This window comes from Rhodococcus sp. NPDC055024 (assembly GCF_053608585.1).
The window spans coordinates 1-56,996 of record NZ_JBSGVT010000024.1 but is presented as its reverse complement, the minus strand read 5'-3'; the positions used below and the strand labels follow the sequence as shown (position 1 = coordinate 56,996).

Below are 56,996 nucleotides of genomic sequence, written 5' to 3'. Positions count from 1 at the left end.
TCCAAGAGGGCTACTTCGAAGACGCCGGTCTGGATGTCTCGATCCTGCCCTACAACAACACCTCTCCCGACACCCTGGTCGACGCCGGCAACGCCGAGTTCGGTATCAGTACGCAGAGTCAGGCCACGTTCGCCCGCGCGGCCGGCGCCGCCACGACGTCTGTCATCGCGCCACTTCAGCACCGCGCCACCGGCATCGGTGTGAAGGCGGATCGTGCGGACATCACGCGCCCACGTGATCTCGACGGGAAGACGTACGCCGGGTTCGGCGATCCCGGCGAAGTCGAAACGCTGCAGCAGATCATCCGCAACGACGGCGGGACCGGGAACTTCACGACGGTCACGCTCGGAACTTCCGCGTACGAAGCCGTGTACTCGGGCCAGGCAGACTTCACCGTCTCCTACTTTGCTTGGGAAGGCCTCGAAGCGGAGCGAAACGGAACTCCGATGCGGTACTTCCAGTACACCGATTACGGCTTCCCCGATGCGTATTCGATCGTGATCAACGGCAACCAGCAGTGGTTGAAGGACCATCCCGACGAGGCACGCAAGTTCGTCAAAGCCGTTCAACGCGGATATCAGACTGCTGCCGACAACCCGGACCAGGCCGCGCAGGATCTCATCGACGCGAACCCCGGAGCTTTCACCGACGAAGACCTCGTGCGTGAGAGTCAGCGGATGCTCGCCGCCGACTACATGAAAGATGCCAACGGCGTCGTGGGCGCCCAGAATCTCGAAACCTGGTCGGGTTATTCGGGATTCCTCTTCGACAACGGATTGCTCGCCGGACCCGACGGGAAGCCGTTGACCCAGAAGCCGGACTTCTCGGAGTACTTCACCAATGAGTATCTCGACGCGTCCTGACGTGAGCGGACGGTTGGTCTCGACCATGCGGCGGGCGCTTCCCGCGCTCGCCGTGGTGGTGCTCCTCGTGGCGGCGTGGCAGATCTACGTCGAGATCAGTGGGATTCGGCCGCAAGTACTTCCGTCTCCGGGGCGCGTTCTGTCCCAGGGGTGGGACAACCGCGAGATCATCTCCGGCCACGCCTGGTCGACATTGCAGGTCACGTTGGTCGGCTTCACTGTTTCATTGGTGTTGGCCTGGATTCTTGCTGTGGTCGTGGACTTTTCGCCGTGGTTGTCACGCGCGCTGGTACCACTTTTCGTCGTCTCGCAGACGCTGCCGATCATCGCCATCGCGCCGCTGATGATCATCTGGTTCGGCTTCGGGTTGTTGCCGAAGGTGTTGGTGATCGCCCTTGCGACGTTCTTCCCCATGACCATCGGACTCATCGAGGGATTTGCCGCGGCCGATCGGGAAGCGGGCGCTCTCCTGCGCAGCATGGGCAGCACTCGCTGGCAGGAGTTCCGCTACGTCCGCCTACCTTCGGCGATTCCGCGATTCTTCACTGCCCTACGTATCGGCATCACCTACGCGGTGGTGGGTGCAGTGTTCTCCGAATACGTCGGCGCTACTTCCGGTTTGGGCATTTACATGAGCACCCAGAAGAACTCCTTCCGCACCGACCTGGTCTTGGCGGCGGTACTGGTGACTGCATTGATCAGCGTCACGCTGTACTTGCTGACGTTCGCCATCGAGCGCATCGTTGCACCATGGGCGATGAACGAAAGGTCACGGACATGACTGACCCCATGGTCGAAATCCAGGACCTGACCAAGAGGTTCGACACTGCCGGAGAATCGCGTCTCGTGCTCGATTCGGTGTCATTCTCCGCCGAATCCGGCGAATTCGTGTCAGTGATCGGGCCGAGCGGTTGCGGCAAGAGCACGATCTTCAACGTCCTTGCCGGGCTGGAATCTCCTACCTCCGGTTCGGTCCGTGTGGGCACGCGCGCAACAGAATCCGAAGCAGACGCCGAGGTACACACCGCGTACATGCCGCAGAAGGATCTGCTGTTTCCCTGGCGCTCGGTCTTGGACAACACGGCCCTCGGTTTGGAAGTCCAGGGAGTCGGCAAGAAGGAAGCACGCGAGCGCGCTCGTGAGTTGTTCCCGGCGTTCGGCCTGTCCGGATTCGAGGACGCTCGGCCGTCGCAGCTCTCGGGCGGCATGCGCCAGCGAGCGGCAATGCTGCGCACCGTTGTTCAGGGCAAGCCTGTCCTGCTGCTCGACGAGCCGTTCGGCGCTCTGGACTCGTTGACTCGCACCGAGATGCAGGCCTGGCTGCAAGACGTATGGCAGCAGTACCGGTGGACCGTGTTGATGATCACCCACGACATTCGCGAGGCAATTTATCTGTCCGACCGCGTGGTCGTTCTGTCTGCGCGTCCGGCGACAGTCAGGTGCGTCGTCGACGTTCCCTTGCCGAGGCCACGCGAATTGGACATGATCACCTCACCCGAGTTCGCCGAGGTCGAGCGTGAGCTGCTTGCCGTACTCCACGACGAGACTCGCAAGTCGCTACACCCCTAGCGATTACTGAAAATGCGCTGAGAGCGCGCCGATTTCACCTGCCGTTCAAGAGAAAGTGCATCGCGACGGTGCAACTTCGCGTAGGATGTCGCGGCACTTTCGCCCAAAACGCCTTAATATCAGCAAGATCCGAACGCTCGACACGCAGTCCGTCAACGCTGCACAATTCTCTGTACTCTTCGGTAACGTACACTCGGTCGCCTACGAGACCAACGGCCAGAAGGTAACTGGACGGTAAAGCGGAATCGTGGAGGCACAGTCATCGCAACAGATTTGGAAAGGGACAGCGTGAGCACACTGCAGTCAGGTCAGAGCCTCGGAGTCGGCCAGGAACTCAAGTCCGACAACGGCGCGTACACCCTCAGCTTGCAGGACGACGGCAACCTGGTCCTGTCCGAGGGTGGACAGGCTGTTTGGGCCGCAGGCACCAACGGATCCGGCGCCAACCGCGCCGAGGTGCAGGCTGACGGAAACTTCGTCATCTACAAGGACTCCGACGCCGTGTGGGCATCGCAGACCGCAGGCAACGACGGTGCCTCCCTCTCGGTTCAGGACGATCGCAACGTCGTTCTGTCCGCCGGTGGAAACGCTTTGTGGTCTTCGGACACCGCAATCGAGGCGCCGGCCGCCGAGGCTGCCCCCGAGCCCGCTCCGGCACCGGAACCGGAACCTGCGCCCGCCGCTCCGGCAGCGCAGAGCTACACCGTCGAAAGCGGCGACACCCTGTGGGCGATCGCAGAGCGCTTCTACGGTGACGGCAACCAGTACCAGCGCATCGCGGATGCAAACGGCATCCCGAACCCGGATCTCATCAACGCCGGTCAGGTACTGACGATCCCCGCCTGATTCACTGCTTGACCTGGCCCTGGGTGCCGACGTTCGCGTCGACCCTCAGGGCCTTTTGTGTTCTACGCCACACAGATTCGTGTCTCGCCCAGCAGGCCCTGATACTCCATTGCGGCATCTTTTCGCCTACAGTACTTCCGTACTGCTCCCGAAGGACAGGTGTGCATGAAAGACAGAACAGTCATGATCGGCGCTGTCGCAGTGGCCGCCCTCTCTCTGACATCAGGCCTCGTTTTCGGCGGAGCAGCGGGCGCATTCGGTGCCGGCGGCCCTGTGGTGAAGCCTCCCGCTCTGGTCTCGTCGGTTTCCGTGGAGTCCGTCGCAGGGATCGAACCGGCCGCGTTCTACAGCTCGGTGGCAGTTCCTACCGTTGTCATTCCGCCGACGCCGACCTGGCGAATCGCCGACGAGACGACTGCTCCTCGCAATCAGCCGCTGGTGGTGACCGCGACAAGCACGAGTTCCGCCACCTCGACCACTACTGCAACGAGCACGACAACACCGGTCTCGTCCACGACCTCCGCATCGGCCACCGCGACCTCGTCACCGACCGCGACAGCCACGACCACCAAGACCAGCACCACCCCAGTGGTCACGACCGGGTCCACGCCGCCCGTCGTCGAAGTCTCGCCCGTTCTCGCCGGATAGTTCTCGCTCATTCGCTCGCGTATTACCTGGCGTGACGGCGGTTACAGGAGCACTTCAGTCGCCGATCCCGAATACGCGGTCTACCTGCGGCGACCTTCCTCGTCCGCACGGCCTGTGACCCGCTGCAATCCGGTCGACCGGAAAAGGACAGCAGCATTGTCGGAGCCTCGCGTTACCGTATAGGTCTGAGCTTTTGCGGAAGGAGGTGGCTGATGAGCGCAATGGGCTTCGATCTCGATGTCAGTGTCGACCGGGCATGGGCAGAATTTCAACGTCGCCTCGGCGATCACATTTCCATCATGGTCGACGGCGACGTGCTTGCCGTGGAATCGTCCACCGGCGACTTCGATCCAGCTGACGGCGCAGCGCCATGCGTTCAGTTCCTCGTGTGGGACAAGAACACAGTCCGCTGCGAGGTTCCTTCCAACGACTTCCTTCATCCGCGCTATCGACTCGAAGACGCCGATGAACAAAAGTTGATCGCACTGGGATGGAACCCACCGTCCGAGAATCTCGAGGATCCGAACAACTCCCCCGCCTTCTGCGTCGACAAGGCACAGAACTGGGCCGATCAGCTCGCAGCGATGACAGTCGCCGCCTTCCGTGACGTATTCGGTGTGCAGCACCCGGCCTTCCTCGCCAGCGATCTCACCGGCAACGAGCAGACTCCGGATTTCGATCCGTCGGTTGTCGAGTCGACAGAACTTCCGACACTCGACCCCACCGCGGCGTACATGCCCACCGATATCGACCATCTCAAGGAGTTGGTCACTCTCGCATTGATTCCTATGCTCGGCACTCTTCCCGAGCGGGACAGCGACGGGGACATACCAATTCGTGTCGGCTCGACCGTCATGTTCGTGGGTCCGCTGTCCGAGTCCATGGACGTGCAGTTGTTCTCGCCGCTCGTTCAGGACATCAGCAACCGCACCCGCGCAGCCGAGGTCATCGCCGATCTCAACCGCAAATGGTCACGCATCAAGTTCGTCTTGATCGACGACCGTTTGTCGGTGTTCCTCGAGGTAGTGGGTTCACCATTCGTTCCGAAGCAACTGACGGATACGTGCGCGGCCTTGACGTCCTTCCTGCGCACCGTGGACGACGAATTCGCCGCACGTGTCGGCGGAGACCTCTTCTTCGCGAACAAGAACGGTGATTCTTCCTCGCTACAGCCCGATCTGACGGCCGAGGACCTGCCTCCCGAACTCGAGACCCTACTGCACCTCGATCTGGATGTGGCCGAGGATCTCGATGCGGTGGCCGACGTCTGCGGTCGCGATCGCGATCTGATTCTTCAGCTCCTCCACATCAGTAACGAATGGCAGATTCAGCTGCGTAGTCAGGCCGTCGACGCCCACAGTCGCGGGGACGCCGAAGAGGCTGCGGGCTACGAGGATCAGGTCGGTGGGTGGGAACTCATGGTCGACCGCCTGCGCGGGGCTTTGCGACTGGTGGTCCTGCCCAATTCTCGAACCGAGACGCCGGCAAAGCCGCAACCTGAGCAGATGGGCCTGTTCGCCGATCCCTTGCAGCAGAGCCTCTTCGACGATCCGTCCTGACACGACGGATCGCCGTTCTCACTATTCGAAGTGGGATTTGAAGATCTGCCCGTGGACGCCCACGGTTCGATCGACTACCTGCGAGACCGTGAAATCCGCTGCGGCAGAAAGATAGGCGTAGGCCGTCGCTCGATCCATTCCGCGATCATGCTCGAGGAAGTCGAGCGCGTTGACCACCGCGCGCCGCATGGCACCGTTGAGGTCACTGTTCTGCCCGTCGACCGAACCGTTGGGGTCGGACAAGCCGATCGGAATCCAAGCCTCCTCGGTCTCTGCGAACGGGTATCCGAATGCCACCGACGGGGCGTCGCCGGAATCCTTCTTGCACACGCTCAGTCGGAACGTGCCGCGCAGCGAACCTTCCATCGCCGTCAGCGCTGCCTCACCGTCGCCCATGGCCATATGTGGGTCACCGACGTAGAACAGGGCGCCTTCGGCAAAGACCGGAAGGTAAAAGGTTGATCCGACGCCGAGATGCCTGATGTCGATGTTTCCGCCGCCCAGCGTCGGAGGAATGGAGTTCGACGACGGGGATGTCGGATCGGCGTCCGCGGAGTAGGCAACTCCCATCATTCCCATGAACGGACGCAAGGGAAACCGCACCTTCGACTGTCCGAAGGGCATCACACCTTTGCCGTCTTCGATCGCTGTGAAAGTGGAAACACCGCCGTACTTCAACGGATCCTTTGTTGCGCGCCCGTCCGTGGCGACCGGCGGCATGACTTCGTCCAGAGTGATTCCCGCCGGAGCGGTTCCGTCGGCCGTGACGGCAAGAGCGCCCTTGCCGTGTCTGCTCGACACAACACCGTACGGCACGCGGGGAATGGCCTCGAGGGTCTCGATCTTGAGTACGTCCCCGGGCTGTGCGCCCTCGACGAAGACGGGTCCGGTGACGACGTGCGGGCCGTCCTTGTCGAAGTTTCGTTCGGTTCGGTTGTATTCGGCCGCAACGGCAATCGCGTCCTCGAGCACGTCCTTCTCGGAAACGCCTTTACTGCCGAAGTATTCGAGGGGATTGCGGCCTTGATCCTCGAGAATTCCCTCGTGCGAGAGGGCGTCGATCGTGACGGTCTGGCCCGACTTCATCCGCATCACTTCGCGGGTATGGATGTTGGGCACGTAACCCCACATGACGTCCGACGGATCCGAACTCAGATAGTGATCGCCACTGACGTTTCCGCTGCCCGGTTGCAGAATCGGAATGCCATCGGCGAACGGCACTGCAGAGGAGGACGATCCAGCCGGTAACGCGTTCGAGTGCGCGCATCCCGAAGCCACACCGGCAACTCCTACGCCCGCACCGAGGGCAGCGACTGCCCTCATGAATCCGCGTCGGCCAAGTCCTTTCGTCAGGTCTTCGGCTGCGTTGCGGGCAAGAGTGTATTCCATCGAGATTCCTCCGGAGTGCGTGACGATGTGCGACTGCGAAGAAAGCTAGACCCGATTTGTTACTCGTTCATTACCATTTCATGGCAAGGAAATACCGTTGACTGAGAATGAATTCAGCGACGGCGAAGCCGCCACAGCGACGTCGTTTCACGTGCCCGGGCGGCGTGAAGCGCATCGGTTCGGTCACTGACCTTTGCGTGCGTCGGTTTGACGTCCATGCGGTCGACAACAGTGAGCCCACCGGCCGCAATCAGATCGTGTAGTTCGGATCGCGTTCGGAGACCGAGGTGTTCGGCAATGTCCGAGAGGATCAGCCACGCTTCTCCCCCGTCGTCCAGATGCGCTGCGACACCAGTCAGGAAGCCCTTCAGCATCGCTCCAGAAGGGTCGTAGACGGCGTATTCGATGGGCGAGGTGGCCTTGGCCGGAATCCAGGGAGGATTGCACACCACCAACGGAGCGGTGCCTTCGGGAAAGAGATCGGCTTCCACCACGGTCACCTGATCGCCGTAGCCAAGCCGCGAGAGGTTGCTACGAGCGCATTGCAGTGCCCGGGGGTCCTGGTCGGTTGCCGTCACTGCCTTGACACCGCGCTGCGCCAGTACGGCAGCAAGAACGCCGGTGCCGGTGCCGATGTCGAAAGCCGATTCCGTCGACGGCAGTGGCGCAGACGCGACAAGATCGACATACTCCCCGCGGACGGGTGAGAACACTCCGAAGGCGGGATGCACTCGTGTGTCGAGAGCCTCGATGAAAACACCTTTGCGGTGCCACTCGTGAGCGCCGATCGCGCCGAGGATGTCACGCAACGAGCGAACCGAAGGCTCACCGGTAATCCCGAAAGCTTCGGTCAACGCGACTTGCGCGTCCGGGGCTCGCCGGAGTGGAATCGACAGATCTGCATCCAAGGGAATGAGCAGCATGCCGAGGATCTGCGCGCGGCGTCCTTGGGTCTGCCGGTGGAGATGGAAGGCTTTGGCTGGGTCGTCGGAGGCTCGGCGCGGCTTGCGGTCGATGCGCGACGCGACGGCCTTCGACAGTTGGCGAGCGTTCTGAAAATCTCCGCGCCACAACAACGCCGTGCCTTCGCACGCCAAGCGATAGGCGTCGTCGGCCTTCATCGTGTCGTCGGCGACGACGATGCGCTTGGGCACCGGGGCGTTGCTCGTCGAACCCCAACGGGCCGATTGCTCGGCGTCGTTCTCGGTCCACACAGCGAATTGTTCAGTCATGTAAGCCCTTCCGGCGTCCGACGCATGGCGGCCGGTCTACCGGCTGATGTGGTCCAGATCTGCAAAATCTGCTTGTCTGGTGTCCACACTAGTCGGGACCGGCCGCGCTACATGACTGCGAGAGGGATGTCAGCCCTTGGCTACGCGAGCTGCCTCGGCGATCCGAGCCTCGGCGACCGCGTCAGCAGCCTCGCCGGCAAGGATTCCGTCCTTCTTCGACTTCGCGAAGATCTCGGTGACCGTGTCGAAGATCTTCTCGACCTTGAGCTTGACCTCTTCGGCAGAGTTGCCCTTCAGCTCGCCGGCAACCTGGATGAGGCCGCCGCCGTTGGCGACGTAGTCGGGGGTCCAGGTGATGCCGCGGTCGCGGAGGATGTTCTCGACCTCGGGGACGGTGAGCTGGTTGTTGGCAGCGCCGCAGACAACCTCGGCCTTGATCGAGAGTGCGGTCGCGTCGGTGAGGGTTGCGCCCATCGCGCACGGTGCGTAGACGTCGAGATCGGCGTCGATGATGCTGTCGACGATGCTCACCTGCGGGAAGTCCGCCTTGACTCGGTCGAGCGCTGCGGCATTGACGTCGGTCGCGAGAACGGTCGCGCCGTCTGCGAGGAGAAGCTTGATGAGTTCGTAGCCGACCTTGCCCGTGCCCTCGACACCAACAGTCTTGCCTGCGAGCGACGGAGTGCCCCAATGCGACTGTGCTGCCGCGCGCATCGACTGGAATACACCGAGGGCCGTCATCGGAGCGCTGTCGCCGGAGCCGCCGACGGTGGCGTTGCGGCCGACGACGAAGTCGGTGTTGCGACCGATGATGTCGAGATCGTTGGAGTTGGTTCCGACGTCACCAGCGGTGATGTAGCGGCCACCGAGGGTCTGGACGAATTTTGCGTAGGCGCCGAGCAATTCGTCCGTCTTGGCCGTCGCGGGGTCGCCGATGATGACAGCCTTACCGCCGCCGAGGTCGACGCCGGCAACCGCAGCCTTGTAGGTCATGCCGCGCGAGAGGCGCAAAACGTCTGTGACTGCGGCAGATTCGTCGGAGTACGGGTAGAAGCGCGTTCCGCCGAGCGCGGGGCCGAGCGTCGTGGAGTGGATGGCGACGATGGCCTTGAGGCCACTCGCGGGATCCTGGAAGAAGCTCACCTGCTCGTGGGGGTAATCGCGCAGATAGTCGGCGCGATCGAACACGCCCGCAGTGTCGTCATGGGAAACAACGGAGTTCACGGGCTCGGCGGTGAGAGTCATTGTGGGATAGACCTTTCCGAAGAATTACGGGGTGCAGTCGAAATATTGGGGCGAAGTGTTCATTGGGTACTATTGGGACAAATAACCCAAAGAGAATCCCGCTGAGCAATTCGTGGAACCAATGCTCTGCCTGAGTTACGATTTGGTCAATGCAAATCTCTTGAACTAGTCAATTCGATCATCCAGTGACTCAAATCACTGAGGAGAGGTTCACAAAGTGCTCAGCATCGACAAGCTCGACGTCCAGTTGCTCGGACTGCTCAGCAAGGACTCGCGGATGAGTGTGGCCGAGTTGGCCAACTCGTTGGGCGTCGCCCGCAACACCGTCCAGTCGCGAATGAAGCGCATGGAATCCAACGGACTTCTCACCGGGTTTCGGCCGAATCTCAATCTCCCCGAGGTCGGTATCCCGATTCAGGCATTTGTCGGTCTGGAACTCGAGCAGGGCAAGATCAGCGCAGTGGCCCGCAGTCTGACCGAGCTGCCCGAGGTGATCGAAATTCACGCCACAACCGGTCGCGAGGATCTGCTCGTTCGGGTTGCCACCTCGACGCACGCGGCATTGCAGAAGTTGGCCGAGCAGATCGTGTCGCTTCCAGGCGTCACGCATTCCACCACGACGATCGCTCTGACCAATCCCCTTCCGTATCGAATTCAGCCTCTCCTCGAGCACCTCACCAATGACGCCGGCTGGGGTCGTTCGACTGCCTTCCCCCGCCAGCAGGACTAGGACGGGTGGTCGCGGCGATGCTTCCCGGTGCGCTAGTTTCATGGTTATGAGTGAGATCCAGGGACAGCGCATCGCGTTCATTCAGGCGACGTGGCATCGCAACATCGTCGACCGTGCACGCGACGGATTCACCGACGCGATCGTCGAGCTCGGCTACCCCAAGGACACGGTTAATTTCTTCGAGGTACCGGGGGCCTTCGAGATCCCGCTGCACGCTCGGCGGTTGGCCAAGACCGGCCGCTACCAGGCGATCGTTGCCGCAGGCCTGGTCGTCGACGGCGGTATCTACCGGCATGACTTCGTGGCGACGGCTGTCATCGACGGTCTGATGCGCGTGCAGCTCGACACCGACGTTCCGGTCTTCTCGGTGGTTCTGACGCCGCATCACTTCCACGAGCACGCCGAGCACGTCGACTACTTCAGCACGCATTTCGTGAAGAAGGGCGCCGAGGCTGCGCGCGCGGTCGACGCCACCGTCAAGTCGTTGAAGGCCCTGCCCACCAGCTAGTCGTTACCCAAGTCTCGCTGAGTCGAATGCCATCGGCTCAGCGAGATTTTTTGTGTCTATCGAGGGGTCTCAGCACCAGCCAGCGCGGAGGCGTTCGAGTCGTCGACTTCGCCGTAGCGGTCGACGCATTGCTGGAAGAAGTCCCGTATCTCGGTGACCACCTGGATGTGGCTGGTCAACGACTTCTCCAACGAGTCTTCACCGCCGAGGGCCTTCTTGGAGAATTTCGCGGCGAGGTCCTGCCCTGACTTGAGGGTTCCCATCCCCTTCACGTCTCCGATTCGCTCACACATGAGTACCATCGCTCGCAGTTCGTCGAGAAACGAATTGCAAGCGCATACAATGGGTTTCGCAACATTTGGCTCAACACTCATGAGCCCCTTTGCCGTGCTCACCGCGGGAGGTATCCGTTGAGGTGTTCGGCGACGTCTACAACCAATTCACACGCCGACTCTTGATGCGTGACCCCAGCCTTTGCTTCGACATTGACCCACACCGAACCCTGCGAGGCCGCAAGGGCCACGTAGCAGCCGTCGACTGCTGCATCGCTTTCTCGCTGGAATCGAATACCCACGCGATCACCAATCGGCATTTCTACAAACTCCGCATAGTCCGGGTTTCGGGTCACGTCGTTCTGCGTGTATCTGTTTGAGAGAACTGACACGAAGAACCACGTTCCTGTCCATGAACAAATCCTCCATCCCGGCTGCTCGACACCCGCGATATCAACTTCCTCGGTAGCCGGATCAAGCCCGACTTCCTCCAACATCGTGCCTGGAATGTCCTTACATGGATCGAACAAACCCTCTTGCCCCGACGCAGGTTGCGGCGCCCCTTGTACCGACGCACTGCACCCCGTCGCCAGTGCGCCCACGAACAGAACGGCCGCCACCCTGTTGGCCTTCATCCGAGAACTCACGAGCCCGGAAGATCCTGGCCCGCGAGCGTGACCGCGTTGGAAGTATCGACACCGCTGTAACTGTCCAGACACTTCAGAAAAAAGTCCCGCATCTCGGTGACAACCTGGACGTGGCTCTTCAGCGCCTTCTCCAACGAATCTTCACCGCCGACGGCCTTCTTGGAGAATTTCGCGGCCAAGTCCTGCCCTGACTTCAGAGTTCCCATCCCTTTGACCTCTCCGAGATCCGAAACAGATCGCAGCGCAGCATCCAACTCTTCCCTCAGAGCAGTGAAAGCCGCCGCGACTCTCTTCGCCGAGTCGAAATCTATCGCCAGCTGATCGGGCCCCAATCCCGCCATCAAATCCATCCGATCCACTTCGGCGCTAACAACGCACTCTTCGACCTAACGGCGTATTCACGCGCTCTCCATCACCGCTACCTAGGCACGTAACCTTCGAGTGCCGTCGCGTAACTAGTTGCAAGATCGCACGTCGCGCCTTGCATTTCGGCGCTCCCCTTTTTCTCGACCACGATCCAAATCGAACCTTGCTTCGCTTCTAATGCGACGTAGCACTTGCCGATTTCATCGTCGGATACCCCGTGGTATCGAACGCCCGGGCGTGCATCCAACGCTATCTCCTGGAAACCGGTGTAGTCGGGATTCTCCTTAACCTCATCGATCGTGAACCGATTCGAGAAAAGGACTACGTAGTACCAAGATTCGGTCCACGAACAGATCTTCCAGCCGGGTTGTTCAACACCCTCGATGTCAACTTCCTCAGTCGACGGATCAAGCCCAACTTCTTCCAGAACCGAGTCCGGAATGTCCTTGCACGGATCGAACAAACCCTCTTGGCCGGATGCAGGCTCAGCCGCCCCCTCCACGACTGAGCTGCATCCTGCCGCAGCCCACACCAACATCCCAGCCATGAGCAGTCGCCCAACCCCCACCGACCCCCGCATGACACCCCCTGTTGATGTGGACCCACTGTATTGGATGCACCGGAGGCTCGATCGGTTCCCGCAATCTCGAAATTCCCAGGTCACGTTCGGCGGTTCACTCAGAGCGCATCTCCAGCGATTGACGCTCAGCTCAGCAGTCGCATACTGGAGAGGTTGACTACGACTTCGGGAAGGCACCGAGTGAGCGCACCGAAAGCCCCGGCCAAACCAGCGATCCTCAGCGTCGACGACGATCCTGGTGTTTCGCGTGCCGTCGTTCGAGACCTCCGCAAACGGTACGGCGAGAAGTACCGAATCATTCGCGCGGAGTCCGGCGACCAGGCTCTCGAAACCTTGCGTGAAATGAAACTTCGCGGCGATGCAGTCGCTGTCATCGTCGCGGACTACCGTATGCCTGGTTTGAGTGGAATCGAGTTCCTCGAACAGGCAATGGACCTGTACCCCGTAGCTCGGCGCGTTCTACTCACCGCATACGCCGACACCGACGCTGCGATCGACGCCATCAACGTCGTCGACCTCGACCACTACCTCCTCAAGCCGTGGGATCCGCCGGAAGAGAAGCTGTACCCCGTCATCGACGCGCTGCTCGATGCCTGGGCTAGCTCGAGCCATCACCCCTCCGAGGAAACCAAGGTGATCGGTCATCGTTGGTCCGAGCGATCATCCGATGTTCGAGAGTTCCTGGCACGCAACCAACTTGCCTATCGCTGGTACATGTCGGACGAGCCTGAAGGTCAACGACTCCTCTCGGCCGCCGGCACCGACGAACTGCGCCTTCCCGTCGTCATCGCATCCAACGGAGATGTCCTCGTCGAGCCCACCGACGCCGAACTCGCCGACAAACTCGGGCTGAGCACCACTCTCTCCGAAGACTTTTACGATCTCGTTGTCATCGGCGGCGGCCCCGCCGGTCTGGGAGCCGCCCTGTACGGCGCTTCAGAGGGGTTGCGCACGGTTCTCATCGAACGGCGAGCGACTGGCGGCCAGGCCGGTCAGAGTTCGCGGATCGAGAACTACCTCGGCTTCCCCGACGGAGTCTCCGGCGCACAGTTGGCCGATCGCGCCAGGCGCCAGGCAACCAAGTTCGGCGCCGAGGTCATCACGGCTCGCGACGTCACCGGTCTGGAAATCAACGGCTCGGCCCGCACAGTGCGTTTCGACGACGGTTCGTCGGTCGACGCCCATTCGGTCATCTTGGCGACCGGTGTTTCCTATCGCCAACTGTCGGCGCCGGGGCTCGATACCTACACCGGCCGAGGGGTTTACTACGGATCGGCCGTCACCGAAGCCGCTCGGTGCAGCGAGCAGGATGTGTACATAGTCGGCGGCGCCAACTCGGCAGGCCAAGCTGCGGTCTACCTCTCCCGCGGAGCTAGGTCCGTCACCATTCTCATTCGCGGCAACTCGCTCGAAGCATCGATGTCCTACTACCTGATTCAGCAGATCGAAAAGAATCCGAAGATCACCGTGCGCACGTGCACGGAGGTAGTCGGCGCTGAGGGTGACGATCACCTCGAACGAATCACACTGCGTAACAGAGCCACCGGAGAAGAAGACACTGTCGATGCTCAGTGGTTGTTCATCTTCATCGGTGCCGCTCCCCTGACCGACTGGCTCGGAGACGTGGTGGTCCGCGACGGAAATGGCTTCGTTCTTGCCGGCCCGGACCTTCCGTCCGAAGGCGTCACACCGGACGGGTGGCCGCTCGACCGCGCACCACATCATCTCGAAACCAGTGTCCCCGGAGTATTTGTCGCCGGAGACGTACACGCCGAATCGGCCAAACGCGTCGCGTCGGCCGTCGGAGAGGGCGCGATGGCCGTGATGTTCGTCCACCGCTATCTCGCTCAACAATAGGGAGATTCGATGTCCATTCCTGAATGCAGCCCCGATCTGCTTCGCACCCTGTTCCTGTTCGAGAAGCTCACCGACGATCAGCTCGAATCACTCTGCCAGGCAGGCCATATCACCGAGATCGATCGAGGTCAGGTCTACCTCGAAGGTGAGCCTGCCACCTGCTTCTACGTCCTCATCGAGGGCGAGGTGGTGCTGTCCAAGCTGTCGGGCGGCGAAGACATCGAGATCAACAGGACCACCCAGCGCGGCGTCTACTCGGGAGGCTGGACGGCGTATCTCGGCGATCGTGTACCGCAGGTCTACGCGGGGTCGATGCGAGTGACGACTCCTTCGACGTTTTTCGTCCTGGACGCCGACAAGTTCGGCAACGCGATGCGCGAGTGGTTTCCGATGGCGGTTCATCTGCTCGAAGGTGTTTTCTTCGGCAAGAAGAACACTCAGCAGATCATCGATCAGCGAGAGCGACTCCTTGCACTCGGATCACTGTCGGCCGGGTTGACTCACGAGCTCAATAACCCTGCAGCCGCAGCGGTTCGAGCGACAGCCTCTTTGCGCGAGCGTGTCGCAGGCATGCGTCACAAACTGGGGATGGTTGCATCGGGCACCTACGACCGCGATGCCCTCGTCACTCTCATGCGACTTCAAGAGGAAGTTGCAGAGGTTGTCGCCAAGGCGCCGACGCTCACTCCCCTCGAAGCCTCGGATCGAGAGGATTCGTTGGGTGAATGGTTCGAGGATCATTCGATTCGAGAGGGTTGGGATCTGGCTCCGACCTTCGTGCAGGCTGGTCTCGACACCGCTTGGCTCGAGAATGTTGCTGCAGCCGTAGACGAGTCGGTGTTAGAAGGCGCAATTCGCTGGCTGAATTACACCATCGAATCCGAACTCCTGATGAACGAGATCGCCGACTCCACAACGAGGATTTCGACTCTCGTCGGTGCGGCGAAACAGTATTCTCAGATGGACCGCGCGCCCTTCCAGACCATCGATGTCCACGAATTGCTTGACAGCACGTTGATCATGTTGGGGCAAAAGATCGGAAGCGGAATCGAAGTCGTCAGGGAATACGACCTCGCGCTGCCACCGATCGACGCCTATGCCGCCGAACTCAATCAGGTGTGGACCAACCTCATCGACAATGCGGTGTCTGCCATGGACGGATCGGGAACACTCACCGTTCGGACAAGCCGAGACGGTGACCGCGTGTGCATCGAGATCTGCGACACCGGCGCCGGGATCCCCGATGACGTCATCGACAGGATCTTCGAACCGTTCTTCACTACCAAGCCTGTCGGCGAGGGAACCGGTCTCGGCCTTGATATTTCGTGGCGAATTGTGGTCGGCAAGCATCGTGGTGAGCTGCGGGTCACGTCGGAGCCCGGTAACACCCGGTTCAGAGTTTTGTTGCCAATCGCGGGCCCACCGCGGGATACGCGCGACGACTAACCACCTTGCACGGCCGGTAGGCAAAGCGCACGATGAAATGACCGACTTCAGTCAGCGAGAGGGTGGACCATGACCGACGGACTTCCAGCGGGGATCGAGCCGAGCGTGCCGCCCAGTGGCGCGGGATGCGTTGAATGCGAAGCGAGCGGCGGTTGGTGGGTGCACCTGCGTCGATGCGCGCAATGCGGTCACGTGGGGTGTTGCGACTCCTCACCGTCACAGCACGCGAGCAAGCATGCGGCCTCGACGAAGCATCCGTTCATGCAGAGCTACGAACCCGGTGAGGATTGGTTCTGGAGCTTCGAAACCAATGAGGCGTACGACGGACCTGAATTGGCGGCGCCCACTTCACATCCCGTAGCTCAGCCGACGCCGGGACCTAAGGGTCGTGTCCCAGCCGATTGGCAGCAACACATCCACTGACTCAGTTCGGTTGGTCGATCGACCACAAAGTCGAGACGTTCGACGCCTCCTGATTCAATGCGTTGTCGATGCAGGCTTGAAACTGAGCCTGCATTGCCTCCACGACCGCGATATGACTCGCCAACACATCGACGAGCGCATCGTGGCCACCGACGGCCTTCTCCTCGAACTTCGTCTGAAGCGCTCGACCTGATGCGAGCGTCCCTAAACCACCAACCCAACTCAGTTTCGCAGCAGCAACAGACAAATGCTCCAACGTCATTTGGTATTCGCCGCATGCCGTAACTAGCAATCGCGCCGTGTCCGGATCCAGCGAGAACGAAACCTCGGCCCCGGAGTCCTCATTTGAACTCATGCGTAGCACCACCTTCATCAAGCGAGCGATTCATCTGGGGAGCTCCGGGAAGAGTTTGTCGGTAATCGTCGAGGCGAGGCCACACGGGTCGATCGGCGTCTCACCGAAATCTGGGGCGATCCGAACGATCAGCACCCCCTGATTGGTCGTCCAAGCTACTGAGCAAATCTGTCCGGTCGCATCGTCACGCTGCCCGAATTTGATAGCAGGGCCGCCATGAACATTCGCAGCCCTTACATCGGCATTGTTGGTGTTCGCTTCGACTTCGTCGAGAGTGTGGTCTGTTGACCAGACGCTCAGCGAAATTCCCGTCCCATCCCATGAGCAGATTTCAAATCGTGGAATCTGAACTCCAAGAATCCCGCGTTCCTCAGTCGCCGGATCAACGCCGACATACCGCAAGGCACTGTCGCTAATACCGCTACAAGGGTCAAATAGCCCAACAGCGTCGTCGGCTCGTACTGCATGCCCCTCGACCGTCGAGGAACAACCCCCAACCAACAGCGCGGCCGCGACCAAGACCACTGCACCCCTCACTCCCACAGCACTCCCCCTCGTTCGCGGCCCGCTCACAGTATTGGACGCTCCCCAGCACCGATCGGTTCCACCCCATTGCATTCCGTTGCAACCCTTCACCCGGGCCGATAATCGGCCTAGCGTCGATCTACCAGGGGATTCACAACGAAGTGAGGTGCGGATCAATGAAGGCAGCACGGTTCCACGGGCAGAAAGACATCCGGATCGAAGAGATCCCTGAGCCCGAATTGCGGCCAGGAACAGTCAAGCTGAAGGTCGCATGGTGCGGAATCTGCGGCACCGATCTCCACGAGTACCTCGAGGGACCGATCTTCATCTCCGCACCCGGACACCCGCATCCACTCTCACACGAGAATGCGCCGGTCACGATGGGCCACGAGTTCTCCGGCACCGTCGAAGAGGTCGGCGAAGGTGTCACGGACGTCGAGGTCGGTGAAAATGTTGTCGTCGAGCCGTACTTCGTCTGCAACGAGTGCGCCCCGTGCAAGGCGGGCAACTACCACCTGTGTACGAAGATGGGGTTCATCGGCTTGGCCGGCGGCGGTGGCGGACTCAGCGAGAAGGTCGTCGTCGACCGTCGCTGGATCCACAAGATCGGCAACATCCCGCTCGACGAGGCAGCTCTCATCGAACCGTTGAGCGTCGCCCATCACGCCGTCGTGCGCAGTGGTGCCGAAAGCGGCAACGTCGCCATCGTGGGCGGAGCCGGACCGATCGGACTCCTCGTTGCGGCAGTCCTCAAGGGTCTGGGTGTCACGACGATCGTCACCGAACTCAGCGAAGCCCGCAAAGCCAAGGCCCTCTCCAGTGGAGTCGCCGACTACGTCATCGATCCCACCACCGAAGACGTCAAAGCGCGCGTCCTCGAACTCAGCGGAGGCATCGGCGCAGACATCGGTTTCGAGTGCGCAGGCGTCAACGCAGTACTCGACACCATGCTCGACACGGTCAGGCCCGCCGGAGTTGTTGTCAACGTATCGATTTGGGGCAAGCCCGCGACCATCGACATGCAGAAGCTGGTCCTCAAGGAAATCGATCTACGCGGAACCATCGCGTACGTCCGTGACCATGAAGCGGTAATCAAGATGGTCCAGGACGGTGTCGTCGATCTAGCGCCATTCATCACCGGTCGCATTCAGCTCGAAGAATTGATCTCCGAAGGATTCACCACTCTGATCGAGCACAACGACACTGCAGTCAAGATTCTCGTCAGGTCGTGACCGGACGGGGCACCTCGGGACCCACCGCGGTCAGCGACCCGGGTGCCCTTCCCTTGCCCCATCCGATCTTCTCTCGGTAGCGGCCGATGTGATCGCCCTCGATCACATCGGCCATTTCCAGCGGTGTGGATTGCGGATGCACGTATAACGCATCCGTCGGGCAATAGGCCTCGCACATGAAGCAGGTCTGGCAATCCGATTGGCGCGCAATCACCGGGACGCCCGACGGCGTCCGGTCGAAAACATCTGTAGGACATACATCTACGCACTTGTCACAGCCGATGCATGCCGGCGCTGACACAAGCTCGATCATGACGCCACCAGTGCAGATCCGACAGATTCGGAAGTCCGGGTCCACACCGAATCCAAACCACCGGTGAGAACATGATGGTGCTGCGTCACATCGAGTTCGGGAAAATCGTCCCGCTTGCTCATTCCCCGAGTCTCGGTCCGCGCCAAGGTCGAGTGATACATCCACCGACCGACAGCCGTGATCGCGGCCGCTTGCCGCGCTGCCATCCGCCCTGCAGGATCCGCTCCCAAGTCTGCACTCACTGCACCCCACAGCGATTCGAGCTCACTCAGCGCTGTGGATACTCGATCACCGCTGCGGAGGTAGTTCTTGTCGAAGGGAATCAGCTGCGCCTGAGCAGCTTTCACCACATCGTCGGCAGCAAATCCGGTACGTACCGGATTGCGCAATCCGACGGTTCCGGCTCCGTGAAGAACACTGGTAGACCCGCGTCCGACCGACAGCGCATAGCGCGCAGCACCGGTTCCCGCCCATGAACCAGAAGACATCGCCCACGCGGCGTTGTGACTTCCCCCGCCGGTAAAGCCGCCACAGATTCTCTCTCGGGTTGCAGCGTCCCCGGCGGCAAACAGTCCTGGAACGGATGACGCGCAATCGTCGTCGACGACGTTGATTCCCCCAGTCCCGCGAACAGTGCCTTCGGCGAGCATCCCGACTTCGAATTTGTCGGTGAAGGGATCGATTCCGCGGCGATCGAATTGTAGGAAGAAGTTGGGTTGCCCCAGCCTCATTCGACGCTGCACCTCGGCGTCGGCCCGATCGATCTGCGCGAAGACGGGCTCGTTCCGCAACGTGCTGGCGATGACGGACCTCCCCTTCGCCGAACCGGCTCCTTCGAGCACTCTTCCGTCAGCGTGGAAGAACGTCGCGTACGCGTAGTAGGCAGTTTTGGTGATCGTCGATCCGGCCGCTGCGATTCCGTACGCGTTGGAGAACTCCATGCCGGAGAACTCGACTCCGACTTCGGCTGCCATCAATGCACCGTCACCGGTATCGACATTGGTGCCCAACGCACCGGACAGAAACGCACAACCTCCGCTGGCGACCACTACCGCGCCTGCCGATACGCGGTAGTCCTGATGTTCGTGACGCTGATATCCGGCGACTCCGCGAACTCGGCCCTCACCGTCCACCAACAACTCGAGTGCCGGCGAATGGTCGAGGATGCGCACCCCGGCTCGACGAATCCAGGTGCGCATCCGCCGCATGTACTCAGGCCCCTGCAAGCCGGTGCGTATCTGCTTGCCCGTGCTGGTGTCGACGGGGAAGGGATATCTGCCCTCCACCGCGAGGAGATCCATGTTGGAGTAGGTCTGCGCGAGGACGCGGTCCATCCAGTGGTGGTCGGCAAGATATCCGCCGAGCGCCTCGCGTCCGGCCTTTGCCCGCTCACGTGCAGTCGTATCCGGTTCGACGTACCAAACACCCGTTCCGGAGGGGGCCGTTGCGCCGCTCGTTCCGCAGTAGCCCTTGTCGACCAGGACGACATCTGCACCGGCCTTGGCCGCGCGCAACGCTGCCCATGCGCCGGCGGGGCCACCACCGATCACCAATACATCGGTGGAGAGTTCGAGGACGTCCGTCACTGGCCAACTCCTGTCAGAGGTCTACGCAACATTTCTGTTGCCGCAATATTCCTCGAACGAACTACCCAGCGCCACAGTCAGAATCACTGTGAACTCAACCGGTCACCATCGCATCGACAGATGCGCTACGACGCTTCCCGCTCCTCACCTGTGCACAACGCGGAATACTTGGCGAAGGCTTCCTGCAAGGTCAGCGATTTGCGTCGCTCGGCGATGTCGCGGGGCTTTCCCTGCGCAACACATCGGCGAGCATGCTCGATCACAGCTTCACGTATGACGCTGGAAATGTCCGCGCCCGTGAGCTCTTGGAGGGTCTCTAGGGCCCTCAGTTCCTCTACGTCGAATCTCACCGTTACCGATCGTCTAGCCACGCTCAGGATGTTACTTGCGGGTACACCAAATTTGGTGAGTTACATATGCGTCGAGTCGAATATCTTTGGGCGCCAAAACCTTCGAATTCCGATCTACGTGGGTAAATCGTTTTCCGCCCGTGGCACTCATGTAATGCAACGCACACAGCGCCATCCAGCGTGCCCACGGACACTGTCGCTGTCTATGCTTGCGAAATACTGCCTTCGATCGGAGATACATCGCGTGAGCATCGACCACATCGTTTCCGCAGTCGACGGCGATGCTGCCGAGCGAATCAAAACGGCCTTGGCCGAGAGGGCCGCAACCTCGACGGACACGACCACGCTGGTGTTCGACGGTGTCCGGATCGAGATTCCTCCGTCGGTCGGCGACGCCGTCGTGCAGCTCCTGACCTACCTCGCGGCTGGCGACAGCGTCGCTCTCGGGCCCGTCGCAGAACTCCTCACCACCTCGCAGGCAGCAGAGATCCTCGGCGTTTCGGACACGTATGTACGCAAGCTCGCCGACGCCGGGAAACTCCCGATCGAACTACGCGGCACCCACCGCAGGTTCCGCCTCGATGACGTGATGGCTTACCGCGAGCAGTTCCCCAAACGTACCTAGCTCTTCGCGTACATTCCTTCGATCTCCTTCGAGAACCGATCGACGACGACATTGCGCTTGATCTTGAGCGTCGCTGTCATCTCACCGTCTTCCTCGGTCAGATCGCGATCGAGAATGACGAACTTCTTGATCGACTCCGCATGCGAGACAGCTGCATTGGCGTCGTCGACGGCCTTCTGCAGCTCCGCTCGAAGGTCCTTGTCATCACGCAGTTCGGCGACGCTGGCGCCAGAAGGCTTGCCGTTCTCCGCCTTCCACTTCTCGAACACCTCGGGATCGACGGTCAGCAGCGCCGTGATGTAGGTCTTCCCGTCGCCGACGACGACTGCCTGCGAGACGATGGAATGCGAACGGATACGGTCTTCCATCGGGCCTGGCGAGACGTTCTTGCCACCCGCCGTCACCAGAAGATCCTTCTTGCGTCCGGTGATAGAAAGGTAACCGTCGCTGTCGAGTTCACCGAGATCACCGGTTCGCATCCAGCCGTTGACGAATGTCTCTTCGGTGGCCTTGTCGTTCTTCCAGTAACCCTTGAAGACGACTCCACCGTTGAGTTCGATCTCGCCATCCTCGGCGATGCGTACCCCGTTGCCGCCCATCGGCTGTCCGACGGTTCCGATCTTCTGAGCACCCGGCACGTTGACGCAGTGCGCCGCAGTGGTTTCGGTGAGACCGTAGCCCTCGTAGATCGGAACTCCGAGCCCGCGGAAGAAGTGCCCCAACTCAGGAGTGAGGGCGCCGCCGCCGGAGATCGCGAACCAGCACTGGCCGCCGAGAGCCTCACGAAGCTTCGAGTACACGAGCTTGTCTGCCACTGCGTGCTTCGCCTTCAAGATCAGCGAGGGACCGCCCTTGTCGAGGGCTTGGCTGTACTCCTTGGCGGTGGCTTCGGCGAAGGCGAAGATCGCGCTGGGGATCTTTCCACCGGATTCCGCCTTGCGTGCTGCGCCGTCACGAACTTTTTCGAACACACGCGGAACACCGAGGATGGTGTTGGGCTTGTACCGCTCGAATTGAGTTGTAATGGTGGCAAAGTCGGACCAGTGCGCCTGCGAAGCGCCAGCTTCGAACGTCGCAAGGGACACCGCGCGGGCCAGTACGTGAGCGAGCGGCAGGAAGGTCAGGACTCGGTTTCCCGGAACCGCCACCTTGCCGATCGATGCCGTCAGAATCCCGCGCACCTCGGACAGGAAGTTGCGATGTGTGAGGATGCATCCCTTGGGACGGCCTGTCGTGCCAGAGGTGTAGACGAGCGACGCCAGATCGTCGGCCTTGATGCCCGCGAGCCGTTTCTTCAGCTCGGTGTCGTCAACGTCGGCACCCTGTGCGGTCAGCTTTTCGACTGCTCCGTCGTCGATCTGCATGACGGCCTTGAGAGAGCTTGGCGCGTCCTGGAACAGCTGCTCGTGCGCGCCGGTTTCGACAATCGCGATGACGGCCTCGGAGTCTTCGAGGATCCAGCTGACCTGGCCCTGAGACGACGAGTCGTAGATCGGAACGGTAGCCGCGCCGGCCGCCCAGATGGCGAAGTCGAAGAGTGTCCACTCGTATCGGGTCGCGGAGAGCAGTGCGACGCGATCGCCTGCCTGCACGCCAGCAGCGATGAGACCGTTTGCGACGCCGGTGACCTGCTCGGCGAACTCTTTAGCCGTTACATCTACCCAACCCTCTCCCTTGGGGCGGGAGAACACCGTCAGTTCGGGCGTGCGCTCGGCGTGAGTGAAGACGGTGTGCACCACAGACTCATTGTCGGAGATGGTGAACTGGGCTTTGGCGCTGTACTCACTCACAGGGTGTCATCTCCGTTGGTCTGCGATTCGATGCTGATTCTGAAGCGGTGGAGTGCGCGGGCGAAGTCTGCGACCTCGGACTCGGTCCAATCGTGCAGCCTGCCGGCGACTTGGTCGAGCCGACGCGCGTCGGCGGCGTCGAGGTATTTGCGGCCCGCCTCCGTCAGGTGCAGCGGATTGCCCTGACGAACGGATCCCGGATCGGCATACACCCAGCCTGCCTCGATGCACCCGCGCACTTGGCGCGAGATGGTCGAGCGGTTGACGCCGAAAACTTCGGAGATCTCCGTGGCCTTGCAGCCGTCGTTGCGGCCGATGAAGGAGAGGAAGGAATGCTGCGCGATCGACGGGTGGTCATCGGAATGCCGATCCCCCGTCATCAGCTGCCGCGTGAGGTGCACCAGCTCGTCATGAACGGCTGGTGGACCGGTGAGCGCCATTGCTCCGTCGTGTTGCACTGGGCAACTATAACGCCGACCCCTGTGTCCGACGCAATATGACCGCCGCCACCGACAAGAAGTCCGTCGGTGGCGGCGTGAAAAGTTAGACCAGATCTTCACCCTTGCGGCGGGCAATTGCCCAATCCTTGAAGAACCCCTTGCTGATGACTCCCAAGACAACCAGCACCAACGCCGGCCAGATCAGAACGTAAATGGTCAGTAGAGCTGTACTCATCCGTATCCCTTCCACTTGTCTCGACGGTTACTTTCCGGACGCTCCCACGGCAGGAAGCTCATCCTCGTCGAAGTCTCCGGTCCGCTGCTTGATGAGTTCGAAATCGAACGTCTCACGCTGATTGACGGACATCGCAAAGCACACGACGGTACTGACGGCATAGGCCACCAAAGATCCGCTGAGCGTTGGGTAATCGTGCAGGAAGCCGATCGCGAACGGCGCGGACAGCACGATCGCCAGGCCACCGACGATCTGCGCAACCTTCAGACCGAAGAATCCAAATGTCATGAGCCCCAGCACCACTCCGATACCGAGAACGGCAACGATGTCGGAGAGAATCCCGAACATCCCATCCATCGGCACCCAACTGAATCGGACGGGCAAGAAGGCAGCAAGAGCCACCAGCACCGACACAGTGAAGGCCTTGTTGGTGACCTTTCCCCAATAGAAGCTCGCAATAACCGGGAACACCAGCGCGCCCCACAGCGCGCCGACGAACACCAACAGATCCAGAATGCTCAATTGCAGACTTGCCAAGGAGATAGCCGCCGCCGTGGCAACAATCATCGTTACTCGGCCGATGAGCAGCATCCGTCGAGGGTTCGCATTAGCCTTGCCTGCGACGGCTTGGCCGTAAACGTCGGTCATCACGATGGACGAGAGCGCAGCAAGGTCCGAGTCCGCCGTCGATGACAGCGCGCCGATGATCATGACAAAGAAGACAGCCAGCAAAATTCCGGGCAGGTAGGACGCGGCCATCTGCGGAATCAGGTTGTTGACGTCACCATCCATCGGCTCGATTCCGAGGTATAGAGCGAGAACACCCAGCATTCCGACGCCGGTGGCAGTGGCGCCATATCCCACGGTTGCGGTGATGAAGGTTGGCTTGATCAGGTCTTCGCGGACCGCGAACAGACGTTGGGCAATGGTCTGGTTGCCGATTGCGTAGGCAAGAACTGCCGCGATGTACGGCGCACCCTGTTCGAAGAAGGCAACGCTCGAGAAGAAGTTGCCCTGCTCAGCAGTAAGGTTGCTTGCCCCGGATTCGAAGGCTGCCGGGAACCCCGCCGCAAAGAAGATGAACGGCACCAAAACTGCTACCGCACCGAGCATTCCGATCAGCTGAACGAAGTCGGTCAACACCGAAGCGCGGAAGCCCGACCACAGCGTGTACAGCAAAACGCCCAACGCGACGATGAACACACCCTGGATGAAGTTGAACGGCGAAAGCAACGCGATCAGCAGACCACCAGCGAGGAAGTTCGACATCAAACTGATGAGACTACCGACGATATTGGAGCCCGCGAGCATCAGCTGACTCGAGCGTCCGTGCCGCGCGTACATGACCTCAGCCAGGGTGTGGGCTTTCGGCGCTACTTTGCGAATTCGCTGGCCAAACGGATAAATGAAGAGAATCATCAACGCGCCCCATAAACCGTAGTGAATGGGGCCGGAGATTCCGTAGGTGTAGCCAGAAGTGGCGGATGCGTACATCGACGACGCCCAAATCCAGGTGGCCGTCATACTCGCGGCCGAAACACCAAATCCTAACTTGTTTCCGGCGGTCATAAAACCGTCGGCATTTTCCTGTTTCTTACCAATACGAAGAGAAATCAGAAAAGTTCCACCATAAAAAGCAACAAGCAGTGAAACAATTACCAAGGTACTGAACTGGACCATGTCGGACCCCGTCACATGCCACATCCTTCGCACATAATCGACAGAACAAAGCACAAAACCCCTGTTCAGGATCTTTGCGCTTCGTTTCTGCACGCCCTAGGAGCGACCGCCATACCAACACCGGTCACATATTCAATTGACTAGCAACACGCACTTCGTCTTTTCGGAAACCCAACCTCCACAAAATAAATCTTCTGCGCAAGCTTTTGGCTCGACCACGCAATTCAACAACTGAGAATCGACCATAGCATGATGGCAATTTCGAACAAAAACTCCGATATTTTTCCACCCGAAAATATTCATGTTTCCGCCGCAGAAAAATCGTGCGCTTCCAGCGCATATAACAACTCCGCATCGATTGAAATCGATTCTCGATTCGATCGCGTACCTACATCGACAGGACCATCCTGGCAAACCGTCGGCCCCACTCGGGATCGGCGGAAACATGCTGGTCCAGCGGATTGGAGACAATCGCCCCGATCATTCGCAGGTACAAGAGGGTGTCTCGCACCATCCACGTCCAATCGTCGTCGCATAGGCGTGTTCCGTCTGTTGTCGACCAACCCAATGCCGTGAGGCCTTCGATCATCACTTCACTACGTTCGGACTCCGACAAGCCGGCAGCCAACGTAAGGAACAGAATTCGGCCGGCTTCCTGCGCCAACTCGCCCTTTCCCAACGGCATGGCCGTCACGATGTGACGCCACAGCTCGCCTTCATATGCAAGCACTGACGCGCCGAGTCGAGTCAGAAGCAATGTGCCTCGGAGTTTCCGGACAAATCTCAGTGTCTTTGCGACTTCAACGAGTACTGCTAATTGCGAGTCACTCCCTGCCATGACATCGATCCCGTCACTGTCCCAATCGAGTTCGTCTCGGGCATACGCAACAAGGTCCGGAGGCAGTGACCCGGATGCCGTCAAGACAATCCCACCACCTCGCGCGGAGTTCAGCAGCCACAGCAGTTGACGGGTTGCTCCTTCACGCATCACCTCGAAGTAGTTGTCGTATCCGCCACGAAGCTCCGCTTCGGCAACTGCGGCAAACAGTTTCGGCGCGGAATGAACAGACAAGCGGCGCAAGAACTTCTCGAACAGCGAGCTTCCCACAGGCGGTGACTTATGCAATGCCACTGCAATGGTGACCGCTGCATTGGACTCTGCGGGAACAAAACGTTCGGGATCGAACAGTCCATTACTCGCCTGCCCGTTCAGGAACTCGCGATACCCGATCGGACCGCCAGAATCCTCCGGCGGGCACGCCCTCGCACCGTCAAGACAAGATGGCTCAGAAATCGGCTGGTCTTCGACAATCTGCTCGAGAACCAACGTGTGACTCCACCTTGCGCGGGCGTTGTACTCATAACGGACGTACTCCCCGACCGCGGTAACTGCCTCGTCGATCCGGACTTCGTCCTCACCAAACTCGTCTTCCTGGTATCCGTCGCGCTCGATCACCTCTGGCGCGATGTACCGATCTGGGCCATTGTCCGTTGAATGATGGACACTCACCCACTGATGAGCGTGTTGATCTCCCCATCCCATCACCGCCTGCACAATCGAATGAAGCTGGTCCAGTTCAATATTCGACGGAACCGAAAACCGTCTCCAAATAGGCGGCGTGATGCAATCGATTTCGATCCGCACGACAAAGTTCGCCGCCGCCGGCCGTCGACGCTGATTCCGCATCTGCCTCGGTGTAAGGACCTTCATCTGGCTTTGCGCCGCTTGATATGCAGGTACCAAACGCAGATGTGAAGCTCGCCGAACTCGCTGACCCGTCATCTATGGAGGCTAGATCTACCTACCGACAAGCCGAGATACTCACTGCCACAAGGTTGCCCGTTTTGTCGGGGCTCGCGTCACGTCGCTGGTCGGCTGTCAAGTCCTGATCAGCGCGGACCTGTGGCAGGCATCTTTAATCATCCACTGCACGGACAATAGTGTGCGCCGATTACCGTAGACCTGACAGCTACCGCACGAAAACAGTGCCCAGCGCCTGCTCGGACTGGCACAGAACATGAGGATCCATGAGCGACCAAGACACGACCGCCGACCAGCCCCTCCACATCAACGGCGCAATTGCCTTGGTGACGGACGAGCGCGACGAATTGGTTCGCCTGTGCGTTCAAACTCTCGCCGAACTACTGGGCAGTGAGCCTGCCACCGATGACGACGGCGACATCGTCGTGCCGGTTCACGGATTTGTCGTCTACGTGACCGTCGCCGACGACGGCCCCCAGATCAACGTCTGGTCCTCGGTTCTGACCGGCCTCGGCAATCCCTCGCATGCTGCGACTCGACTGATCGAACTCGCGCAGGAATGGCCGCGCCTGCGCTTCGCCTTCAGCGGCGACCACCTACTGGTCTCCACGATGCTCGACGCCGATCCCTTCGCTCCGCAGCATCTGCTGAACCTGATCGACGAGGTTCACGACTTCACTCACGAACTCGACGACGATTTCGCTGAATCATTCGGCGGGTCCCTCGACTGCGACGCAGATGACGACAGCTACGCCGGAGACTGCAATCCCGGCGGTTGCGGCGGAGACTGTGACTGCGCGTGCGGCGATGAAGCAGACGCCGTCGACGGTGATCTTGATATTAGGGCAGTCACCTCGACGTCCAGCAAGTAGGCAACAAGCCACTGCCCGTACTGCGTGCGTGCATCTCTGCGATTGCTGAGGTGCACGCACGCTTACGTTTGTCATCGCTTCTCGGGACGACCGAAAGCGACCGAATGAAATTCGCTTGCGCGGCAGGAACGACGACGGAAAGATCGTCACTGCCGGTTTCGCTACTGTGCAGCGCAATGACCTTCGGCCCGGCAGCGAACTCATCAATCAGACCACGACGGGCTGGCCTGCTATTCCTTTGTGCGGCTTGGCAGAGAGCTCATATCAGTCGCCGATTTAGGCGCCGAACGCGCCTGAATCGCGAAAATCCCTCGCCTACAGCTACTTTCGTCGGTGCAATTCAACGACGCAATGCCCCCCCTAGACGTCGCTGTACCAACCAGACGACTGGGATTGCGGGCGAGGCCGCCCCAAGATCAGCCTGCGTATGGCTCGCAGGCAGGTCCGGTGATGTAGCCCTGCTCGCAGCCATGCTGCGTTTGGATATCACCGCTGGTCGGCTCTTTGCCACACTTAACACCGCAGCGTTCGTATCCGTTTACGACACCATCACCGTTCCGGTCTTCGTCAGGGTCATAGGGGTAACCGCCTCCGGGATTCGTGTTCGCCTCCGCACGCATCTCCGCACAGGCCGGATCGGTCGTGGAGTACGAGCCATCGGTGTAGACCGCAGTTCCCGGGTAATCGCAGTACCGTAGAACCCTTTCCGAAGCTTGTGTAGTTGCCGGAGGCACATAGGTGTCGCAGGATGCCTCGTAGCCAGTGGTGCCATCGGAGTACAACGCGGTACCTGACTGGTAGAGGGAGAAATCGCCGCATACGAAGGTGATCGGCGCGACCTCGGGTGTGCTGCTTGGGGGAGGTACTACGGCCTCAGTTGCCGGGACGGCTGTTGCCGATGAGCTTGATGGGGTTGTCGACGGCAAGTCTGTGCCTGGGCCGCCGCAAGCAGAAAGACTGAACGACGAGAGCAATGCGCCAACAGCGAGGATGAGCGCTCTCTTCATGTCAGTCTCCTGTGTGTTCCCGCACGCTGTTGTGTCGAACGAGCAACTCCGGCGATCACCGCCGTGAGCATTCTCCGCATCGTGCCGCCTTCACCCGGTAGCGATTCGCATCACATTGATAATCGGCAGACGAGAAAACTCGTTACGGAGTTCCGAGTTTTCTCGTCTGCCGTTATCAACGCAGCAAGCTTTCCCCTTTGGGATTCGGCGTTCACCAATTTTCGGTAGCTACTCCTCGTGCTGGCGGTACTCGCGACAATGGTTGGCGTCTCGACTAGTGCCGACGCTGTTTGACCGATCGGGAGGCCCTTGACGAGAGGAAGCGCGTTGAGCGTTACTGCGTATCCGTACTGACCAATGGCCCAGTGCGCTTCATTGATCTTTGCGCAGACCGATATTGGCTCCGCGACCTGTCCGCCGGTAATCGAAGCAATAGTGTGGTCAATTCCGCATCGCTAGTAAGTGAGGCAAGTACCTTCGCGACTGAAATGACGTTCACCAGCCACTGAAACGCGTCACGTCAGCGCTGTGAAGTCGACGAGTTCCTTTTCAATGTCAGCTAAGGGCTTCTCCCCAGTTGCTGCTTCGATGGCTCGCGGCGCCAATCCTCGATCGAGCATGAATGCCATCAGTTTCGTGATTGTCGACTTGGCTGCCTGCAGCTGAGCCAACTGCCCCGACTTCGGATCGCTGAACGCCGTCAGGCGGTTGATTCGGGCGGAGAGTTTCGTCTCCACATCCGCCAACTGGTACCAGAGCGCTTCGTCATGAGGAAGGCCGAGCATCTTGCGTGCATGCTCGGTCGATACCCGCAGGATCAACGTGGTCGAATCCGTGATCGGCTGATCGGGGGCACTGCCGCCTACCGCCGCGCCCGCGGCCACCGCCGCGCCCGCTCCGGCCAAACCACCAAGCATTCCGAGACCACCGATCATCCCTCCCGGCCCGAATGCTGCAAGCCCGCCGACGATAGCGGCGCCACCTGCCGCGGCAGCCGGCGCTGCGAGCATGAGCCCGACCGGTCCGGCCGCGACCAAGGCGAGACCGACTGCGGCTGTAATTACCCTGCCCCAGGGGACGCCACCGCGACTGTCCAAGCATTTCTGGACGTCTTCGAGGGCGGTGCTCACTGTCTTTCCGAGCTGACGAACGAACCCCAATTCGACGGCGATGTCGGCGAGTGCGTCGCGGGGGGCGTTGCCGATTTCGAGTTCATACGGATCGATGATGTTCGTCAGCGCGAGCACCACCAACTCGCCGACCACTTCGTGTATCTCCCATCGATGCGGAATCATCGGCAATTGACCATTGCTCAGTTGCTGTAGTTCGACTGCGACGGGCTGTCCACTAACTGACGCGGCCTGCTCTATTTGAGCGACGATGTTGTCCTGGACGATGTCGAGTGCATGTCGGTAGCGTTCGGCCAGCGCTTTGTCTTTGAGGTTGCGGTGGACCGCATGCGCGTAGTGCAGCATCAACAACACCGAAGCCTCGTTGTCATTGAGACGAACCGCGATATCTGATGTGCGGATTGCGATTTCCTTCGAGGGGTACAGAAGATCTGCAACCAGCATGGCGAGGGCGCGATGTCCGAGATACGCCCCAGAGGCATGGGATGCGCCGTTGTCGATGACGAAATCCTGGGCACCTGGGAAGGTGGTCGCCAGCCCCCTGCCGCCGGTGACGACGTCGCCGACATCGAGGAAGTTCGACCAGTCGTCGACCCGGCCGTACGGAAACTTCTTGAGTAGTCGCTCGCTGCTGTCGTGAACGGCTTGCACGTTCGCCGGGCTACCGATGGTGATGAACCTGCGGACATGGACATTTTCAGGAAGATGGTCGAGAAGATCGATCGCGATGACACTGCCCAGGCTGTGGCCGATCAGAATGATCTCGCCAGAGGTGGGCAAATGGTCAAGGATGTGCCGCAGGATCGCTCCGCGGACCGGTTCCTCCCGAACGTACTTGCGTACTTGCTGCAGATCCAGGAGTGATAGCGATCCGATCGCGGCCTGCTGCAGTGGAGCGAGAACTTGCCCGGGCACACGATGGAAACCGAAGGTGCGGGCCCCGCCCTCGAGACCCAGAATCCGCTGGACTCTCGCCTGACGCCGCTCAAAGCCGCGGCGACTGGCCGAGTCGTCGCGCGGTTTGTACGTCACGGGGGGCAGCTTGGCACCAATACCGTCTGTTGTGAGGAACGAACTGTAGCGAGGTGCGATGACCATATCCCGATTGACCGCGCCGAAACCGGCCTGTTCGAGACCGCGGTCGAGACCGTCGAGCCAACTCGATTTCGGATCGCCGTCACCGATTCCGTGCAGAAAAACAATCTTCACAACCATATCCCTCTCGAAGGTCGAACCCTGGTATCACCTAAACCACTACTGTTATTCGCTACAAAGATTCGAAAAAGATGAGCACCGCCGAAAATCTCGAACGGGTTCTCTGCGCTAACTTCGCAATACCGTACAGAGGAGGATCGACACCTCTGCGACCAGATCGCCCAATTTCGTCCACGACCACAGCTTTAGGTCAGCCAACTATCGAGATCGCTTTGCTCGAATGGGGTCGTAGAGATTATTTGCGGGTATGTCGCAGTATCTGTCATGCGGCTACGTCCACGATCAAGTAATCGGGGATCGCGAACCATCCGCAAGCATGCTGGATCTCGGGCAAACCTCGAGATCTGCGACGGCGAATTCTATTCCGGCTGTTTGCATCCGGCTCGCGGTGCCGCTGGCGTTAACCGGGAAATCGACTCTCTGCAACGTCGTCACCGCTCCGGAACTGCGCTTAGCCTGCTCACCGAGTCCCAACGCACCGGCACCTGCCTGGTTGTCGCTTTGAGAGCCGAGGTTTCGGCGTAGTTGCAGGCTCCGTAGCTGTCATCATTGTCGTAATTTCAGTCGATGCGTCGTCAGTCTATGAGCCACGCTGTCAACGCCAGTGCCTCGACGCTGAGCATCGCAGCCGGCTATTTTCGTAGCGCGGTATATCGGCGAGCTCCGAGTCGTTTCGGCTGGCACACATTCGCCGCAATGCGGCTGGATCTCACTTCACATTTCAGAGAACGAAATCGAGGTCAGTCGCCCACCTCGACACCGTAACCGGGACAGCAATAGCGCCAAGTCCGTGGTTATGCCCCTGACCTGCCGCCCGACGGCGCCAAACATCTGCGCGGCGGGTAGATCTCGGAAAGAACCATGGTTCGTTCGACAGTCCCGAGGCCGAGTACAGAAATGGCAAGTTTTCCGTCGGGACCCAAATGCCGACTGAGACTGCTCCTAAGTCGACGAAAGAATTGTCGCCGTCGACTGCTGCTGCTGCTGCTGCTGCTGCGGGGACAGTAAGTTGGCGACCCACAGGTAGAGCATCGAAATCTGCGCGGGCACTCGGCCCACTATCACTCGCACTGCCGACGGAGAGCTTGACTGCGCCGTCCTCATCCACGGTGTTGCTGTAGAAGACAGAATCCTGATCCGAAGCGGCTTTACTGCCTCCGCCCGGGAGGAAGACGACCATATGCCGCGCAAACTGAAGCACAAATGGCACCACCGAACCCTGACGGCTCAGGCGACGGCGGTGAAACCCTTCGCCCGATCTTTGTCGGCCGAGGTCCACAGCGTCGTCGACAGTTCGGCCTTCACCAGCGGGATGACCTCTTCCGCAAATCGGCGCAGAGTGTCCTTCTGCTGCTCGAAGTCGAGCACGTGATTGACCGACACCGATTGGAAATCGTGGCCGTAGCTCTGGTGGTAGTCGAGGATCTTCTCGGCGACTCGCTCCGAGGATCCGACCAACGCCGGCCCACGGTCGACGGCCTCCTCGATGGTCCGGAAGCTCGTCGACTTCCCGACCGCTTTGGGGTCGTGCTTGCGCTTGTCAGCTTGTGCAACGGCGCCCTCGTAGATCGGACGAAACTCTTCGATGGCCTGCTCGGTGGTATCGGCGAGGAACAATCCGCCCGAACCCGATCCGACGTACGCCTTGGACGGGTCGTGTTCGTATGCCAGGTACTGCTCGCGGTAGTGGTCGATCAACACTTTGTAGTTCTCACGAGGCTGGAAGGCGTTGGCGGTGACGATGGGGTCGCCCCACTTCGCCGCGAGTTCGACGGCCTCGAACGAGGTAGCCGATCCGTGCCAGATACGGAACGGACCGTCGTAGGGACGCGGTAGCGTCGTCGCGTCCTCGAGCGATGGTCGGTGGGTTCCCACCCACTTGACGTTTTCCTCGCTGATCAGCAGTTTGAGGAGTTCGTAGTTCTCGGTGAGGTATTCGTACTGCTTGGAGATATCCAGACCGAGGAGAGGGTATTGAAGGACCTCGTTGCCCTTGCCGATCACGATCTCGAGGCGTCCCCGGCTGAGCTGATCGATGGTTCCGAAATCTTCGGCGACTCGAATCGGGTCGAGTAGCGACAGGACGGTGACACCCGTCGAGAGCAGGATTCTGTCCGTGGCCTGCGCAATCGCGCCCAAAACGACGGTTGGCGCCGACGAAAGAACCGGCCCGGCATGGCGCTCGCCCACCGAGAACGAATCGATACCCAACTCTTCGGCCAGAACCGCCAGTTCGACGACGCGGTTGAGCCGATCGGACGGGGCAACTTCCTCGCCGGTCACTGGATGGGGTGGGTTGAAAATGATGTCCAGAACCTGAAAACGCATGACCCGTCTTTCTCGATAACCGCACAGCGCGCCTGTCCCTCGGAGGCTAGTGCGCGGCTGCTCGACGGATCAGCCAACCGACGACGCTCCCAACGCAACGAACTCACGAAACACCGTATTCAACAACTACTTTCGACTCAATGAGACTATTCAGTCGATAAAACTCTCACCGATCCGAAGTCGATCGAAAACATGCCGAACTCCCGCCAGGCAGGACCTGTGTCACCGACCAATCGAGCGCACGGTAAACATGAAGTACTAAGAGTGCGTTCCCTTACTCGTTAAGAGGTACTTGTTATGAATGGTGCGGCAGCCATCGGTGATGGCATATTCCAGATTCCTGTCCCGATCACGGACAACCCGCTCGGGCACACGCTCGTCTACGCCATGGAATCCCCCGGCGGACTGATCTTGGTCGACGCTGGATGGGGCGACGACAACGGCTGGCAGGGCCTCAACGCAGGGCTCGTTGAGATCGGGCATTCGGTGACCGACATCGAGGGCGTCGTGGTCACGCACTTCCATCCGGACCACACCGGACTGTGCGGACGGGTCCGCGAGGCATCCGGCGCCTGGATCGCCATGCACGAGGGCGACCACTACCTGTTCGATCAGATGGCCACTGCGCGTAACGAGGAGTGGATGGCGTACCAGCTCGACAACATGGAACGTGCCGGAGCGCCCGCAGCTGACCGTGATGCCTTCCGACTGGCTGCCGCGGGTGAGTCTCCGGTGGGCCCCGAGTCCGCTCCCGACCGCCTTCTCGCCGACGACGAAATCATCGCGCTCACCGGGCGCGGCCTCCGCGTTGTCTACACCCCCGGCCACACGCCTGGTCATGTCTGCTTCTACCTCGACGACGCCGACGTCATGTTCACCGGCGACCACGTCCTGCAGAAGACGACACCTCACGTCGGCAACTTCGTGTACCCCCTCGACGAGCGTGACGCCCTCGCCGATTTCCTCGACTCGCTCGCGCGGGTGCAGAACATGAACATCACCCGCGGTCTCGGCGCTCACGGCATTCCGATCGACGACGTCGGTGGCCGCGCCGGCGAGCTGATCGAGCATCACCAGGAACGACTCGATCATCTGCTCCAGGAGTTCGCCGACGACAAGCTCACCGTGTGGGACGTCGCGGCAAAGATGAAGTGGTACAAGCCGTGGGCCGAGATCTCCCCGATGGGAAAGACGATGGCGTTGTCCGAAGGTGCAGCTCACCTTCGCCATCTGGTTGCCCGAGAACAGGTCTCTCAGGTTCCCGGCTCCGAGCCCGCGCTCTTCGCTCGCTCCGTCTGAAAGATCAGGGCCGACAAGCACTCCGCTCGTCGGCCCTGATCTCTATTCCACTTCGGCCTGATCGACTATTCGGGTCGACGCCGATCGCGGGACCACCACCACCGGAACCGGTGAGTACCGCACAATCTTCGCTGCCCGACTGCCGAGGAACACCCGCGCCAGTGGACCTGCCTTGCTCGAGCCGACAGTCAGAACGTCACCTCGGTCCCACTCGACGCCCTCGAGCGCCTCGGCCCAGTTACGACCATGGCTGATAACCGATTCCATGACGTCGGGTATTTCGGGCAGTGCACGCACGCGCTCGAAGGCAGCGTTGGTCTCGCGCTCGACCACCTCGGCCCACTCGGAGATGACCGGTGAATCCCCCTCGGTCCCGAGTGTGGTCGTGTACTGCGCGTTCGCACGAACTGCAAACGCCGCCAATCTGAGTCCGGCATCGACACGCGCAGCCACAGTCGCGGCGGCGAGCACCAGATCGTCCTGATCGGGTGTGCCCGAGTAGGCGGCGGTGACGCGGCGAACCACCTCACCGGGCTTGGTTCGAAATCCCCTCGGCGCCAGCGCGACCGGAACGTCGGAGCTGTGCAGCAAGCGGGAGGTGACACTGCCGAGAGCCACGTGACCGAACACCCCGGCCGTCGACGAATCCAGGATGATCATCTTGGCTTCGTGCTCGTGAACGAGATCAAGTAGGCCACTCGACGTCGACTGAGCCTCATGCACGACATAGGTCACGTCGACGTCCGAGGGCATGTCGGCCCGCGCTTTCGCCAGCGCCGCTTCGGCTTCGGCTCGCAACTGCTGGTGGTATTCGGCGTCGACACGCGCCATTCCGGGCGGTGGCGGCGAGGGAATCACCGCGCAGATCACCAGCGGTTCACCGGACGAGCGCGCCAACAGCGTTGCAAGATGGACGGTTCCGGAACTGTCACCGTCGGGTGCGTATCCCGCGAGCAGCGTCATGACTCGGACTCCGATCCCAATTCGGCGCGGTTCTTCGCACCGAGGCGCGAGTGCTTCATACCGTAGGCGAAGTACCAGATGATCGCGACGGTCACCCAGACGAGGAACACATAGATCGTGACGGTTCGGAGATCCTTGATGATCCACAGGCAACCAAGGATCGAGAGGATCGGCGTCACCGGATAGCCGGGAACTTTGAAACTGCGCGGCAGGTCCGGGTCACTGCGCCGCAGGATGATGACCCCGACCGACACAACGAGGAAGGCCACCAGGGTTCCGATGCTGGTCATTTCGGCGAGGAAGTTGATCGGAATGAAACCGGCCAGAATGCTGATGACGACACAGACGATGATGGTGTTGGGCACCGGCGTCAGAGTCCGCGGATTCACCTTGTGGAAGATCGACGGAATCATGCCGTCGCGTGACATCGCGAACAAAATACGGGTCTGACCGTAGATGACCACGAGCGTGACGCTGCAGATCGAGATCACCGCACCGGCGGCCAGAAGTGTTCCCGGCCAGGTAGATCCGGTCACCTGTTCGAGGATGGCGGACAGCCCGGCTTCCTGACCTTCGAACGATGCGGAATCCTGTGCACCGATGGCCACGGCGACAACGGCGATGTAGATCGCGGTGACGGACACGAGCGCAATGAGGATCGCGAGAGGGAGATTGCGACGAGGGTTCTTCACTTCTTCGCCGGCGGTGGACACTGCGTCGAGGCCGATGTACGAGAAGAAGATGATTCCGGCGGCGGACATGACGCCGCTGAATCCGAACGGTGCGAAGTCGGCGAAGTGATTGCTGTTCCATCCGGCGATGCCGACCACGATGAAAAGCAACAGAATTGCAAGTTTGATCGAGACCATGATGGCGTTGGCCTTGGCCGATTCACTGGCGCCGCGAATGAGCAGAACACCGCACAGGCACACCAGGATCACCGCGGGCAGATTGATGATGCCGCCCTGCTCCGGCGCTTGTGACAACGCGTCGGGGATCTGGAACCCGAAGAGGTTGCCCAGTAGCTGGTTCAAATATTGCGACCATCCGACGGACACCGCCGCGGCCGAGACTCCGTACTCGAGAAGCAGACACGCGCCGACGGCCATGGCCGGAAGCTCTCCGAGCGTCGCGTAAGCGTAGGAATACGACGAGCCCGACGCCGGGACAGCTCCGGCCAACTCCGCGTAACAAATCGCCGTGAGTCCCGCGACGACACCGGCAACAACGAAGGAGATGATCACTGCCGGACCCGCAACCGGGACTGCCTGCGAGAGGACGAAGAAGATACCGGTGCCGATCGTGGCGCCGATGCCGAACATGGACAACTGCGCCAAACCGATACTGCGGGTCAGCTCGCCGCCGTTGGTATCTGCGCCGGTCTCCTGGTCTATCTGCAAAGCCGGCTTGCGCCGAAGTACGTGTTTGACGAGAGTAGCCATCGACGCTCCTCTAGAGTGCCTGGTAGGAAACTGTTGTATCCTCATACTGCACGTAAGTGTCCTGCGACACAACAGTTGGAGCAAAGTTGCCCAGCTCACGCCAACCGTCCGGTCTGGAATGCCCGGATCGTGAACCGCCTTCGGAGAAAACGGGGAGATCATGACCGGACCGACCATCACCGTCGACCTGCGTCGTATCGAACAGAATGCGCGCGTCCTCGTCGAAGCGTCCAATACCAAGGGTATTGCGGTGGCCGGCGTCAGCAAATCTACGTGCGGCTCCCCCAAGGTGGCGCGAGCAATGGTCCGCGGCGGCGTCGCACAGATCGCCGACTCCCGCCTGGACAACCTGGCCCGCATTCGCCGCGACGGCATCACCGTTCCCCTGATGCTGATCCGCGCACCGTCGTTGAACGAGATCGACGACACGATCCGCTACGCGGACATCAGCCTCAACTCCGAGTTGACGACGATTGTTGCTCTCGGCAGAGCAGCACGAGTGCGAGGAGTCGTCCACGACATCGTGCTGATGATCGACCTCGGAGATCTCCGCGAAGGAATTCTGCCGGCGGAGGCGTTGGATGTAGTCGCCGAAATCCTTCCCATCGAGGGCATCAGACTGATCGGAATCGGCGCGAACCTCTCGTGCGTCGGCGGCATCCAACCGACCGTCGACAACTTGTCGAATCTGGTCTACCTAGCCGACGAAATCACGAAGCGGTTCTCGATCGAACTGCCGATCGTTTCCGGCGGCAATACGTTCTCGCTGCCACTACTCGAGACGGGCACGATGCCCGATGGGATCAACCATCTGCGTTTGGGCGCCAGCATCGTGCTGGCCGAATCACCTACTCCCCCCGGACTGTACGAACTACTGAACAACGATGCCTTCACTCTCACCGCGGACATCATCGAGGCCAAGGTCAAGCCGTCGCGGCCGTATGGAGTCTCAGGCGAAGACGCATTCGGCCGACGCCCCGTCTTCGACAACGAGGACAAGCCGAGCCGACGCCTGATCCTGTCCATCGGCCGCGAAGACATCTCGCCGGAAGGCTTGACCCCGATAGATCCGCGCCTGAAAGTGATCAGCGCCAGCAGCGATCACCTCCTCGTCGACGCCGGAGAAACAGGTGACGAATACCGACTGGGTGGGACGGTCGACTTCACGATCGATTACGGCGCGCTCTTGATGGCGATGACATCGCCCTACGTCGAAAAGCGCTATGTCCTGGGCACCGAACCAATCGATGCCAATGCGACAGTCGAGTTGATCGACCTCGAAACTACCGGCCTGGCAAGCCATCTCCTCGATCACGGTCTCCGCGAAGACATGTCCGGAATCGGTTTCAACTGCATTCAAGGAGAGAACGCCGCGGCGGATGTCACGACGCTGCCGCTGTGGCTCACTGCCGAGGCCTGGCAGAACACCAGAATTCCGATCGCCACCGAACCTGGAACCGATTTGGGTGCAATCATTTTCGCTTCACACGGCGATATCGAACAATTGCTGTCGTCGGCGGCGGATCTGCACGGCCCCAGTTTGGAGAACACCGTCCTGGTGGGGGTCAAGAACGCCACGATCGATCACAAGCGCGCACTCGACGAGTACGGGGTATTGCTGGTGACGATCGACGAGATCGATCGCCATGGCATGGCGGCCTTGATGCCTCGCGTTCTCGCCGCGGCGGGCCAGGGTGTGAACGGCGTCCATGTCCACTTCGACATGGACATCGTCGACGGGCGTGTTCTCGGCGTCGACGACACGACGCATCTGGGCGGCCTCACGTTCCGAGAAGCCCACCTCGCCGCCGAATTCATCAGCGAGACCGGCCTGACGAGATCGATTTCGATCGGCAGCGTCGCGGCAGCGGATTCCGATCCTCTCGGCCGTCAGGCGACTTTCGTCGACGGACTGGTTGCATCGCTGCTCGGGCGCAAGGTGGTCAAAGCCTGACGTTGTCGGCAGCCCTTGCGAGAATCGTTCGATGATCACGCGGAGCCCCGGTCAGCACGTATTCATCGCACTCGGCACGCGATGATCGATGCCGTGGTCGCGTTTCTCGAACCCAGAGCACGCCTCGATCCCTGGATCATGCGCGGAAAGATGGCGACCGGTGACCTGCTGGTCACGGTTCTCGACACCACTCCTCGCACGGTGCTCTGCATCGAGACCGTGGCTGCGCCGTTCGACGGCACGTCGCGGATGGAAGTCGATGAACGCCCGTACGAACTCCACAGCCTGCCCACCGTTCCCGAACTCGAACAACGCTGGTCCATCACATTTCCCACCGGTCCAGGGCCCGTCGACGACGCACTGGCCGACCGGATTCTCGCGGCCGTCCAGTCATACGAAGTGCCCTACTTCGGCGACATCGACACGCTGGATCCGACGTCCACAGCTGCCCACGCCCGAACGTTGATGAACGAGCGGGGAAACTGCACGGGTTGCAGCTCACCGCTGGCATTACGAAGGTTCAACAGCGGTGATCGCCTTCACTTTCATTCCGCATCACGGATCTTCAGGCAAGCTGAACCTGGTGACGACTACCCAGCCGTCCTGTGCCGCAAATGCACCGGAAGGATGGCCACGTCCGGGCACACCAACTTCATCGACTACATGCTGTCGAAGAATCCACTGTGCCCGCAGTGCGGTGCACACAGAACCGCTCAGTGTGCCCCGGGGATGCCGGTCCATCCGTTCGATCACCTACCGTGGCTCGCCGGAACGGGCTGTGTCGTGGGACCGGACACCCCGGAATGGACGTGCCGAGCGTGCAGTCACTCATGGGGACAGATGTTCCCGCCGGATCACCCGCAGCACGACTGATCAGTTCGCGGCGAAGCCAGGAAGCCGATCGATGTCCGCGATGATCGAATACTCCGCGGCGTCACCCTGGAGGATTCGACTCTGCTCGCCGTGGACGTCGACGGGGACGTCGCCGGCCAACGTCACTCGGTGCACACTGCGGGCCTGAGTCCCGTAGTCGGCGATACCGTAATGCTGAGTCGCCTGGTTGTCCCAGATCGCCAGGTCGCCGGCCGACCAGTTCCATCGAACAGTGTTTTCCAACTTGATGATTCGTGCCTGCAGGATCTGGTAAAGAGCGACCGACTCCGACGGCTTGAGCCCGACGAACTCCTTGAAGAAGTGACCGAGCAGGAGGGTCTTCTCCCCCGTCGCCGGATGGATACGCACCACCGGGTGTTCGGTCTCGTAGATCTCACGGGTGAATTCGGCGTAGTAGGCCTGGCGCTGCGCGTCTACCGGGTTCGCCTGATCGACAACCTCGGCATAGTCGTAGGCATTGGTGTGAACGGCCCGCAAATTCTCGACCAAGACCTTGAGTGAAGCCGGCAGTTGGTCGTACGCAGCGGTAGTCGACGCCCACGTCGTCGCTCCGCCGTACTCGGGAATGGTCGTCGCTCGCAGAATCGAGGCTTTCGGGATGCGGTCGACAAACGTCACGTCCGTGTGCCAACTGTTGGCGGCACGGTCGAGCACCAACAGCTTGTCGCCCCTTGACTTCACCGTCGGGTGCGGGGTGGTCTGGGTGCCGAGGGTTCCGGCGAATTCGTACTGCGACGTGTCGTCGAGATGCTGCTGCCCACGGAAGAACACAACCTTGTGCGCTGCCAGCGCATAGTTGATCGCGTAGGCGGTCTCTTCGGACAAGTCCCCGGAGAGGTGCACACCGTCGATACGGGCGCCGATCAGTTCACCGACCTTGTGGACAGTGATTCCGCCGGCAGCGTAGATCTGCTCCGGGGTCTGGGTGACACGTTCGAGTTCGGTGACGGACATGGCGATCTCCTGTGAGTCGGTCAAGCCTACGGGCGCGGCAGTCGTCATGGCGCTGCCTACTGTGAACACTCAATCATTTACGCTGCGGGCTCGAATACGGTTGAACTCGAGGTGATCTCAAAGTTCGCCGCTCCCTCGCCGGAGAATACTGCCGCTCACTGGGACGAGACCGTCGTCGTTGTCGTCATGAGCTGTAGCGTGCGATCTGCCGCACCCACGTCTACGGAGGACAGCATGCAACCCGAGGGCCCTGCCGAACAGATTCGTTCAACGCTCGCTCGGATCGCCCATCTGGCTGACACCGGCTCTGTCGAGGACTACGTCGAGCAGTTCACCCGCAAGGCCGAATGGAACATGCCCGCCAATCCCGATCGCGGTATCCCCGCACAGGTGCGGCGAGGCCGCGAAGAAATTGCTGCTGGAGTAGCCGAGCGTCGGGCCGCCGGCATTCAAGGCCCGGGCACATTCACACGTCACGTCACCACAGCGATCGCCGTGGACGTGACCTCGGAAACGACCGCCCGCGCGGATGCGGTGTGGACGTTCTACGTCGACACAACCACCTCGCCCAAACTCAGCGGCGTCGGGAGCTACGCCGACGAGTTCGAACTCGAGGACGGGCGGTGGCGACTGTCGCGGCGAGTGATCTCGCGCGGCTGACGCTCAGTCTTCTTCGCCGGTGATCGCCTCACACCAGTCTTCGACCTGATCGATCCCCTCTTCCGTCCATTCCGGGCTCATCTCTTCCAGCGCATCGAAGACCACCTCGCAGGTCAGCATCTCCGGTGAACCCTCCGACCCCGCTGCTTCGGTTCGCTCCGCAGACGCTGTCGCAACTGGGCCGGCGGCCAGCGCAACCGCCATCGCGCCTGTTCCGACCATCGCTTTCACACGCATCGGTTTTCCTCCTTCACTCTCGCTTCGGTCCTCGGGGTACCCGACTCGCCCCGCGCTACCCATCCCGTCACTCATGTCCGACTTTCGGCGCCGACGGCATAGACTGAGCTCGTCGCCACCACGCTCTCGCAGCGTCGGGGGCGACAGATACACAGCTGGATCAGAATCGGAAGGCATCCCATTACAGAATCTCCCGCTCCGCACGACATCTACTTCGTACCCCCGGAGCAGGACAGCCCCAATCCCGTGGAACCGGCGTCGGCCGCGTCACGTGCGCGGATGGGTGAGCTACCCGAGACCGTCCGATTCAAGAATCGTTTTGCCCTTGCGATCACGACCACCACGCCGCTCGAAGCGATGGTCGAAGATCTCCTCTTCATCCGCGACATCCTCGACGCCGCAGGAATCGAGTATTTACTCGTCCGCGGAAACGACGAGCGCCCGGTCATCGCGGTCAGCTGGACCGAACGAAAGAACCTGCGGCAGGCACTTGTCGAGGGATGCGCCAACGCACCCTTCTACTCCAAAACCGTCGACGCGAAGAAGAGTCCAGCGCTCCTTGTCGCGGACGGTGCCCTGTCCAAGACCAACAAGTCACGAATCTTCCGCTTGTTCCGTCCAAGGGTTCACGTCGCAAGCGGTATGAACTACGGCGCGAACATCGGCGTTCAAATCGAATTGTGGTCGATTTCCGACGAAGAAATCGTCCTACCCGTCGAGAACTCACTGACTCGACGAACCGTCCTCCCCGAAGAAGCTGTCCGAGGAACCGTCGAGCGATTCGGCCGGATCTGGCCGACCATCGAAAACATGTTCGCCGATCATGCCTCCGATATCAGCTTCGATATCGATCTTGTCTTTTCCTGGGTCGACGGCTCCTCCAAGGAGTTTCAGGCTCAGCGCGCCAAGCGGATGCAGAACTACATCGTCGGCGAGGGGGACGAATCAGAGGCGCGTTTCCGTCAGATCGACGAGCTCAAGTACGCGCTACGGTCCATCCACATGTACGCGCCGTGGATCCGGCGTATCTTCGTCGCGACCGATTCCGATCGTCCGGACTGGCTTGCCGACGATCCGCGAGTAACGTTCATGCCCAGCGAGAAGTTCTTCGCCGATCCAAGTGTGTTGCCCACCCATAATTCTCAAGCTGTCGAATGCCAGCTGCACCATATACCGGGTCTGGCAGAACACTTCCTCTACTCGAACGACGACATGTTCTTCGGCCGTCCGGTCGGTCCGGACATGTTCTTCTCCCCCGGTGGCATCAGCATGTTCATCGAAGCCGACACCAGAATCGGATTGGGACACAACGACAACGACCGCAGCGGGTTCGAGAATGCGGCACGCGTCAACCGCCGGTTGCTTCAGGACCGCTTCGGGCTGATGACCACCAGGCACCTCGAGCACGCTGCGACACCGCTGCGTAAGAGCGTGATGGCAGAGATGGAACGTGAGTTCGCCGAAGACTTCGCCGCAACTGCAGCAAGCACCTTCCGCGCGAGTTCCAATATCTCGGTTACCAATTCGCTGTACCACTACTACACGCTCATGAGTGGACGGTCGGTGGTGCAGAAGTCCGCAGCCGTCAAATACGTCGACACGACGGTCAAGGCCGGTTTGCGCGACATGGACTCACTGCTCGCCAAGCGCTCCATGGACTTCTTCTGCCTCAACGACGGCAGCGCTCCGGAGATCGAACTGGAACTTCGCACACGCAAGATCACGGAGTTTCTGGAGAGCTATTACCCCATCCCGGCTCCCTGGGAATCCTAGACGAACGAGGGCCCAGCCGATTTCGGCTGGGCCCTCGTCACTTCAGTCGATCAGCGTGCTGACACATGCTCTCGCTGCACTGGAATGGGCAATCCGAGATTGTCACGCAATGTCGTTCCTTCGTAGTCACTACGGAGAACACCTCGATCCTGCAGCAGCGGCACCACGTCGTCGACGAACTCGTCGAGTCCCGTCGGTACGAGGTGCGAGCCGAGGATGAATCCGTCCGAACCGTCGTTGCCGACAAACGAATCGATTTTCTCGGCAACCTGCTGCGGCGTACCCACAATCGGTCCACGCTCGAACTGGTCGATCACAACCTCGCGCAGATTCAACTTCTTGCTTTCCGCGACCGCGCGCAGTTTTGCCACGGTCGCGAAACGATCCTGGTGAATGAAGGCGCGCCCCTGGATGATCGGCGGAGCTTCGGGGTCCGGTGCGATATCGGGTAGGGGCCCTTCGGGGTCGTACTTCGACAGATCGAGATTCCAGATCTGTTCGAGCAGAACCAAAGCGGTCTGGCCGGTGACCTGCTGGTCGCGAATCTCTCGGTACTTCTCGATCGCATCTGCCTCCGAGGTGCCGAGAACAAAACTCGCCGACGGCAGGATCTTGATGTCACCCGGGTCGCGTCCGGCCGCGACGGCACGTGCTTTGATATCGCGATAGAAATCGGCCGCCTCGGGCAATTGACCATACGGTGAGAAGATCGCGTCGGCATTGCCGGCAGCAAAATCGCGCCCCTGCGGCGACACCCCGGCCTGCAGAATAACCGGGCGCCCTTGTGGACTGCGCGGAACTGTGAATCGGCCGTTCACATCGAAATGTGATCCGTGGAAAGCGAATTCACCGGCATCTGGTCGCGAGAGAAAGCGTCCCGATGCCTTGTCAGCAACGATGTCGTCGTTGCGCCACGAATCCCACAGCTCACGCACCAGCGCTACCGTCTCCTCCGCACGCTCGTATCGTTGCGCACGATCCAGGTATCCACCGCGACGAAAGTTCTGGCCGGTGAATGCGTCGAACGAGGTGACGACGTTCCAGGCGGCACGACCTCCGGACAACTGATCGAGCGTCGCAAATTGGCGGGCCAGTTCGTACGGCTCGTTGAACGTGGCGTTGATGGTGCCGGCCAAACCGAGGTGTTCGGTTACTGCCGCCAACGATGCAAGCACGGTGAAGGTGTCCGGCCTGCCGATGATGTCCTGATCGAATATCTGTCCTGCACGTTCACGAAGAGCAAGACCTTCGGCGAGGAAGAAGAAGTCGAACTTCCCACGCTCGGCGGTTCGAGCGGTGTGCTCGAAGGATTCGAACTCGATCTGACTGCCCGCCTGCGGATCCCACCATGCAGTGTGATGGTTGACGCCGCCGAGGTAGGCACCCAGGATGACCTGCTTACGCTGCTGAGAACTCATGAAAGTGTATTCCTCGTCTGTCAGGCGGCCGGAGTGCCGGCGGCGTAGCGGTTGGGAACGTCGATGGACAGACCAAGCAGTCCGCGAAGATTCGTCTGTGGGTATTCGGTGCGGAATACGCTGCGCCGCTGCAATTCCGGAACCAGCTCGCCGGCGATCGCGTCGAGGTCGTCCACGACGACGCCCGGTCGCAACCGGAAGCCGTCGATTCCCAACTGTTGCCACCGGAGCAGAAGATCTGTCAACTCGGCCGCGGTACCGGTGAAGGTCAGCGCGTCCGAACGGTATTCGGTACCAACCTGCGCGTCGAGTCGAGCGAGCCGTTGCTTTCCGGTTTCTTCCGGCGTATCGAAGAAGACGACGATGTCGGTGAAGACCCGAAGTGGTTCGCCGGCGCGCTGCACGTGTTCTTCGGCTGCTCGCACCTCACCCAGGATTGCCGTAACCTGCCCGTCGTCGAATGGCGTCACGAACACCAGGTCAGCCGTGCGCGCTGCCAGTTCGTACGCCACGCGCTGATGCGCCAATGCGGTCACGACTGGATGCCCCTGCGGCGGGCGCGGAGTCACCGACGGTCCACGGACCGACAAATACTTTCCCTCGAAGTCGATGTAGTGCAACTTGTCTCGGTCGATGAATCGGCGCTGCTCCACGTCGCGGATCTCGGCGTCGTCCTCCCAGCTGTCCCAGAGTCGCCGGATGACGTCAGCGGCCTCCGCAGCTTCGTCGAACAGATCACGTACGAAGTCCGGGAGGACACCTGAAACGATCGACTGACGCTCGGCATCGGTGAGCGCTGGGATATCGCGTCGCCCGAACTGTGCCGCCTCGGATTCCGAGGCCGACACCTTCACCTGCCATCCGGCGCGACCGCGCGAGGTGTAGTCCAGCGTGGCAACGGCTTTGGACACGTGGAACGGTTCGGTGTGAATGGTGGTGATGGTCGGGATCAACCCGATGTTGCTCGTGATCGGTGCCAGTCGGGCGGCCACGAGATGTGCGTCGAGCCGAGCGCGCACCCGGTCAACCGCGTCGTCGACAGGCTCGAGTGGGTTGGCTGGCACCGAGAGACTGTCCTCGATGGTGACGAAATCGAGCAGACCACGCTCGGCGGTCGTCACCACGTCAGTCCAATACGACGCGCTGAACAGCTCACTCGGGCGCGAGTGCGGCTCTCGCCAGGCCGCTGGGTGCCAACCGGCACCGTCCAGCGCTACGGCGAGATGCAACGGAGCAAGATGAGAAGAAGGGGTGGAGGTCATCGGCGCATACTCCTGTTCGAGAACTACTCGGGAGCGCACAGTGCCGACCGCAGAAACCGTCAGCACTCGACTGACGGTTCTCGTGGCGACTGCCGCTTGCGACACGCACCGCGCGTATCGCCAGGTGTGATTCCGGGGCACCCCATCGGCATGAAGGGTTGCCGTCCAGCTAGCCGGTCCTTGTTGCTGGAGCTCTGCACCTACCTCGACGGTAGTGAGTACGCGACCGCCCGGCAATCACCCAGAACTGCGCGTGGGTGCCGGAAACCGCCTGCGACCTCAGATGATCGAGCGTGCCGCCTTTTCGCTCTCGAGGATTCGAATGCCGGCAGCACTGAGCCTCCGGGCACCCTCGGCCGCGTCGACGGGCTCACCGACCGTCACGTGCGCACCGAGTGGAACGACCGAATGAACAATTGTCTCGTCGTACACGTGCACCAGATTGCACCCCTGAGCCCCGTCACGACCACGCTGACCACCGACTTCCACGTTCAAGTCCTGGGTGTAACACGTCGACGACGCCACGGAAACCGGAATGCCGGCGAACGTCGCCGTCGTCGAATAGTGCAGGTGCCCGGCAAGAATCGCCCGGACGTCGCTGCCACGCAAGACGTCCGCCAACCGGGACTGATCGCGCAACTCCACCAGAACCGCGAGATCCTGAATGCACGGAACAGGCGGATGATGCAGCGCCAGAATTGTTCCGTCGGGCGCCGGCACCGCCAATTCTGCGCGTAGCCAATCCAATTGGCCATCCGTTATCTCACCGTAGTGATGCCCGGGAACCGACGAATCCAGGGTGATCACCCGCAGTCCGTCAAGGTCGTAGACGTTGTCGACGGGATGATCGGTGGCGTCTTCGCCCAACAGCAGAGATCTGAACGTAGGGCGGTCGTCGTGGTTGCCCATCGCCCAGACGACCTGCGCATCGATCTCGGCCGCCACGGGTTCCACGATGGCTTTCAATTCCGCGTATGCGTCGGGGTGCCCCTGGTCGGTCAGGTCGCCGGTGAATATCAGTGCATCCGGGCGTGCGCCCGAGGCCACGATCCCGCGGAGCACTTCCCGCAACCTCGTCGACGCATCCACGGCGTCGTACAGCTGTCCCTGCGCCACCAGATGTGTGTCACTGAGGTGCACCAGAAAATGCTTCGGACGCGGGTACTCGGCATTCCGAACGCTCATCGGTCTCTCGCTTCCGCTTGCCGACGCGTAGGCGCCGGTGCGGCACCTACTGATCGTCGACACTAGTCAACCGACCAACAGTGACTGATCGGGGCACACCCGACGAACACGAAGCGAACTCCCGCGGCGACCCTCGGGATCGAGTAGTTGAAGCTGCGAGTAGTGTGTGGACAGTGTTGTTCCTGACCACTCGGCGTTACGTCGACCTTCGCCTGCAGGCGAGCGCAATGTGTACGCGCTCGCTCTGACCTGACGCGTACCAGGAAACATTTCTTCGAATCTGCCCGGCCTCTGGTGCCGCGCTGCGTTTCGCTCCCTTGATTTTCGAAAGGCATAGTCATGCCCAGCTCCACCTCCACCGGCGTGCCGGAAAAGTCCACGTCCCGTTTTCCGTCCTGGGCGACGGCATTCGGACCGCAGATCGTCGCCGGCCTCGTACTCGGTGTCATCATCGGTCTCGTCGCCCGGGCAATGCCTGATGCGGCCGACGGCAACGTCAACTGGTTGGTCGGCACCGTGCAGACCATCGGTTCGAGTTACGTCAAGCTGCTCACCGTTGCCGTGATCCCGCTGGTGTTCACGGCCATCGTCAGTTCCATCGCCAACCTGCGACAGGTCGCCAATGCAGCTCGCCTGGCCGTGCAGACCTTGCTCTGGTTCGCCATCACCGCGTTCATCGCTGTGATCATCGGCATCATCGTCGGCCTGATCACCGATCCCGGTTCACGGACCGACGTCGCCGCCGAAGCAGCGAAGGAACCCAAGAGCTCCGGCTCGTGGTGGGCGTTCATCACCGGACTGGTTCCGAGCAACTTCCTCGGGCTGGGCGCAAAGACTTCCGTTACCGAAGGTGTAGCGACCACGTCGCTGAGCTTCAACGTCCTGCAGCTGCTCGTCATCGCCGGCGCAATCGGCATTGCTGCGCTCAAGATCGGACCGAAGGCTGCGCCGTTCCTCGAGTTCAACGCATCGCTTCTCGCGATCGTTCAGAAGGTCCTGTGGTGGATCATCCGCCTCGCCCCGATCGGCACCGCCGCGCTGATTGCCAACGCTGTCGCCACCTACGGCTGGGATGCGATCGGCTCGCTGGGCGTCTTCACCGCCGCCATCTACATCGGTCTGGCGATCGTGTTCTTCGTGGTCTACCCCATCCTGATTGCCGCGCACGGCCTCTCGGTCCGAAGCTTCTTCTCCGGCGTCTGGCCTGCGACTCAGCTCGGTTTCGTCTCGCGCTCGTCGATCGGCACCCTGCCTCTGACCGAACGCGTGACAGAACGCAACCTCGGTGTTCCGCGTGAGTACGCCTCGTTCGCCGTTCCGCTCGGTGCCACCACGAAGATGGACGGTTGCGCTGCAATCTATCCCGCAATCGCAGCAATCTTCGTCGCCGGCTTCTACGACGTTCCGCTGACGTTCACCGACTACCTGCTGATCGTCGTCGTTTCGGTCATCGGCTCGGCAGCAACGGCCGGAACAACCGGTGCGACAGTCATGCTCACACTCACGCTCTCCACCCTGGGTCTTCCGCTGGCTGGCGTCGGCCTGCTCCTCGCCGTCGAACCGATCGTCGACATGGGTCGTACCGCAGTCAACGTCACCGGCCAGGCTCTGGTTCCGGTCATCGTTGCAAAGCGTGAGGGCATCCTCGACAAGGAGCGTTTCGACGCTCCCCGCAACGGCGATCCCTTCGCCGAGGAACTAGTCGACGCGTAACCCCTCGCTGAAAACAGCAGCGTCCCCGCACCTGAGCAATACGGTGCGGGGACGCTACTTTTCACCCCAGTTTTCACCCTTGCCGAAATAAACCATTTGGTCGTTATGACCAGTATGCTCAGCCGGCACAGCCCTCCGAAGTGGAAGGGCTGCCCAGTTGAACACGAGGTCACATGAAGCTCCGCCGTCTGGCATTCAGCGTCGCAGGTTGCGCCGCAATCACTCTGGTTGCCGCGCCCGCCGCTCAGGCATCCACGGTTTTCGATTTCCTACCCATCGAGATCGCACGCATGATTCCGACTGGCTCTGCAGACGCAGTCCAGCCGTTCCTTCCCCCGGTCTTCGCACCGCCGGCGCCACCCGCTCCGCAAGCGCCCCAGAACCAGCCGGCGCCGCAGAACACTCCCGCACCGGCGCGGTACTACCAGAACTGCACGGCCGTTCGTAACGCCGGCGCAGCTCCGTTGTACCGGGGCCAGAACGGGTACGCCCCGCATCTCGACCGGGACAACGACGGCATCGCCTGCGAGTGATCCAACGCTCGGGTTGTGGTGCATCCACAACCCGAGCACTGTTGTCGAACCGTCAGACGCCCAATGCCCGGGACAGAGTCGGCCACGCCTTCGGCAGTCGCTCACGCCAATACGCCCACGCATGCGTACCGTTCGGCTCGTAATCCACCTGTGCCGGAATCTTCAACTCCTGCAACCGCGCGTCGAACATCTTGGTGCAGGCGTGGGCGGCAACCTCGATGCCGCCGCCGATCACCAGTCGCTCGAGCAGTTCAGGAGTCTGCAGCGTCTCGTCGGATCCGGGACGACCGTTCGCCGTCGACACGTAGATTTCCTTGCCGCGCAACTTCTCTGCGTTGATCAACGAATCGTGCGCCTCCCACTCCGGGCCTCCTGGCACACCCCAGATGTTGGCCGGATCTCCACTTCGGGAAGATATCGTGGCCTGGACGGCAGTTCGGCCGAGCGGATCCATCGTGGAATAGCAGCCGCTGAAAACCGCGACGCCCCTATACATGTCCGGAAAGCGTTGGGCGAGCATCATTGCGCCCATCGCGCCCATGGAATTGCCGGCGATCGCGTTGATGCCGTTGGTCTCGAGTCGTGCGTCGATCAGCGGTGGCAATTCCTCGGTGATGAAGGTTTCCCACTTGTGCAGTCCCAGCCGCGGATCCGGATTCTCCCAGTCCGAGTACAGGCTCGCGATTCCGCCATTGAGCATCACGACGTTGACGTTCTTGTCGGCGAAGAACGCCGGAGCGCCGCCGATCGTCATCCATCCGCTGCTCTTCTCACCGGCGTCGACACCCTCGAGCATGTACAGCGCTGGGCGTGGAACCGAATTGTCGGCGGGTAGCAAAATCTCGACGCCGACCTCGCGTCGAAGTGCAGGCGACGCCACCGTCAGTCTGACCGCCTGCGGTGCGGTCACCTTCTCCCCGACGATAGCCGGGACGACGATGTCGTCGCGCAGGTCCGGTTTGGGGCCCGGATCCTCCTGAAGTGGTCCCGGGATCGTCGACCCCGAGCTCACGCTTCCCTCGACACTGCCCAGACTTCCCGAGCTTCCCGAACTACCCGAGCTTCCGGAACTCGGCGCTGCCGTCGACAGTCCGCCCAACTGCAAAGAAAGTGCACAGACGGCCAAACACACCGCACCTGTGCGCGCAGATCGGATCCACGCACGCCGCTCAGTCCTCATGAAACTCCCAAACCAGTCAAAGATGTTTCCGTGAACATACCGTGCAGTTCGGACTTTCTTGGACAAACGACCACGACAAGATCTGTCGGACGCCGCCACTAGGCTGGCCCCGTGCAACCGGACTCAGTCAAGGCCCTCGACCTCGACCGAATTCGCGCTGTCGTCGGCACGACAACCTACGACCGCGGACTTACCTACCTTCGGCAGAATGCGGTCGTATCCATCAGCTGGAACGACACCCCGGATACCTTGACCGGCGCCGTGGCGGGGACCGCGCGGGAGCCGTACGCCTGCACGATTTCGACAAGTCGCAGCGCGACCGGTACAGCCACATTCGCGCGTGGCCTCTGCACGTGTCCGGTGCGGATGAACTGTAAACACGTGGCCGCGTTGGTACTCGCAGCGGTGGCCGAGGCAAACACGACGCCACGACAACTCGGGTGGGACGGTGCGCTCGAAGAGTTGCTCCGACCAGACCCCCACGACCGCACTACTCGTGGACTCGGCATTCAATTCACCACTCGAACCAAAGGCACATCGACACGGCTCCTCGTCAAACCCGTACAGCCAGGAGCGAGAGGGTGGATCTCCGGCGGACTTGCCTGGAACAAACTCGGAAGCAGCTTTCAGTTCCCCGCCGACCACATCCGGGTTTTACGCGACATTCATCTTCTCCACAGCGCGGGCAACCATTACCGAAATCAGAATGCAGCGGAAATCGATCTTGCCGGGTTTCCGAGCCCGCAACTCTGGTCGCTTCTTGATGAGGCGATCAGCGTCGGCGTTTCACTCGTTCACTCGAAGGCCGGCCTCGGCAACATCTCCCTACTCGACGACGCCAACATCTGCCTCGACGTCCACGGAGCAGAAGACAACAATCTCCGTCTCACGCCCCGAATTCAGACCGATGGGCACATCATCACCCATTCCGACTGGGGACTTGTCGGTACGCCGGCACATGGTGTCTTCACGCTCGACGCCACCAACGCGATCACGCTCGCACCACTGGACACGCCGGTCACCCACCAATTGAGGCAGATGATCGACTCCGGAAAGTCAGTCGACATACCCGCCGAGCATCGGGATGCGTTCACTTCGCGGTTCGTGTTCAAACTCGGAAGCCTCGCGCCCGTCATATCTTCCGACGGCGCCTACAGCCCACCGACTGTGTCCGGTCCGCGGCTACAACTGATGGCCACTTACGAAGACGACCACCGCATCGACATCGAATCGGCATGGAAATACACCGTCGATGCCGACGAACTGATCATTTCTACCGCCGATGCAACCACCGACGAGTCCGAGGTCCGCAATCACGCTGCCGAAGATGCCATCACCAACAGCCTCGGCGCGGCCGCGGTAAAGGCCACCCTCGCGGGAACGCTGACCGGCCTCGATTCAATGCAGTTCACACTCGACCTCCTCCCCCAACTCGAAGCGCACGACGCCATCGACCTCACGGTTGCAGGAACCCCTGCCGACTACCGGCCTGCAGACGACGCCGTAGTGATCGGCCTCAGCACATCGGCCCCGGACGGTGACAGCGGATCCGACTGGTTCGACCTCGATGTCACCGTCGATGTTGCGGGACAAAGCGTTCCGTTCACAACTCTGTTCTCCGCTCTGAGCAAGGGCGAGACTCACATACTGCTCCCGGACGGTGCCTTCTTTCGACTCGACGCACCTGACCTACTCGGCCTACACCGTCTCATCACCGAAGCGCGGTCGCTACTCGATCGACCAACCGGCAAACTCGCGATCAGCAAATTTCAAGCCGGGCTGTGGGAAGAATTGGCGGCGCTGGGAAGAGTCGAACATCAAGCAGCAGCATGGAAGAAGCAGATCGCCGGATTGCTCGGCAGTTCGGGCATCGATCCCGTCGAAGTCCCGGACACGTTGACGGCAACGCTGCGTCCCTATCAAGTCGACGGATTCCGTTGGCTCAATTTCCTCCGCCAGCACAGTCTGGGCGGCATACTCGCCGACGACATGGGCCTGGGCAAGACACTGCAAACCCTCGCAATGATCTGCGCTGCAAGGCAATCGAATCCAGCCGCGCCTCCCTTTCTGATCGTCGCACCCACCAGCGTCGTATCCAACTGGAAATCCGAGGTGGCGAAGTTCGCACCAACTCTCCGCACCGCTGTCATCACGGACACGCTGCGACGCAGAAGAACCGATCTGGCAGCACTCGTCGACGGAGCGGACATCGTCGTGACGTCGTACGCCCTCTTTCGCATCGACACCGATGCGTATTCCGCGGGCCGCTGGTCAGGACTGGTTCTCGACGAAGCCCAATTCGCCAAGAACCACAAGTCCAAGGTCCACCAGTGTGCGAGGGCAGTGAACGCTCCGTTCAAACTCGCGATCACCGGAACACCCATGGAAAACAATCTTTTGGAGTTGTGGTCGCTGCTCGCTATCACTGCACCGGGACTGTTTCCCAGCCCCACCACCTTCACCGATTTCTACCGCACTCCCATCGAAAAAGACGGTGACGCAGAACGATTGGCGCAGCTGCGACGACGCGTCAAACCGTTGATGGTGCGGCGGACCAAGGAACAGGTGGCCGCAGACTTGCCGCCCAAGCAGGAGCAGGTACTCGAAATCGAGTTACATCCGAGCCATCGCGCAATCTACGACACTCATCTACAGCGCGAACGGCAAAAGATCCTCGGCCTGCTCGACGACGTCGACAAGAACCGATTCACCATCCTGCAATCGCTGACGATACTGCGCCAACTCAGTCTCGACGTCTCACTCGTCGACAAGGACAGCGGATCGATACCGTCGGCCAAAGTCGACGCTCTCGTCGAGCAATTGGACGATGTCATCGCAGGCGGACACCGTACGTTGATCTTCAGTCAGTTCACCGGTTTCCTCGGCTCGGTGCGCACCCGACTCGACGCGGAAAACATCCCGTACAGCTATCTCGACGGTTCGACGCGGAATCGCGGTGAAGTGTTGGAGGAGTTCAAGTCTGGCTCGGTCCCAGTCTTTCTGATCAGCCTCAAAGCTGGTGGCTTCGGCCTCAACCTCACCGAGGCCGACTACTGCTTCATCCTCGATCCGTGGTGGAACCCGGCCGCCGAGGCACAAGCTGTCGACCGTACTCACCGCATCGGGCAGACACGAAACGTCATGGTCTACCGCCTCATTGCCAAAGACACCATCGAAGAGAAGGTCATGGCACTCAAAGCCAAGAAGTCGGCATTGTTCTCGAATGTCATGGACGCCGAAGGCTCACTCGGCACCGGACTCGACGCCGAGGATCTTCGCGCGCTGTTCGAGTGAGGTACCTATTCGGTCGAACTGCACCTACCCGCTCACGGTAATGTGAGTCGAGAACGGACAACACAGAACTCCCGAACGAAGAAATCCACTTCGTTCGAACGAGAGGAAGCTGAATGGGCGTCACACTTGCCAAGGGCGGCAACGTATCTCTGTCGAAGGCCGCACCCAATCTGACCAAGGTCGCAGTCGGTCTCGGCTGGGATGCACGCAGTACCAGTGGTGCCGACTTCGACCTCGATGCCAGCGCGTTGGTCACCGGCCCGGAACGCAAGGTGCTTTCCGACCTACACTTCGTCTTCTACAACAACCTTCGCTCGCCCGACGGATCCATCGAGCACACCGGCGACAACCTCACCGGTGAAGGTGACGGCGACGACGAGGTCATCAACGTCGACCTCCCGGCTGTACCGCCCAACGCCACCAACATCTTCTTCCCCGTCTCGATTCACGACGCCGATGCCCGACTCCAGTCCTTCGGACAGGTCACCAACGCCTACATCCGCGTCGTCGATCTGTCGAACGGCTCCGAATTGGCACGCTACGACCTCTCGGAAGACGCCTCCACCGAAACCGCCATGCTTTTCGGCGAGCTCTACCGCCACAACGGCGAGTGGAAGTTCCGTGCAGTCGGACAGGGATACGCATCCGGACTCGCCGGCATCGCCCGCGACTACGGCGTCAACATCTGATCTCTACCGGTACACGAAACGGGGTTCGATCCGGCATTGCCGGATCGAACCCCGTTTCGGTTGTCTGCGTCAGTGCTCCGGTTGACGCTGCAGAATCGCCCTCGCGAGATGAACAGCCCAGGACGAATCCACTTTGGTGCCGAACTTCCCCAACTCGTACCCCGTAGCGCCGATCAAACCAAGTACCTCCACGGTGCTCCCGGACGTGTCACGTTTAGACGTCTGCGCCCCGGACATGAGTATGTTCGACGACCGAATCGGCTCCAGCGCTCCCGCGACGAATCGATGGCGATCTGCCGGCGACAAACCAGCGGCTACGGCAAGGAGGACAAGGAGTTCCACCGCTCTCTGCGAGCCGCCGGGCGCAACTGGAACTCCCTCGACGATCACCGACCACGCCATTGACGCGTCCCGCTCTGCTGACTGTCCCCGCTTCGTCAGAACAATCTGTCCTTTGTGCTTTCGCACCAGGCCGAACTTCTTGAGCACTGCGAAGAGTGATCGCCCTTGGGGGAGGTTGACAGGTCCCAGTTCAGGTTCGTCGAGCATCGCGTCGACCGTCGTGAAGAAGTCATCGGCGTCGATCCCTTCGACACCGATCAGCGCCAAGACCGCTTGAAGGCGTTGGCCCGCCTCGACGTGGACCGATTCTCCGATTGCCGACTGATCGTCAAGGCCGGCTCGGGCGAGGACCGCGTGCAGTTCCGGGACTCGCGACGGTTCCAGGCATTCGACGAGCTTTGCAATGTCGTACGGCGCAGCGATCTCATCCGATCGAGGTGTATGAAGTCGATCGTTGACCTCAGCGATCTCGAATCGTGTCGGCTCGAATTTAGTTTGCGGCCATTCGAGGGTCCATTCGTGGGAGCGCAACTTCTCCGAAGCGAGGACACCGAGGAGCTGCTCGTACTCGTCAGGCCCGACGCATTCCTCCGGCGGACAAGCACCGCGACCGGCTGCACACACAACTTGGAATCCGTCGGGCAGTACTTCCGAAGATTCAAGCGTCAGTGTGTGGCGCCAGTTCCCGAAGCGTCCGTAGCGATAACTGATTTCATCGCCAGGCGAGACCATGACCTCGTCCAGACGTACGGCGGACTCTACGATCGCCACTCGTCCGGCGCGACGCTGCTCGGCGCTGCTTCCGGAAGCGACGTACTCTTCGACCTCGCCGGGAAATCGGCTGCCGGACTTGGACCACGCGTGCGAATGACGGTCACTCCACCCCATTGCCCGTTGGACCACCGAATGCAGGTCATCCAGATTCAGATCTGACGCGACGAGGATTCGTCTCCAGATCTGAGTGGAAACATTGTCGACACTGATACGTATCGCGTATTGCGCCGGTACCGAGCGTCTCTTCGAACGCAACGATCGCGCAATCGGAAAGCCCCCACGCCTTCCGCCAACTTCTTGAACAAACCTTTGCAGTTCTTCCGGTTCCGTCGGAACGAGTCGCAAATGCGACACCCTCGAGCTGCTCAACCCCACCATGACACTCAGCCTAGGCCAAAGTGCTAGGGCCGAAGGCACAAAATCGGAGAGTACTTCGGACTTATGAGACGGTTCACAATCTATACCTTGGCTAACAAGTCGCTATGTGGGTCGGCGCCGGCATCTTCCTCGCCCCGCCCTGCCCTGATCGTGTGAACGTACCGTTCCCCTCGTCTAAGAGGGTGAGAGTGCCGTTCGCTCGATCCCGGGTGGTGAGCCGGCCGGCGCCCGGAGTGCCGTGTACGGGGTGAACGATACGTTCATCTCGATAGAGGCGACGGAAGTACCGTTCGCTCGAAGACGGGGGCGGGTTGGGGGGGATGGTTTGGGGGTGTTTTGGGTACGAGAAAGCCCCCCAACCACGAATGGTTGGGGGGCTTGTCGTTAAATTGTGTTCGGCGGTGTCCTACTCTCCCACACCCTGTCG

At 60.8% G+C, this 56,996-nt stretch carries 52 protein-coding genes and 1 riboswitch (1 of these 53 running past the window's edge); of the genes, 23 read left to right on the top strand and 29 right to left on the bottom strand.

Annotated features, from left to right (window positions below; genetic code table 11):
* From ACWF6P_RS30425 to ACWF6P_RS30400, 6 genes are all read left to right on the top strand, one after another.
* Positions 1-863: the 3' portion of an ABC transporter substrate-binding protein gene (locus ACWF6P_RS30425; RefSeq protein WP_452623521.1), read on the top strand. The gene continues 166 nt to the left of window position 1, outside the view; only the last 863 of its 1,029 coding nucleotides appear in the window; the start codon falls outside the window, past its left edge; the stop codon is at positions 861-863.
* Positions 841-1,644: an ABC transporter permease gene (locus ACWF6P_RS30420; RefSeq protein WP_003941393.1), complete on the top strand. Its 804-nt coding sequence runs from the start codon at positions 841-843 to the stop codon at positions 1,642-1,644. Before ACWF6P_RS30425 ends, ACWF6P_RS30420 begins: the two co-directional genes overlap by 23 nt.
* Entirely contained in the window at positions 1,641-2,432 is a 792-nt protein-coding gene (locus tag ACWF6P_RS30415) for an ABC transporter ATP-binding protein (protein ID WP_452623520.1), read from the top strand. The genes ACWF6P_RS30420 and ACWF6P_RS30415 overlap by 4 nt, the downstream gene beginning before the upstream one ends.
* Before the next feature lie 288 nt (positions 2,433-2,720).
* The gene (locus ACWF6P_RS30410) at positions 2,721-3,278 is read left to right on the top strand and encodes a LysM peptidoglycan-binding domain-containing protein (protein WP_378539397.1); all 558 of its coding nucleotides are present in this window, start codon (positions 2,721-2,723) and stop codon (positions 3,276-3,278) included.
* A gap of 165 nt (positions 3,279-3,443) precedes the next feature.
* Positions 3,444-3,926, top strand: a complete 483-nt coding sequence (locus tag ACWF6P_RS30405) for a hypothetical protein (protein WP_378449265.1) — start codon at positions 3,444-3,446, stop codon at positions 3,924-3,926.
* Positions 3,927-4,138: 212 nt separating this feature from the next.
* Positions 4,139-5,485 (top strand): T3SS (YopN, CesT) and YbjN peptide-binding chaperone 1, encoded by a 1,347-nt coding sequence (locus ACWF6P_RS30400; protein ID WP_452623519.1) that lies wholly within the window; start codon positions 4,139-4,141, stop codon positions 5,483-5,485.
* 21 nt (positions 5,486-5,506) lie between these two features.
* Here ACWF6P_RS30400 and ACWF6P_RS30395 read toward each other — a convergent pair whose 3' ends face one another.
* From ACWF6P_RS30395 to ACWF6P_RS30385, 3 genes are all read right to left on the bottom strand, one after another.
* Positions 5,507-6,874: an acetamidase/formamidase family protein gene (locus ACWF6P_RS30395; protein WP_452623518.1), complete on the bottom strand. Its 1,368-nt coding sequence runs from the start codon at positions 6,872-6,874 to the stop codon at positions 5,507-5,509.
* A gap of 113 nt (positions 6,875-6,987) precedes the next feature.
* Positions 6,988-8,106, bottom strand: coding sequence for a methyltransferase (locus ACWF6P_RS30390; protein WP_452623517.1), 1,119 nt, complete (start codon positions 8,104-8,106; stop codon positions 6,988-6,990).
* Positions 8,107-8,235: 129 nt separating this feature from the next.
* Positions 8,236-9,351, bottom strand: coding sequence for a Glu/Leu/Phe/Val family dehydrogenase (locus tag ACWF6P_RS30385; RefSeq protein ID WP_452623516.1), 1,116 nt, complete (start codon positions 9,349-9,351; stop codon positions 8,236-8,238).
* 217 nt (positions 9,352-9,568) lie between these two features.
* Here ACWF6P_RS30385 and ACWF6P_RS30380 point away from each other — a divergent pair, with 217 nt between their 5' ends.
* Both ACWF6P_RS30380 and ACWF6P_RS30375 read left to right on the top strand, forming a co-directional pair.
* The gene (locus tag ACWF6P_RS30380; protein WP_003941343.1) at positions 9,569-10,081 is read left to right on the top strand and encodes an Lrp/AsnC family transcriptional regulator; all 513 of its coding nucleotides are present in this window, start codon (positions 9,569-9,571) and stop codon (positions 10,079-10,081) included.
* A gap of 46 nt (positions 10,082-10,127) precedes the next feature.
* Entirely contained in the window at positions 10,128-10,589 is a 462-nt protein-coding gene (locus tag ACWF6P_RS30375) for a 6,7-dimethyl-8-ribityllumazine synthase (protein ID WP_452623515.1), read from the top strand.
* A gap of 56 nt (positions 10,590-10,645) precedes the next feature.
* Here the strand turns inward: ACWF6P_RS30375 and ACWF6P_RS30370 are convergent, their stop codons facing one another.
* The 4 genes from ACWF6P_RS30370 to ACWF6P_RS30355 all read right to left on the bottom strand — a co-directional run bounded on the left by ACWF6P_RS30370 (position 10,646) and on the right by ACWF6P_RS30355 (position 12,454).
* Positions 10,646-10,852 (bottom strand): hypothetical protein, encoded by a 207-nt coding sequence (locus ACWF6P_RS30370; RefSeq protein ID WP_452623514.1) that lies wholly within the window; start codon positions 10,850-10,852, stop codon positions 10,646-10,648.
* A gap of 128 nt (positions 10,853-10,980) precedes the next feature.
* Positions 10,981-11,496, bottom strand: coding sequence for a DUF3558 domain-containing protein (locus ACWF6P_RS30365; RefSeq protein WP_452623533.1), 516 nt, complete (start codon positions 11,494-11,496; stop codon positions 10,981-10,983).
* An 8-nt stretch (positions 11,497-11,504) separates the two neighbouring features.
* Positions 11,505-11,858 carry a hypothetical protein gene (locus ACWF6P_RS30360; RefSeq protein WP_452623513.1) on the bottom strand — a complete coding sequence of 118 codons (354 nt, stop codon included), beginning with the start codon at positions 11,856-11,858 and terminating at the stop codon, positions 11,505-11,507.
* 68 nt (positions 11,859-11,926) lie between these two features.
* Positions 11,927-12,454, bottom strand: a complete 528-nt coding sequence (locus ACWF6P_RS30355; protein WP_452623512.1) for a DUF3558 domain-containing protein — start codon at positions 12,452-12,454, stop codon at positions 11,927-11,929.
* Between the two features lie 180 nt (positions 12,455-12,634).
* On the opposite strand from ACWF6P_RS30355, the gene ACWF6P_RS30350 reads away from it, so the two are divergent.
* The 3 genes from ACWF6P_RS30350 to ACWF6P_RS30340 all read left to right on the top strand — a co-directional run bounded on the left by ACWF6P_RS30350 (position 12,635) and on the right by ACWF6P_RS30340 (position 16,180).
* The gene (locus tag ACWF6P_RS30350; RefSeq protein ID WP_378649179.1) at positions 12,635-14,311 is read left to right on the top strand and encodes an FAD-dependent oxidoreductase; all 1,677 of its coding nucleotides are present in this window, start codon (positions 12,635-12,637) and stop codon (positions 14,309-14,311) included.
* Between the two features lie 9 nt (positions 14,312-14,320).
* Entirely contained in the window at positions 14,321-15,757 is a 1,437-nt protein-coding gene (locus ACWF6P_RS30345) for an ATP-binding protein (RefSeq protein ID WP_452623511.1), read from the top strand.
* Between the two features lie 69 nt (positions 15,758-15,826).
* The gene (locus ACWF6P_RS30340) at positions 15,827-16,180 is read left to right on the top strand and encodes a UBP-type zinc finger domain-containing protein (protein WP_452623510.1); all 354 of its coding nucleotides are present in this window, start codon (positions 15,827-15,829) and stop codon (positions 16,178-16,180) included.
* A 1-nt stretch (position 16,181) separates the two neighbouring features.
* On the opposite strand, the gene ACWF6P_RS30335 is transcribed toward ACWF6P_RS30340, so the two are convergent.
* Entirely contained in the window at positions 16,182-16,535 is a 354-nt protein-coding gene (locus ACWF6P_RS30335; RefSeq protein ID WP_452623509.1) for a hypothetical protein, read from the bottom strand.
* 30 nt (positions 16,536-16,565) lie between these two features.
* The gene (locus tag ACWF6P_RS30330; protein WP_452623508.1) at positions 16,566-17,153 is read right to left on the bottom strand and encodes a DUF3558 domain-containing protein; all 588 of its coding nucleotides are present in this window, start codon (positions 17,151-17,153) and stop codon (positions 16,566-16,568) included.
* Between the two features lie 83 nt (positions 17,154-17,236).
* On the opposite strand from ACWF6P_RS30330, the gene ACWF6P_RS30325 reads away from it, so the two are divergent.
* The gene (locus tag ACWF6P_RS30325; protein WP_003941279.1) at positions 17,237-18,292 is read left to right on the top strand and encodes a 2,3-butanediol dehydrogenase; all 1,056 of its coding nucleotides are present in this window, start codon (positions 17,237-17,239) and stop codon (positions 18,290-18,292) included.
* Here ACWF6P_RS30325 and ACWF6P_RS30320 read toward each other — a convergent pair.
* From ACWF6P_RS30320 to ACWF6P_RS30310, 3 genes are all read right to left on the bottom strand, one after another.
* Positions 18,282-18,605: a 4Fe-4S dicluster domain-containing protein gene (locus ACWF6P_RS30320; protein WP_452623507.1), complete on the bottom strand. Its 324-nt coding sequence runs from the start codon at positions 18,603-18,605 to the stop codon at positions 18,282-18,284. The genes ACWF6P_RS30325 and ACWF6P_RS30320 overlap by 11 nt on opposite strands.
* Complete coding sequence (locus tag ACWF6P_RS30315) at positions 18,602-20,191, bottom strand: FAD-dependent oxidoreductase (protein ID WP_452623506.1); 1,590 nt, start codon at positions 20,189-20,191, stop codon at positions 18,602-18,604. Before ACWF6P_RS30315 ends, ACWF6P_RS30320 begins: the two co-directional genes overlap by 4 nt.
* Before the next feature lie 125 nt (positions 20,192-20,316).
* On the bottom strand, positions 20,317-20,562 hold the full coding sequence (locus tag ACWF6P_RS30310) for a hypothetical protein (protein ID WP_238054068.1): 246 nt from the start codon (positions 20,560-20,562) through the stop codon (positions 20,317-20,319).
* Between the two features lie 223 nt (positions 20,563-20,785).
* Between ACWF6P_RS30310 and ACWF6P_RS30305 the strand changes: the two genes are divergently transcribed.
* Positions 20,786-21,166: a helix-turn-helix domain-containing protein gene (locus tag ACWF6P_RS30305; RefSeq protein ID WP_452623505.1), complete on the top strand. Its 381-nt coding sequence runs from the start codon at positions 20,786-20,788 to the stop codon at positions 21,164-21,166.
* On the opposite strand, the gene ACWF6P_RS30300 is transcribed toward ACWF6P_RS30305, so the two are convergent.
* The 5 genes from ACWF6P_RS30300 to ACWF6P_RS30280 all read right to left on the bottom strand — a co-directional run bounded on the left by ACWF6P_RS30300 (position 21,163) and on the right by ACWF6P_RS30280 (position 26,998).
* Positions 21,163-22,956 (bottom strand): AMP-dependent synthetase/ligase, encoded by a 1,794-nt coding sequence (locus ACWF6P_RS30300; RefSeq protein WP_452623504.1) that lies wholly within the window; start codon positions 22,954-22,956, stop codon positions 21,163-21,165. The genes ACWF6P_RS30305 and ACWF6P_RS30300 overlap by 4 nt on opposite strands.
* On the bottom strand, positions 22,953-23,396 hold the full coding sequence (locus ACWF6P_RS30295; protein ID WP_007726042.1) for a MarR family winged helix-turn-helix transcriptional regulator: 444 nt from the start codon (positions 23,394-23,396) through the stop codon (positions 22,953-22,955). The genes ACWF6P_RS30300 and ACWF6P_RS30295 overlap by 4 nt, the downstream gene beginning before the upstream one ends.
* Positions 23,397-23,499: 103 nt before the next feature.
* Positions 23,500-23,631 (bottom strand): putative transporter small subunit, encoded by a 132-nt coding sequence (locus ACWF6P_RS30290; protein ID WP_047889221.1) that lies wholly within the window; start codon positions 23,629-23,631, stop codon positions 23,500-23,502.
* A gap of 27 nt (positions 23,632-23,658) precedes the next feature.
* A complete protein-coding gene (locus ACWF6P_RS30285) occupies positions 23,659-25,311 on the bottom strand; it encodes a sodium:solute symporter family protein (RefSeq protein ID WP_452623532.1) in 1,653 nt (550 codons plus the stop codon).
* A gap of 388 nt (positions 25,312-25,699) precedes the next feature.
* Positions 25,700-26,998, bottom strand: coding sequence for a plasmid pRiA4b ORF-3 family protein (locus ACWF6P_RS30280; RefSeq protein WP_452623531.1), 1,299 nt, complete (start codon positions 26,996-26,998; stop codon positions 25,700-25,702).
* Between the two features lie 341 nt (positions 26,999-27,339).
* On the opposite strand from ACWF6P_RS30280, the gene ACWF6P_RS30275 reads away from it, so the two are divergent.
* On the top strand, positions 27,340-27,945 hold the full coding sequence (locus ACWF6P_RS30275; RefSeq protein ID WP_452623503.1) for a T3SS (YopN, CesT) and YbjN peptide-binding chaperone 1: 606 nt from the start codon (positions 27,340-27,342) through the stop codon (positions 27,943-27,945).
* Between the two features lie 416 nt (positions 27,946-28,361).
* Here ACWF6P_RS30275 and ACWF6P_RS30270 read toward each other — a convergent pair whose 3' ends face one another.
* The 3 genes from ACWF6P_RS30270 to ACWF6P_RS30260 form a co-directional block, all read right to left on the bottom strand.
* Positions 28,362-28,952 (bottom strand): hypothetical protein, encoded by a 591-nt coding sequence (locus tag ACWF6P_RS30270; protein WP_452623502.1) that lies wholly within the window; start codon positions 28,950-28,952, stop codon positions 28,362-28,364.
* A gap of 515 nt (positions 28,953-29,467) precedes the next feature.
* The gene (locus ACWF6P_RS30265; RefSeq protein WP_452623501.1) at positions 29,468-31,291 is read right to left on the bottom strand and encodes a hypothetical protein; all 1,824 of its coding nucleotides are present in this window, start codon (positions 31,289-31,291) and stop codon (positions 29,468-29,470) included.
* A gap of 1,233 nt (positions 31,292-32,524) precedes the next feature.
* The gene (locus ACWF6P_RS30260) at positions 32,525-33,625 is read right to left on the bottom strand and encodes an LLM class flavin-dependent oxidoreductase (protein WP_452623500.1); all 1,101 of its coding nucleotides are present in this window, start codon (positions 33,623-33,625) and stop codon (positions 32,525-32,527) included.
* Positions 33,626-33,922: 297 nt separating this feature from the next.
* On the opposite strand from ACWF6P_RS30260, the gene ACWF6P_RS30255 reads away from it, so the two are divergent.
* On the top strand, positions 33,923-34,924 hold the full coding sequence (locus ACWF6P_RS30255) for an MBL fold metallo-hydrolase (protein ID WP_452623499.1): 1,002 nt from the start codon (positions 33,923-33,925) through the stop codon (positions 34,922-34,924).
* A gap of 42 nt (positions 34,925-34,966) precedes the next feature.
* Here the strand turns inward: ACWF6P_RS30255 and ACWF6P_RS30250 are convergent, their stop codons facing one another.
* Positions 34,967-35,887 (bottom strand): universal stress protein, encoded by a 921-nt coding sequence (locus ACWF6P_RS30250; protein WP_452623498.1) that lies wholly within the window; start codon positions 35,885-35,887, stop codon positions 34,967-34,969.
* Entirely contained in the window at positions 35,884-37,329 is a 1,446-nt protein-coding gene (locus ACWF6P_RS30245; RefSeq protein ID WP_007729264.1) for an amino acid permease, read from the bottom strand. Before ACWF6P_RS30245 ends, ACWF6P_RS30250 begins: the two co-directional genes overlap by 4 nt.
* A gap of 160 nt (positions 37,330-37,489) precedes the next feature.
* Here ACWF6P_RS30245 and ACWF6P_RS30240 point away from each other — a divergent pair, with 160 nt between their 5' ends.
* Together ACWF6P_RS30240 and ACWF6P_RS30235 are read left to right on the top strand one after the other, a co-directional pair.
* The gene (locus tag ACWF6P_RS30240; protein ID WP_452623497.1) at positions 37,490-39,283 is read left to right on the top strand and encodes an alanine racemase; all 1,794 of its coding nucleotides are present in this window, start codon (positions 37,490-37,492) and stop codon (positions 39,281-39,283) included.
* A gap of 81 nt (positions 39,284-39,364) precedes the next feature.
* A complete protein-coding gene (locus tag ACWF6P_RS30235; protein ID WP_452623496.1) occupies positions 39,365-40,156 on the top strand; it encodes a hypothetical protein in 792 nt (263 codons plus the stop codon).
* Here the strand turns inward: ACWF6P_RS30235 and ACWF6P_RS30230 are convergent, their stop codons facing one another.
* Positions 40,157-41,131 (bottom strand): TauD/TfdA dioxygenase family protein, encoded by a 975-nt coding sequence (locus ACWF6P_RS30230; RefSeq protein WP_452623495.1) that lies wholly within the window; start codon positions 41,129-41,131, stop codon positions 40,157-40,159. It lies immediately after the preceding gene.
* A 111-nt stretch (positions 41,132-41,242) separates the two neighbouring features.
* On the opposite strand from ACWF6P_RS30230, the gene ACWF6P_RS30225 reads away from it, so the two are divergent.
* Complete coding sequence (locus tag ACWF6P_RS30225) at positions 41,243-41,791, top strand: nuclear transport factor 2 family protein (RefSeq protein WP_378649393.1); 549 nt, start codon at positions 41,243-41,245, stop codon at positions 41,789-41,791.
* Positions 41,792-41,794: 3 nt separating this feature from the next.
* On the opposite strand, the gene ACWF6P_RS30220 is transcribed toward ACWF6P_RS30225, so the two are convergent.
* The gene (locus ACWF6P_RS30220; RefSeq protein ID WP_452623494.1) at positions 41,795-42,028 is read right to left on the bottom strand and encodes a hypothetical protein; all 234 of its coding nucleotides are present in this window, start codon (positions 42,026-42,028) and stop codon (positions 41,795-41,797) included.
* A 279-nt stretch (positions 42,029-42,307) separates the two neighbouring features.
* On the opposite strand from ACWF6P_RS30220, the gene ACWF6P_RS30215 reads away from it, so the two are divergent.
* The gene (locus ACWF6P_RS30215) at positions 42,308-43,801 is read left to right on the top strand and encodes a stealth family protein (protein WP_452623493.1); all 1,494 of its coding nucleotides are present in this window, start codon (positions 42,308-42,310) and stop codon (positions 43,799-43,801) included.
* A gap of 50 nt (positions 43,802-43,851) precedes the next feature.
* Here ACWF6P_RS30215 and ACWF6P_RS30210 read toward each other — a convergent pair whose 3' ends face one another.
* The 3 genes from ACWF6P_RS30210 to ACWF6P_RS30200 all read right to left on the bottom strand — a co-directional run bounded on the left by ACWF6P_RS30210 (position 43,852) and on the right by ACWF6P_RS30200 (position 47,666).
* Entirely contained in the window at positions 43,852-45,219 is a 1,368-nt protein-coding gene (locus tag ACWF6P_RS30210) for an NtaA/DmoA family FMN-dependent monooxygenase (RefSeq protein WP_452623492.1), read from the bottom strand.
* Between the two features lie 20 nt (positions 45,220-45,239).
* On the bottom strand, positions 45,240-46,586 hold the full coding sequence (locus ACWF6P_RS30205; protein WP_452623491.1) for an LLM class flavin-dependent oxidoreductase: 1,347 nt from the start codon (positions 46,584-46,586) through the stop codon (positions 45,240-45,242).
* Positions 46,569-46,682, bottom strand: a riboswitch (SAM riboswitch). Its footprint overlaps the gene before it by 18 nt.
* A 78-nt stretch (positions 46,683-46,760) precedes the next feature.
* Positions 46,761-47,666, bottom strand: coding sequence for a phosphodiesterase (locus tag ACWF6P_RS30200; RefSeq protein WP_452623490.1), 906 nt, complete (start codon positions 47,664-47,666; stop codon positions 46,761-46,763).
* 339 nt (positions 47,667-48,005) lie between these two features.
* Between ACWF6P_RS30200 and ACWF6P_RS30195 the strand changes: the two genes are divergently transcribed.
* Together ACWF6P_RS30195 and ACWF6P_RS30190 are read left to right on the top strand one after the other, a co-directional pair.
* Positions 48,006-49,379, top strand: a complete 1,374-nt coding sequence (locus ACWF6P_RS30195; protein ID WP_452623489.1) for a dicarboxylate/amino acid:cation symporter — start codon at positions 48,006-48,008, stop codon at positions 49,377-49,379.
* Between the two features lie 173 nt (positions 49,380-49,552).
* The gene (locus ACWF6P_RS30190) at positions 49,553-49,912 is read left to right on the top strand and encodes an excalibur calcium-binding domain-containing protein (RefSeq protein WP_003940648.1); all 360 of its coding nucleotides are present in this window, start codon (positions 49,553-49,555) and stop codon (positions 49,910-49,912) included.
* Positions 49,913-49,964: 52 nt separating this feature from the next.
* On the opposite strand, the gene ACWF6P_RS30185 is transcribed toward ACWF6P_RS30190, so the two are convergent.
* Positions 49,965-51,092, bottom strand: coding sequence for an alpha/beta hydrolase (locus tag ACWF6P_RS30185; RefSeq protein ID WP_037129024.1), 1,128 nt, complete (start codon positions 51,090-51,092; stop codon positions 49,965-49,967).
* Positions 51,093-51,203: 111 nt separating this feature from the next.
* Between ACWF6P_RS30185 and ACWF6P_RS30180 the strand changes: the two genes are divergently transcribed.
* Positions 51,204-54,386, top strand: coding sequence for a DEAD/DEAH box helicase (locus tag ACWF6P_RS30180; protein ID WP_452623488.1), 3,183 nt, complete (start codon positions 51,204-51,206; stop codon positions 54,384-54,386).
* A 113-nt stretch (positions 54,387-54,499) separates the two neighbouring features.
* A complete protein-coding gene (locus ACWF6P_RS30175; RefSeq protein ID WP_452623487.1) occupies positions 54,500-55,075 on the top strand; it encodes a TerD family protein in 576 nt (191 codons plus the stop codon).
* A gap of 69 nt (positions 55,076-55,144) precedes the next feature.
* Here ACWF6P_RS30175 and ACWF6P_RS30170 read toward each other — a convergent pair whose 3' ends face one another.
* The gene (locus tag ACWF6P_RS30170) at positions 55,145-56,569 is read right to left on the bottom strand and encodes a plasmid pRiA4b ORF-3 family protein (protein WP_452623486.1); all 1,425 of its coding nucleotides are present in this window, start codon (positions 56,567-56,569) and stop codon (positions 55,145-55,147) included.
* Positions 56,570-56,996: the final 427 nt, after the last annotated feature.

Coding starts and splice junctions, on each gene's coding strand:
- ACWF6P_RS30270 (WP_452623502.1), bottom strand. CDS start 28,952: ATGAAGAGAGCGCTCATCCTCGCTGTTGGCGCATTGCTCTCGTCGTTC.
- ACWF6P_RS30260 (WP_452623500.1), bottom strand. CDS start 33,625: ATGCGTTTTCAGGTTCTGGACATCATTTTCAACCCACCCCATCCAGTG.
- ACWF6P_RS30235 (WP_452623496.1), top strand. CDS start 39,365: ATGATCGATGCCGTGGTCGCGTTTCTCGAACCCAGAGCACGCCTCGAT.
- ACWF6P_RS30370 (WP_452623514.1), bottom strand. CDS start 10,852: ATGGGAACCCTCAAGTCAGGGCAGGACCTCGCCGCGAAATTCTCCAAG.
- ACWF6P_RS30375 (WP_452623515.1), top strand. CDS start 10,128: ATGAGTGAGATCCAGGGACAGCGCATCGCGTTCATTCAGGCGACGTGG.
- ACWF6P_RS30255 (WP_452623499.1), top strand. CDS start 33,923: ATGAATGGTGCGGCAGCCATCGGTGATGGCATATTCCAGATTCCTGTC.
- ACWF6P_RS30400 (WP_452623519.1), top strand. CDS start 4,139: ATGAGCGCAATGGGCTTCGATCTCGATGTCAGTGTCGACCGGGCATGG.
- ACWF6P_RS30395 (WP_452623518.1), bottom strand. CDS start 6,874: ATGGAATACACTCTTGCCCGCAACGCAGCCGAAGACCTGACGAAAGGA.
- ACWF6P_RS30250 (WP_452623498.1), bottom strand. CDS start 35,887: ATGACGCTGCTCGCGGGATACGCACCCGACGGTGACAGTTCCGGAACC.
- ACWF6P_RS30335 (WP_452623509.1), bottom strand. CDS start 16,535: ATGAGTTCAAATGAGGACTCCGGGGCCGAGGTTTCGTTCTCGCTGGAT.
- ACWF6P_RS30290 (WP_047889221.1), bottom strand. CDS start 23,631: ATGAGTACAGCTCTACTGACCATTTACGTTCTGATCTGGCCGGCGTTG.
- ACWF6P_RS30195 (WP_452623489.1), top strand. CDS start 48,006: ATGCCCAGCTCCACCTCCACCGGCGTGCCGGAAAAGTCCACGTCCCGT.
- ACWF6P_RS30220 (WP_452623494.1), bottom strand. CDS start 42,028: ATGCGTGTGAAAGCGATGGTCGGAACAGGCGCGATGGCGGTTGCGCTG.
- ACWF6P_RS30175 (WP_452623487.1), top strand. CDS start 54,500: ATGGGCGTCACACTTGCCAAGGGCGGCAACGTATCTCTGTCGAAGGCC.
- ACWF6P_RS30420 (WP_003941393.1), top strand. CDS start 841: ATGAGTATCTCGACGCGTCCTGACGTGAGCGGACGGTTGGTCTCGACC.
- ACWF6P_RS30190 (WP_003940648.1), top strand. CDS start 49,553: ATGAAGCTCCGCCGTCTGGCATTCAGCGTCGCAGGTTGCGCCGCAATC.
- ACWF6P_RS30415 (WP_452623520.1), top strand. CDS start 1,641: ATGACTGACCCCATGGTCGAAATCCAGGACCTGACCAAGAGGTTCGAC.
- ACWF6P_RS30245 (WP_007729264.1), bottom strand. CDS start 37,329: ATGGCTACTCTCGTCAAACACGTACTTCGGCGCAAGCCGGCTTTGCAG.
- ACWF6P_RS30295 (WP_007726042.1), bottom strand. CDS start 23,396: ATGGCGCTCACCGGTCCACCAGCCGTTCATGACGAGCTGGTGCACCTC.
- ACWF6P_RS30405 (WP_378449265.1), top strand. CDS start 3,444: ATGAAAGACAGAACAGTCATGATCGGCGCTGTCGCAGTGGCCGCCCTC.
- ACWF6P_RS30185 (WP_037129024.1), bottom strand. CDS start 51,092: ATGAGGACTGAGCGGCGTGCGTGGATCCGATCTGCGCGCACAGGTGCG.
- ACWF6P_RS30230 (WP_452623495.1), bottom strand. CDS start 41,131: ATGTCCGTCACCGAACTCGAACGTGTCACCCAGACCCCGGAGCAGATC.
- ACWF6P_RS30170 (WP_452623486.1), bottom strand. CDS start 56,569: ATGGTGGGGTTGAGCAGCTCGAGGGTGTCGCATTTGCGACTCGTTCCG.
- ACWF6P_RS30385 (WP_452623516.1), bottom strand. CDS start 9,351: ATGACTCTCACCGCCGAGCCCGTGAACTCCGTTGTTTCCCATGACGAC.
- ACWF6P_RS30320 (WP_452623507.1), bottom strand. CDS start 18,605: ATGATCGAGCTTGTGTCAGCGCCGGCATGCATCGGCTGTGACAAGTGC.
- ACWF6P_RS30330 (WP_452623508.1), bottom strand. CDS start 17,153: ATGCAATGGGGTGGAACCGATCGGTGCTGGGGAGCGTCCAATACTGTG.
- ACWF6P_RS30240 (WP_452623497.1), top strand. CDS start 37,490: ATGACCGGACCGACCATCACCGTCGACCTGCGTCGTATCGAACAGAAT.
- ACWF6P_RS30200 (WP_452623490.1), bottom strand. CDS start 47,666: ATGAGCGTTCGGAATGCCGAGTACCCGCGTCCGAAGCATTTTCTGGTG.
- ACWF6P_RS30365 (WP_452623533.1), bottom strand. CDS start 11,496: ATGAAGGCCAACAGGGTGGCGGCCGTTCTGTTCGTGGGCGCACTGGCG.
- ACWF6P_RS30390 (WP_452623517.1), bottom strand. CDS start 8,106: ATGACTGAACAATTCGCTGTGTGGACCGAGAACGACGCCGAGCAATCG.
- ACWF6P_RS30325 (WP_003941279.1), top strand. CDS start 17,237: ATGAAGGCAGCACGGTTCCACGGGCAGAAAGACATCCGGATCGAAGAG.
- ACWF6P_RS30340 (WP_452623510.1), top strand. CDS start 15,827: ATGACCGACGGACTTCCAGCGGGGATCGAGCCGAGCGTGCCGCCCAGT.
- ACWF6P_RS30285 (WP_452623532.1), bottom strand. CDS start 25,311: ATGGTCCAGTTCAGTACCTTGGTAATTGTTTCACTGCTTGTTGCTTTT.
- ACWF6P_RS30210 (WP_452623492.1), bottom strand. CDS start 45,219: ATGAGTTCTCAGCAGCGTAAGCAGGTCATCCTGGGTGCCTACCTCGGC.
- ACWF6P_RS30280 (WP_452623531.1), bottom strand. CDS start 26,998: ATGCGGAATCAGCGTCGACGGCCGGCGGCGGCGAACTTTGTCGTGCGG.
- ACWF6P_RS30215 (WP_452623493.1), top strand. CDS start 42,308: ATGGGTGAGCTACCCGAGACCGTCCGATTCAAGAATCGTTTTGCCCTT.
- ACWF6P_RS30355 (WP_452623512.1), bottom strand. CDS start 12,454: ATGCGGGGGTCGGTGGGGGTTGGGCGACTGCTCATGGCTGGGATGTTG.
- ACWF6P_RS30275 (WP_452623503.1), top strand. CDS start 27,340: ATGAGCGACCAAGACACGACCGCCGACCAGCCCCTCCACATCAACGGC.
- ACWF6P_RS30360 (WP_452623513.1), bottom strand. CDS start 11,858: ATGGATTTGATGGCGGGATTGGGGCCCGATCAGCTGGCGATAGATTTC.
- ACWF6P_RS30345 (WP_452623511.1), top strand. CDS start 14,321: ATGTCCATTCCTGAATGCAGCCCCGATCTGCTTCGCACCCTGTTCCTG.